The sequence below is a fragment of the Methylicorpusculum sp. genome, assembly GCF_030651835.1.
Classification (GTDB): domain Bacteria; phylum Pseudomonadota; class Gammaproteobacteria; order Methylococcales; family Methylomonadaceae; genus Methylicorpusculum.
Map to the genome: position 1 here is coordinate 1 of NZ_JAUSBX010000144.1, position 57,671 is coordinate 57,671.

The following is a 57,671-nucleotide window of genomic DNA, read 5'->3' on the forward strand; positions in this document are numbered from 1 at the left end:
AACAGGCGCTGTACGCGCTCGATAATTTCGACCCGTTTGGCCAGGCCAATGTCTTATCCCGCGGCATGATCGGCGATATCGGCGGCCAGCCGATGGTCGCCTCACCGCTGTACAAGCAGCATTTCAACCTGGCAACCGGCGTGTGCTTTGAAGATGACACCGTCAAAGTCGCCACCTATCCCACCCGGATCGCCAATAACCGGGTCTCAGTCTGTGTTCAGGATGCCCCATGAAATATCATTATTATATTGCCGACGTTTTTACCCAGCGCATTTTTAACGGCGCACAGATCGCCGTGTTTCCTCATGCGGACGGCCTGAATGCCGATACAATGGCCCTTATCGCCAGAGAGCTGAACTTATCCGAAACCGTCTTCATTTTTCATAAACTGAATAATGCCCAGATCAGGCGCATGCGGATTTTTTCCCCGTTAGCCGAAGTCAATTTCGGTGGCCATCCGATCATCGCCGCCGCCTATGTATTGGCCAGTTGCGGTGATATTGACGTCTCGGCCCCGGTCACCTCGCTGATTTTCGAACAAAATGCAGGGAATGTTGAAACCAATATATCTAGCCGCGACGGCAAACCTTATTTTGTGCAATTTACCCGCAAAGTCAGCTCGATTGTTGACCGCTTTGCGCCCACCGATGACGAACTGGCGGGTTTTTTAGGTCTTGAACAGGCCGAACTCGACCACAAGAAATACTCACCCCGCCTGGTCTCCTGCGGCTATCCCTACTTGATCGTTCCTGTGTGGCAGTACGAGTCGGTGCGTAAAGCCCGCTTCAATTACAGCGCCTGGAGCCAATCCACAGCCCCGCAAACCGCCGCCCAGGAAATATTACTGTTCGCACCGAAATCGCCATTTCCCGACGCCGATTTCAACCTGCGCTTATTCGGCCCCCGTATCGCGCTCACCGAAGATCCGCCGGTAGGCAGCGCCTTACCGGCGTTTTGTGCGTACCTTTGCTCGTTCGAACACACCCGTAAAGGCACCCAGACCTTCGCCGTCGACAGGGGCGATGCGAACTCGCGGCGTAGCGTCATCAATCTGGAAATGGATCATAAAGGCACCGAGTTCTTAACCGTCCGGGTCGGCGGTGAAGCGGTGCTGTTCGCCGAAGGCACTATTGATTTAGGGGGATTGAATACCAGAGGATGAAAGCAGGGCATGAGTTAAATCTCGGTAGAAACGCAACAGCTTGCCTCTCTTCGATCCTGGTAGTAGTCAGAAAAGGGGGGGAAGAACGTCCTATGTCAGCTAACGGGGTCATGAAAAGTGGTATGAGGCGAGAGTAACACGAACGGTTCCGTGAGAGCGTTACGGTCCAGTTCCAGTGGAAGTTTCCAAAAATGCTTGCTTTAGTTGACGCTTCCTTTCCAGAAGTTTCAGCGATTGCAGGATTGGAATAGAAATTATTTTGGTTCATTTACCAATATTCATAGATGCGTTCTTAATTGAACGATACATATTATTTTAAATTTGGAGAAAAATTATGTCCTATTTAGTTCCTTCAGAATTTGTGACCAAGATGGTGGATGCAGGTGAATCAAAAGTATTCATGTCTACCCGAGATACGTTGATCAGGGCTTATATGGCCGGGGCGATACTGGCACTGGCTGCCGTGTTTGCGGTCAGCATTACTGTTCAGACCGGCTCACCGATCTTTGGCGCAATATTGTTCCCCGTCGGTTTTTGTATGCTGTATTTATTGGGCTTTGATCTTTTGACCGGTGTTTTTGTTTTAACGCCACTTGCATGGATTGATAAACGTCCGGGCGTAACACTGGGGGGTATTTTAAGGAACTGGGGGCTGGTTTTTACCGGTAATTTTTTAGGGGCGCTAACCGTCGCGGTCATGATGGGCATTGTGTTTACTTATGGCTTCTCCGTTGAGCCCGATGCAGTAGGAAAAAAGCTTGCCGGTATCGGTGAGGCGCGTACGCTGGGCTATGCAAAATATGGCGTGGCCGGCTGGTGTACCATCTTTATCAGAGGCATGCTGTGTAACTGGATGGTGTCTACGGGTGTGGTCGGGGCGATGATTTCCACGACGGTTAGCGGTAAGGTCATCGCGATGTGGATGCCGATTATGTTGTTCTTTGGCATGACTTTCGAGCACTCGGTCGTCAACATGTTTCTGTTTCCATCCGGTTTAATCATGGGTGGTAATTTCTCGATTATGGATTACTTTGTCTGGAATGAAATTCCAACGGTTTTGGGTAATTTGGTTGGCGGATTAGCATTTACCGGTTTGACGTTATATTCGACGCATGTAAAAACGGCGCCTAAACGTGCGTTTAACTAAGCCGCTTCAAGATAACAGAGTCTCAGATATTCAATTGCCGAGACTTCTTAGCAATAGCTCTAATTTTTAAAGGCATTCATCATGACACGCAACGAAGTTACCGAATTAGTCATCTTGCAAAAATTGCGTAAACAACTGACCTGGCCCCAGCTGGCCGAAGCCATAGGGCAGAGCAAGGAGTGGACAACAGCCGCTTTGCTCGGGCAGATGACACTGACCGCTGAACAAGCCGCCAAAATTGGCGATCTGCTGGAATTACCCGCAGATGCTGTTGAGCAACTGCAAGTGGTTCCCTACAAGGGGTCGCTACCTACTTCGGTGCCGACCGATCCGCTGATTTACCGGTTCTATGAACTGGTCAGTGTTTACGGCACTACTTTTAAGGCATTGATACACGAAGAGTTTGGTGACGGCATTATGAGTGCTATCGATTTCAGCATGGATCTTCAGCGAGAACCCGATCCAAAGGGAGACCGCGTCAAGATTGTGATGAGCGGCAAATTTCTTCCTTACAAGAGTTATTGAGGCCGCTTTGGCCTGAATAAATGTCCGGTCAATTAAAAATATCGGTAGGGCAGCATTCTGACAAAGGCCGGAAGGTAATTAATCAGGATTTTCACGGCGTTTACAGTCCTAAGGAACCCCTGTTAAGTGCAAAAGGAATTGCCATTGCCTTGGCCGATGGGATCAGTAGCAGTGACGTGAGCCATATTGCCAGCGAAGCGACTGTCAAGGGGTTTCTGGAGGATTATTATTGCACCTCCGAAGCCTGGTCGGTCAAGAAGTCGGCTCAACGGGTTTTGACGGCAACCAATTCCTGGTTACATTCGCAGTCTCAGCAAAGCCAGTACCGTTACGATAAAGACAGAGGCTATGTGTGCACCTTGAGCGCCATGGTTATCAAGTCGACAACTGCGCACATTTTTCATGTGGGTGATACGCGAATCTACCGCCTGCATGAAAACGGGCTTGAGCAATTGACCCATGATCACCGGTTTTGGTTGTCCAAGGACAAAAGCTATCTCAGTCGTGCCTTGGGTATCAATCCTTATCTGGAGATTGATTATCAAACGCTGTCAGTCGATGAGGGGGATATTTTCGTATTTGCGACAGACGGTATTTATGAATTTACCCCTGATCTTTTCATAATCAATGCAATTCATCAGTACGGTAATGATCTGGATGCTGCTGCCAAAGCCATTGTGGACGATGCCTACCAGCTAGGCAGTACGGATAATCTCACTGTTCAGATTGTTAGAATTGAAGAGTTGCCAAGTCAGGATGCCAAAGAGCTGTATCAGCAGTTAACCGAATTGCCATTTCCACCGATTCTGGAAGCAAGAACAGTTTTTGATGGCTACACCATTATCAGGGAAGTGCATGCCAGCAGCCGTAGCCATGTTTATCTGGTGGTGGATAGTGAAACAGACCGGCCGGTCATCCTAAAAACACCGTCAATTGATCTCAGGGACGATCCGGCTTATCTGGAACGTTTTCTAATGGAAGAGTGGATTGCCAGGCGCATCAACAGTGCCTATGTACTCAAGCCGTGCTTACAGACCCGAAAGCGCCATTTTCTGTATATCGCGATGGAATTCATTGATGGCCAGACATTGACGCAATGGATGATCGATAATCCGAAACCAGACCTGGAAACAGTGCGCGGAATAGTTGAACAAATAGCCAAAGGGTTGCGTGCTTTTCACCGCCTGGAAATGCTCCATCAGGATCTGCGGCCCGGCAATATCATGATCGACAAGACCGGCACGGTAAAGATCATTGATTTTGGTTCTACCCGCGTGGCCGGTATCATGGAAATCACAAGCCCGATCGAACGTAGCAATTTGCTGGGCACGGCCCAATACACGGCTCCGGAATATTTGCTGGGAGAGAGCGGGTCATCGGGTTCGGATGTTTTTTCTTTGGGTGTTATCGCTTACCAAATGCTGACAGGAAGTTTGCCTTACGGAACGCAAGTGGCCAAAACCAAAACCCGAGCAGAGCAAAGGAAATTAAAATACCAGACCCTCTTTGAGAAAAGCCCGGAGATTCCTGCATGGATAGATGAAGCCATCAGGAAGGCCGTTCATCCCGAGCCGCACAAGCGTTATCAGGAAGTCTCCGAGTTTATATTTGACCTGCGCCATCCTAACCAAGACTATCTGAATAAAACCCGCCCGCCACTCATGGAGCGTAATCCAGTGCTTTTCTGGAAATGCGTTTGTTTGATTCTGAGTTTTATCATTGCTCTATTGTTGGTCAAATAACGATAGTCAATCCCTAACGCCGTCACCTGTCAATCGAGCCACCGAACCCCTTCCAGTCTTTGAAGAAGTTGTTTCATGCTCGTTCCTTAGTTACTCTGCTGTTTTGTTTTTCTTTAATGAGCGCATCAGAAAATAAGGTGTGGCAATGCCGACCAGACATGAGAAAAACAGCACGGCAAATGTCGAGTTGTTCCAGTCTACCGGGTAAATGTCTGCTTTAACCGGCTCACTTATGCCCGGAATGCTGGGGAGATCGACGTCTCCGCCATCGACCTTGAGTTGCGCTTTCATGCCTTTTTCCATGTGCTGTGGAATCTCGCAATGGACTAGATAGGTTTTTTTCTGAGCAGGCACAATCAGCGATGCTTTCAGTTCTCCTTTTCCATACAATTCCAGATGAAACATGCCTTGCGGATAGAGGTAGCCGGGTAATCCGTGAATCATCAATTGATGGCGAATCTGATCGTCATTAATAAAGGTGATATTGATGCGTGAACACGGTGCAACATCCCATTCCTGCTGATCAAAAGCAAACATTTTTCCATTGAACTTCTCGGCATGTTTATGACCGGCGCGGATGGTAATGTCCACATCCCCGGCAATTTTTTGGCAATCCTGAGGCACTTTATCCTTGTTGGCGTTCATGATCATGCCGGTTTCGTCCATCATCATGCCGCCATGGTCCATCATGGCCATTGATAAACCCGAATAAGCAAAGGTCAGAAGGCTGATCAGAACAAATTTGAGTGCTGGGTTGAACTTCATTGGGCGTTTCTCCTTTTCAGAACGATCACGAGGAAAATAGCCAGACCTATCGCTAAGCCGCATGCCAGTCCGAAAGCGATGATCAGCAGATAATCAGGCGCGAATTGACCGGCTTCACCCAGGAAATGAGCAAAGTCGCCTTCACCCCAAACGGCTTTTTTCTTCGCGTAATAATTTTTATTGAACACTTGATCAAAGACAGCGTCATGCATGGTTGGCATGCCTTGTTCATCGAGTAAATGTTTGTAAGCTAATATGGACATATTACCGCCCGGTTCCATGCCGTCCGTTGTCGTTCCGGTTTCGACGTGGTCATGAAACATCCAAAGGCCGGGACCGTAGCTGTTTAAACCGTCATTGACCGTTTTAAGCAGTAAGTCTATGCGTTGTGCGGGAGCTATATCAAACACATCCCGCGTAATTTGTAGCCCCGCCGGTGCGTCCACGCCATCATAAGCCGTTATTGCCGCCTTATGTCCGTGAAAATGGACTGCGACAGAAGAGCGTTGAGCGTTAGCCAGCCGCAATTTTATTTTTTCGTTCTCACCGGCTACGATCAAGCTTTCACGTAAAGTGTAAGGAAATGAACGTCCATTCAACATGAAATAATTTTCGAATGATTCGGTGATGTTATATTCTCGGGACATCCGATGCGCAATAAGCCTGGGATCATTGGCATTTTGAATGATTTGAGCCAGACGTTTGTCCACCGATTGATAATACAGATCGTATTCCTGATCTGCGGTTTCCTTGACGGCGACGGAAGGGTGACGGACTTGTCCTGCGCCAATGTTAAACGTTTGTACCCAGTTGTTGGGCCGGTTTTCCTCGACCACAATCATCCCGTTTAAACCCATCGCAAAGTGTTGGGCGGTCTGGACATGGCAGTGATAGAACATTGTGCCGGCATGTCGGGTCTGGATTTCATAGGTATGGCTTTTACCGGGAAACACCGGGTGCTCTTCGCCGCCGTCATTGTCGCCGTTAGCCGTATGCCAGGGATGATCGACGCCGTGTAAATGGATAGTGTGTGGTAAGTAATGCGTGTTTTCCAGCGTAATCATCACCTTGTCGCCTTGCTCCACGCGAATGACCGGCGAAGGCGCTCTTAGCATGGGATTGGCGACAGTTGAATTAAAATTTTTGACACCCATGCCTACCGATTTGGGCGCGTAAACCCATAATCCGGGTTGTATGCCGGGTGCAATGTCGAACGTGTTGATCAAAAACTCGCCTTCAGGCGTTGCGCCGTTGAGTTCAATCACTTCCAATTTGATGTGGATGACGTCAGGGTCTCCGTCACCGTCCAAATCGTCTGTTTTTGTCAAAGCATCCTGAGCCATGTGCGTTTGCATCAAACTGTGCATGGACAAGTTATTGACCCCTTTCACTGACGCTGCAATGTCATAAGGGTTATCCGGTTCACAGAGTTGCGATGCTTCAATACTAACACCATCAATGACTTGCGCTTCCCGCCATTCCGGATGTTCGTTGGAACAAGGCTTTTCGGCCCCACTGGTTTCCCCGGCGATGCCGATAAGGGTTCCCGGCGGATTAATGCCCGCTTTTTGCTGCTGAGTTGGGGTTAAATAGACTGCAATCACGATCAAAATCGGGATCAGGGCACTGATTAACAGGAAATAGGTTTTCTTCATTTTCGGCAGATGGGTATCTTGGGTATTAATTTAAGGATTGAAAAAGTAAGCCGCTCGCGGCTTTTTTATGACTATCTGGCTAAGAACAAGTTCTTAAATTGCGGCGTTCTCTATTCGCTTTATCGTTAATTTTCATTATACCACTGGATTTTTTTAATCTGTTGGGCTGCAAAGCTTCAGCAATTCTCGGTTTGATCTTTTCGGCGTCATTTTGGGCTGGGAAAAGTCTTTTGAGGAATACTAACTTATCCATGATAAGGGCTTGTAGCGTGAAAGTAGCAAAATGAGTCAATCGGGACGTATAATTTGCACACTTTTTTGAAAATGAGTTCATAACACCATGAAAGATCAAGCGTTAAGCACACAAGGTTCCGATTTTCTTTCTTCCGCTTTTATGATCCCCAATATAGGAGGGCCGTTTCTTGTGGGGCTTGCGGTCGGTTATTTTGCTAAAAAAATGCTGAAGATGGCCCTGTTTGTTGGTGGTGCCGCTATCGTAGCCATGTTTATTTTTGAATATTACGGTATTACTTCAATCAGTGATGCTGATCTGGAAAACGCCGCAAAGGGTGCGGCAGATATGGCGGAGCAATCCGGAGATTATTTAGTGTCACGATTGTCGCAAATCACTTCGCGGGGTGTCAGTGCCGCTGTCGGTTTTTTTTCCGGTTTAAAAATTGGTTAAACTTTCGGGGTCAGTATTCACTTTTTCCCTAAGGGTGCGGCAACTGCCTTTTCCCAGAAAGATAGCTCTCTTACGATGGGGTTGATACAGGCTTCGTACCCCTGATATTCAATCCCTTTAAATACCTCATCCTTAAGCCATAAGTAGCTGGACGGCGATTGTGATTTTAGCTGAAAGGGAATCATAATATATTGTGCAAACAATTCGGCCAATTTTTCATTGATTTTTCCATTGTAGCGGCCGTTATTGACTTCCCACATAAATTCAAAAGCTTCAAACCATTTTGATGGCCAAAGTGCCAAGTCGGCATCCTTGATCAAGTAGATGTTAACAATATCGCTGGACAACTTTTTGTACCACAGAAAAAAATACAGTTCAGACTTTCCATCCCAGAAATGAAAATTATCAATGACATGAGCGAATTCATGCACCATCAGCGGTAGCCTGAAGTCGACCAGATAAGTCAGTTCAATATCTCTGTACGCGTTTTTTTCTTTGGCCTTATCAAAATTGGGGATGGTAATAAGAACGCGGTTGCTGCCGCTGTAAACTTGGGCAACTACTTGAGCGCGAAAACCCAGGCCAGGCATGATAGCTAATGGCAGCGTCCCGTCCAGCCATAATCGAGTATCTGCATCGTCCGGCGCAGCTTCTCTTATCAACGCTTGTGTGGCGGGTTTTATATGATGAGTTTCAATGGCTTGTTCAAGCTGACTCATCGGTTTGGCCTTCGTCATGGACGCCCTCATAAAAGGCGGTATTTTACGAATGGCTTTTTCGAATAATCTGAGATGGTCCGCTTCAAAGCGGGGTAAATCAAAGTCATTGCTGTGTTTGATCAGCGTTTTAGTGTCATAAAAAAGGGCCAATGCCCGTAACGCTGCTTCGCGGCTTTCCCAATAATTTTCCAAAACGCACAGGCTATCGGCTCGATCTTCTTTGCATTCGCTTTTGATCTTTCGCAGACGACTTAGATGCTCCGGTTGAGAGTGGCGGGTTAAAAAATCGATCGCTGTTTGCCGTAAAGCGGGTTGCTGCTTTTCGTAATAGTCAATAATTTCAAGCAACTGAGCTTTCTTGAAATGCCCGGAATGGCTGGTCGTGCATAAGAGTTCAGGTCCCTGAGAAAGCGTGAAAAAATGATGTTGGAACAAATCAGGAAAAGCATGGGCGTTGACTTCTGAATAAACAGGTCTCGGCAAAAACAGGAGGCTAAGCAGTAACAGTCGCAATAGCATGAGTTTTTGCGTTACAGGTCTTTTTCACGGATTTTCAGTAATAAACTGACTCTACGGTTTTTTTGGCGCCCCTCGGCTGAATCGTTGCCGGCAATCGGTTGCGTATCGGCGTAACTTACCGCTCGCAGACGTTTGGCATCAAGTCCTTGGGTGGTGAGATAGTGCAACACGTTGGTGGCTCGGGCTGCGCCCAGCTCCCAGTTGGTTGGAAATTGTCTGGTTTTAATAGGGCGGTTATCGGTGTGTCCTTCAATAAAAATCAGCCCGGTCGCCTGATTGAGGAGTCCTGACAGACTATTGAGCAAAGCTTTTCCTCCGGGAGTCAGTACCGCCTTCGATGACTCAAACAAAATATTGTCCTGAATTTCCAGCTGTGCATAGTCTTCAGTGACTTTTAGGTTGATTTTTTGATCCAGGCCTAATTGACCCAGTTTTTCGGACAATTTGATTTGCAGTTGATTTTCTGTGTTTTCAATTTCCGGCAGTGTTTCGCTTTTTGTTTCAATAGTTTCAATGGGCGGAGCGATAGGTTTCTCAGCCGGAGCCGGGGCGGTTAATAATTCTTTCGTCAGCTTTTCTGAATCGACGTGTTCGATTTCAATGGGGCTTGGCTGGGCTTTGGTAACGACGCCGGTGATGATTTTTTGAGTCGGTTTTTTAATCGCCTCTTCGGGCTGCTTGGTCGCAACAGGTTTAGGTTTTTGTGGAGAAGACACTTTTTCTTCTTGTGTTTTAAAGTCACTGACTGAAATCAGGGAAATGATCAGCATCACTATCAATACAAAAACGTCCAGATAGCTGAGCAGCCAGTTTTGCCGGGTGGATGGGTCCGGATCATTCAACAGATCTTCCATTATTTTGGAGGACTGGAGCTTAAGGAAAGGGTCTTTGTTCATGGCGATGACCGGAAATACAGGCGTTTGCGCGATTAGTCTGAGCTGTTATTAAGTTCATTTTCATAGCGTACGATAAAAGAGCGCAAGGTTTCGCGAACGAATGAAGGGCTCCGTCTCTCCGCGATCAGCGTAATGCCTTCCATGATCATGCTCATGATCATGATGCGTTGCTCGGTGCGTCTTTCCAGTTTGAGAGCGATGGGTGTGAAGATAAGATTGGCAAAAATCAACCCGTAAAAAGTCGTGATCAACGCGACGCCCATATTCAAACTCATCGCGCCAACGTCTCTAAGATCAATTATTTCCAGCATGTTAATCAGGCCAACCAGCGTGCCGAGCATGCCGAAAGCCGGAGAAAACCCGGCCATACTATGAAAAATATTGGCGTCTGCTTTTTCCTGGGCTCTGAGTCTGGCGATTCGCCATTTTAATAAAGACAAAATGTCTTCAGTGGGTGTTTGATCGACAACCAGTTGAAATCCGGTTTTAAGATAAGGATTATTGATGGTGTCGATAACGTTCTCTATTGCGACAAAATTCCGGTTAAACCACATTTTCGAAACAGAGATTATTTCTTCCGCCTCTTTCTCGGGGTTCAGGCTTTCATAAAGGAAAATCAATTTAACTGATTTGATGCCTTGTTTAATGTCTCTCAGCGGGTAGCTCAGACAAACTGCGGCAATGGTTCCTATCACGACGATGAAAAGTCCGTAAAGATTCAGATATGACCGGGCATCGTTGGCGGCAACAAAGACGATAAATAAAAATAAAAGCAAGCTGAATATCAACCCTAATGCGGTTGAATAATTGAGCGAACGGGTTTTATGCGCTGTGTAATTGAATAGGTCGAATTTGTTCATGGCTTGATGATAACAGACAGTCCGTATTATGTAGATAGTATCGAATAAATGTAGCGACGGGTGAAGGGGTAAAATGGCGATGGTTTAAAAAACGCGGGTCAATCAGGCCGAACTGCGTGTTTTTTAACAGAAAATAGTTGTAAAGAATTGTTGGTCAGGGAAAACACTATTCCTGGTATCCAAAGTCATTCGACAAAAATTGATATATCAAGCTGATTTTGGCAAACTATGAGTCCGCAGCACCCAAGATTATCAGAATTTTCAAGTAGCGAAGCTCATCAGGAGAATTTCAGGCATTATGATTAAAGTGTTACTTGTCGATGATCATGAAATAGTTCGTTCGGGTGTTGAATCTTTGCTCAATGGGACCGGGGATATTTGTGTAATTGCCGTTGCCAGTTCAGGAGAGGAATGCCTTGAGCTGCTTGCAGTTCATCAGTTGGATGTTGTCTTGATGGATATCAGTATGCCCGGAATCGGGGGTGCTGAGGCCAGTCGGAGGGTTTTACTGGATTTTCCCGCCATAAAAGTGATAGTACTCTCTGTTTTCAATGACGGCCCTGTTCCTCAGCAACTGATGAAAATGGGTGCTGCCGGATTTATTTCAAAAAGCTCGCCTTTTGAAGAAATGGTCGTTGCCATCCGGAGTGTCATGAAAGGGGAGCGTTATCTTTGCTCCGAAGTAGCCAGAAATATGGCATTTTGGGGCTTGGATCCTGATGATAATTCGCCGTTTAGCCGTTTGTCTCAACGCGAATCAGAAGTTGTGGTGATGATCTTGAACGGCAAATCAATTAAAGAGATGTCGGAATTACTGACGCTTAGTGATAAGACAATCAATACTTATCGATACAGGCTTTACGAAAAACTGCATGTTAAAAACGATGTGGAACTGACCCGTTTAGCCATTAAATACAACTATACGAATTAGTTTTGGCCGGCACTCACTCAAGATTTAGGTATCAGCTCACCCATCCCATTTTATTGGGTGTAGGTGGTTGATTGAAAAAGGCTTCTGCAACAGGGCTGTTGCAGAGAGCTATTTGTCCTTTGATACGCTCAGGACGATCCTTTTGACGATTGGCATTACGTCTTCACGAAATTCTTTTGGGCGTAATCCTCAGGTAATAACAGCACTTTCCAGTTTAAACTTTTATCTGTCGTTGTGGGTTGGCGTAAGCCTTGCGAGGAACGTCGTAAACCCGTTCTCGCAAAGCTGACGCTTCCCCTTTTATCATCAAATAGAGAATTGTTGATGTAATAAAACGAAATCACCAGGACCTTATTTCCAGACATACCCTTATTCTTAAAAAAAAGCCGAGGTAAGGGCTGTCCGGTCTGTTACAATGTTCTTCATTACATCGCTCAGTCTGCGGTGTTCCTCGCGGTCACCTCTTCCGGTACACTTCGATCTCATCCACCCTACACGAATTCCGCCTAGACTGACCCAGGGTATTCCCCGGTTAGGCCATTCCAGGAGCTTTATCCATAATGTTATTTTCAGAACTCGGCTTAGCGGCCGAATTAGTCCGTGCTGTGTCCGAAGAAGGCTACACCACCCCAACTCCGGTTCAACTTCAGGCCATTCCAGCGATTCTTGAGGGACGCGACGTATTGGCCGGTGCTCAAACCGGTACCGGTAAAACTGCCGGTTTTACTCTGCCCTTGTTGCATCGATTACATACCCGCAAGCCACTTGGCAATCGCCGCCCTGTTCGGGCCCTGATTCTTACCCCGACCCGCGAGCTTGCTGCGCAAGTTGCCGAGAGTGTCGCTACCTATGGTAAATATCTCTCATTCAAGTCAACGGTTATCTTCGGTGGTCTGAGTATCAATCCTCAAATTGCGCAATTGCGCAGAGGCCCCGAAATCGTTATTGCTACGCCCGGTCGTTTGCTTGATCACATCGCTCAGAAAACAGTCGATCTATCGCATCTGGAAATTTTGGTTCTGGATGAAGCTGACCGCATGCTGGATATGGGCTTTATTCGCGATATCCGCAAAATTCTGGCTTTGTTGCCGCCTATTGGTGTCGACGGACGTCAGAACTTGTTGTTCTCGGCGACTTTCTCCGATGAAATACGCCAGCTTGCCAACGGATTGCTGCATGACCCTGCGCAGATCGAAGTGGCCCGCAGGAACACTACGGTAGAAACAGTCAGCCAGGTCGTTCATCTGGTCGACCGCACTCGTAAACATGAGCTTTTGTCTCATTTGATCAGTAAACAAAACTGGCGTCAGGTGCTGGTATTTACCCGTACTAAACACGGTGCCAACAAGCTTGCCGAACAACTCAACCGTGACGGGTTAGGTTCGGCGGCTATTCACGGCAATAAAAGCCAGGGCGCGCGCACCAAAGCCCTTGCCGATTTTAAGAGTGGAGCCGTTCGTATTTTGGTCGCTACCGATATCGCTGCGCGCGGACTGGACATCGATCAATTGCCGCATGTCGTCAACTTCGAACTGCCTAACATACCTGAAGATTATGTTCACCGTATTGGCCGCACCGGACGCGCCGGAAATGAAGGGGAAGCGGTTTCTCTGGTTTGTATCGACGAGCGTGATTTTCTACGCGACATTGAACGGTTGATTAAACACGAAATTCCCAAGGAGGCGATTGAGGGTTTTACACCGGATCCCACTATCAAATCCGAACCGGTTTTCAAGCAGCGTCAACAGCGGCCATCTCGGTCTTCTAATGGTGCCAGATCGAATAGCAGCCATGGGAAACAACCCGAGCAGAAACCGCAGGCGAAGCAAAGTCATCATAATCCACGCAACAATAGCGGTCAGCAGCGGGTTTCCGATCAGAGCAGTCGTACCAACGTGAGCCGGACCGGGCAACGCCGTGTCGGCGCTTAACCGCGACCTTACAGGTTAAATCGCCGCCGTTACGGCAATTCTTGGCGTAACGGCGAAGGACCTATTATTTGTAAATGCTTATGGAAAACTCAAAATGCTGACGATTAGCTAAAAGTTGTTCATAATCGGATTCAATTTATTATTGGCGGAAATTCCAGATGAAAGCTGTTGTCATGACTGCCGTGGGTGGTGCCGAAGTTTTGCAGATCAAACCGGTTGATGAGCCGCAAATTACTGAGCCTCATCAGGTCAAGATCCGGATCAAGGCGGCGGGTGTCAATCCGGTGGATACCAAAATAAGGCGGAAAGGTCTTTTTTATGGAGCCGTGCCGCCTGCCATCTTAGGATGTGACGGAGCGGGAACTGTTATCGCTACAGGCACTGAAGTTATTGGTTTTAAGCCCGGCGATGACGTGTGGTATTGTCATGGAGGCTTGGGCCGTGAGTCCGGCAACTATTGCGAATATACGGTAATCGACAGCCGTTGGCTCGCTGCAAAACCGCAGTCCTTGACCTTTATCGAAGCCGCCGCTGCACCATTGGTGCTGATAACGGCCTGGGGCGCTTTGTATGACAGGGGGGCTTTGCAGCCCGGACAGACCGTTTTAATCCATGCCGGTGCCGGTGGTGTTGGTCATGTTGCAATTCAGTTGGCCAAATTAAGAGGCGCCAGGGTCATTGCTACGGTAAGCTCTCAGGAAAAGGCCGAATTTGTGGCTGCATTGGGGGCGGATGTCACCATCAACTATAAGGAAACGGATTACGTTGCGGCTATCATGCAGTTAACTGATAACCACGGCGTTGATTTGGTTCTGGATACGGTGGGTTCCGAGGTGTTCCAAAGCAGCATTTATGCAACGGCCTGTTTTGGAACCTTGGTAACATTATTGGATCCGGGCTTGGTCGATCTTGCCGAGGCAAGGCTCAGAAATCTCAAAATTGGTTTTGAATTGATGCTGACTCCGCTTTTGCGTGACTTAAGTCCGGCTCGTGAGAAGCATATAGCTTTATTGAATAGCTGCAAAAACTTGATAGACAACAACCGGCTCAAGGTCTCCGTCGGGCGTATTTTTCCGCTGGAGCAAGCGGCCGAAGCTCATCGATTGATAGAAGAAGGGCATTGCACGGGCAAAATTGTGCTTGAAATTTGAAAGGGAAAAGTCGCTCAGGCTAATTTTTGCTTCAGCGCTTGGGATAAAAAATGGCGAATATTTCTTCAAATTGATCATGAACGGAATCCATGATTTTAACCAGTATGCTCTGGGAAATATTAAAGCGATCAAGTTCTTTATCAATGCTGTCCTCTAATTCCATCTTGCTCAATTTTACAGCCAGTCTGACAATGGCCGCTGTTTCGCTGAAAGGGCCGGTATTATAGGGAGCATTGTGTTGAGCAATGGATTCGGTAATGACGTCCGGCAATTTCCATAAGCGGCTGAGTTCTGAGCCAACCTGATAATGGTCGAAACCTAAAAGTCTGCGTTCCAATGCGCTGTCCGTCTCATCGGAGGATTCGATTAACAAACTGATCTCTCGGGCTAATTCCGGTATTCGTCTGTAGAGCACCAGTTTGCCTATTTCATGCAGCAAACCACAGATAAAAATCGTTTCCAGTTTTTCTGCTGATTGAGTTCTTTTTGAGATTTCTTTCGCGGCTAAGGCTGTTCTGACACTTTGAGCCCAATAGTCATTGAGCGAAATAGTACCCGTAGGCACATTCGAAAATTTCTCAATGATCAGGGTGCCTAACACCAGGTTTTGTAGTTCTTGTGTACCTATTATCGATATGGCTCTTGATATAGTCGAAATTTGCGAGGGAAAGCCAAAAAAAGCGCTGTTAACCAGTTTTAACAAACGCATCGTAAGTCCCGGATCCTTATCTATAACGCTTCCTGCATCAGCCATCGTTTTATTGGGATCATCAATCACTTTTTTCAGTTGAAAATAGATGGCAGGTGGTGAACTCAGCTGCAAATCGCCTTTAAATAGATCCGATATGGTTAAATCGTTGCTGTTCAATGAAAAAGACGAATAGGGTTTGTTCATGGGCTTCATTTGGAATTTGTAAATACATGACTATGATTAACTGAAAGCATAGGGGAGCTTTTTCATAATGCAAGGAAGCAGCAGTGGATTCAAATACACTAAGAAACGGACCGATTCAATGGGATCTGTTGGCGGGATAGACAATCCGAATTTACCAAAAGTATGATGTTGAGCAAATCATTACAACGCAAGAAAATAATCATAGCCGGCCTCGATTCTAAGTTAGTGATAGCCATAGAAGCGATGCTTTTGAGAAAAGGCTTTTCCAATTTGTCATTTGCGAATGAATGTGCGGATATTTATCGCATCATTCGTCCGTTTGCTGAGAATTCAGTCGATCTGGGCCTCGTCATTGTCGATGAGTTTTTGCCTGGAGGCGATGTGGGCCACATGTGCACATCGCTCTCCCGCGAAAATAACGGTATCGCCCTGCCTTTTATTATTTTAAAAGCGGAATCTTCGGATCAATTAAATGACTCCATCCAGTCTTCAGGGGATTTGATTTACGATCTTTATGCGTCATTTAGAGAGGCCGAATTATTGATTTTGGTCGAATTACTTTTGGTTTTAAAGAATGAGCGATATTTACGCAATCAACAGCAGGAAAAATTAATCAGCGAGTTGGCTACCCGGAAACTGCTTGATGCCAAACTAAAATATTTGATCGCTCATGACGAACTGACCGGCTTGATGAACCGTGCCAACTTGGAGCAACACATTCGCTTGAGCCTCATGCGATTTAAAGCGCTGCATCAAAATGGCGCGTTGTTATTGATAGATCTTGATCGCTTTGGTCTCATCAATGATCTGGAAGGTTTTGATGTAGCTGACAGGCTGATTATAGAGGTGGTCGCATTAATCAGAAAGACTTTGACGAGAGACGTTTTTTTTGCGCGTATCGATTCAGATGAATTTTGCCTTTATTTCGAAAACGTTTCTCTTACTCAGGCTAAGGAATCTGCGGAAGCGATACGCAAAAGTCTGGATGAATGCCGCTTCACTACCGGGGATGTTTGTTACAACATCACGGCATCGATTGGCATCGCCGCGTTACCCACACAGAAAGTGATTGTCCATCCTGAAGAACTGATTTCCAAAGCCCATCAAGCGTGCTATCTGGCAAAACAAAATGGCCGTAATATGGTCTGGATCTATAACGAGGACGATAAAGCCATCAAGGAAAGGCACCGTGATGTTTTTTGGGTTCCACTGATTCGGGAAGCCTTGGTCGACAAAAACTGTTTTCTGGTTTTTCAGCCGGTTATTAACTTGAAATCAGGTATTGTCTCGCATTATGAAGTGCTTATCAGGATGCGGGGGCAGGCTGACAGCGTCATTCATCCCATAGAATTTATTCCGGTAGCCGAGAGGATGGGGTTGATTCATTGCATAGACATCTGGGTGGTTGAAAACGCGATAGATTTTTTGGCCGCGTTGCCCGTTGAAATGTCGGATGTTTGTCTTGCGATTAATTTGTCCGGTTTTGCCTTTCAGGATGGTAGTTTATTACCAACTCTAAAGCGAAAGCTGGATCTCTCCTGGGTTAATGCCGACCGGATTACGTTTGAAATTACCGAAACTGCCGCTGTTGATAATTTCGACCAAACCCGGCAAATGATCAACAAAATAAGAGCACTGGGATGCCATTTTGCTTTGGACGATTTCGGTGCCGGGTTTTGTTCATTTAACTACCTCAAAAAATTCCCTGTCGATTATGTCAAGATTGACGGCCAATTCATTCGCAATCTGGTCAATGATGAAACCGATCAAGTATTGGTAAAATCAATGGCGGATGTCGCCAGGAAACTGGGCAAGAAAACCGTGGCAGAATTCATAGAGGTACCGCAGGTTATTCCGATATTGGTCAGCCTCGGTATTGAGTACGGGCAAGGCTATCTTTTTGGTAAGCCCTGTCGGGAATTAATTGATGGAGGCCGGGTTCCTCTTGCACAATTTTCAAATGAAAGCGAAACAAAATCGCATTTTTCGTATAATAGGCTTGATTAAGCAAATTCAATCCGAGCTTCTTTCGCAAATAAGCATTCGTTGCACTTCACCTGATTTTTATTAATGGGTTAAAACTAACCTTATCCAGCTACGATTTTCCGGACAAGATTTCTTTTGAATCGATGATTAATGGATTTAGGTGCGGCGTTTTGCTTTGTTCAGGTTTACTTCATGACGCTGAGTTATTTTTATTCAACAAGCAAAGCTGTATTCCGGAAATTCTTTGTATCAAATGGTCATCATTAGACCGCTTTATGCCTTAAGGATTTTCCATTAGTGCCAGGGATGTTCATCCTTAGTCGGCAAGAAGGGCTGCGTTATAAATGGCGGCATTGATTTAATTCGTTGGAAAGCCCAATATAAACAATCACCTGATAAATAACGAAAAGGTCCATTTAATGACTGCTAATCAGGTTCATCCTTGCTCCAAGAATCAAACATAAATACATCAGCTTCACTGACAGTTTTTTTGAGTATAGATGCGCCGCTTATTTTGCGGCAAATATGAAGCGTATACCGAATAATCAATTTTTTAAAATATGGCCACTAGACCTCAAAGTACACTAAAAAGAAAATCAACGGTACGCAGAAACAAAAAAAAACAGCCCGTCAATCCTGTTAAAAGATGGCTAATCAAATTAGTGGTGTTGTTTCTGGTTTTCGCCTCTTTTTTGTTGGCTAGTTACATTGGATATCTTGATTACAACGTTCGCAATCAATTTGAAGGTAAACGCTGGGCGATTCCTGCTCGCGTTTATGCCAGTCCGCTTGAATTGTATACCGGACATAAAATGACGTTAGCCAATTTGGAAAGTCATTTGCAATTTTTACATTACCGTGAAGATCCACAACTTTCTTCCGAAGGTACTTACTCCAAACAACCATCTCAAATAACAATTAAAACGCGCACGTTTAGTTTTTGGGACGAAAAACAGGAAAGCCGTTTGGTTAAGGTACAGTTTTTCGATAATGGCATCGCCGGAATATTTGATGCAACTTTGTCAAAAGACCTGACCATTTTTCGGCTGGATTCATTACAGATCGGCAGTTTTTATCCTACCCGTAAGGAAGATCGCGTTCTGATCAAGCTGGCCGAGGCGCCGCCGACTCTGATACAGGGATTATTGGCGACAGAGGACAGGGATTTTTACCAGCATTACGGCATTTCCTTGAAAGCGATTGCCAGAGCCATGTGGGCCAATGTCAGAGCCGGTGGTATCGTTCAGGGCGGAAGTACGATCACGCAACAGTTGATCAAGAATTTCTATTTGACCAACGAGCGCAGTTTTGTAAGAAAAATCAATGAAGTGTTCATGTCGTTAATCATTGAGTATCGCTATGACAAAGACGAAATATTGGAAGCTTATCTTAACGAAGTGTATCTGGGGCAGGACGGGGCCAGTGCCGTTCATGGATTTGGCTTGGCCAGCGAATTTTATTTCGGCCAGCCGTTGAAAAATCTTCCGTTAACTCAGGTGGCCTCGTTGGTGGCTTTAGTGCGTGGACCGTCTTACTATGATCCAAGGCGCTACCCGGATCGAGCACTTGAACGCCGTGATCTGGTCCTCGATAAGATGGCCGAGATGAATTACATCAATGAACAGCAACGCGACGAGTCAAAAAAAGAACCGTTAAAAGTCATTGCCAACACGCACCGTTCTGTAAATCGTTATCCGGCGTTTCTGGATGTGGTTAAACGGCAGTTAAGAGAAACTTATAAGGAAGACGATTTAACCTCGGAAGGGCTTAACATTTTCACGACCTTGGAACCCCATGTGCAAGACGCACTGGAAAAAACCGTTGCTGAAAAAATCAAAGAGTTACAAAAAAATCCAAAAGCGCGGCAACTGGAAACGGCTGTGGTCGTTACCCGAAAAGAGGATGGTGAAATCGTCGGCTTGGTGGGGGGCAGTGATCCGAAATCTGCCGGTTTTAATCGGGCATTGGATGCGGTGAGGCCTATTGGTTCATTGATTAAGCCCTTTGTTTACCTGACCGCGCTTGAGTATCCATCGAAATATACGATTACCACACCGGTCAGCGATACTACCATCAGAATCAAGGCGGCAAAAGGTCAGCTATGGGAGCCTAAGAACTACGATAATACCCAGCACGGAATTGTCCCGTTTCATAAGGCTTTGGCTAACTCTTACAACCTGGCTACCGTTCGTATCGGCATGGATATCGGTGTCGCGCGTGTTGCTAAAACGTTAAAAAGCATGGGTATTACCCGTTCGATCGAACTGTTTCCATCGTTTCTTTTGGGCGCGTCTCCCTTAACGCCTATGGAAGTTACGCAAATTTATCAAACACTTGCCGGTGATGGATTTACATCGCCTTTGAGATCCATCAGGGGTGTTGTCGACAGTGAAGGGAAGCGTTTGCAAAGTTACCCTTTTACCGTCAGACAAACGGTTGATCCGTCGGCAACTTATATTACCAATACGATCATGCAGGAAGTGATGAACGAAGGAACAGGCCGCTCTGCTTACAATTATGTGCCGAGAGAATTTCAGCTGGTGGGTAAAACCGGAACGACCAATGAAATGAGAGACAGCTGGTTTGCCGGGTTCAGCGGCGATTATCTCTCGGTCGTGTGGGTCGGTAGAGACGATAATAAACCGGCAGGCCTTACCGGTTCAACCGGTGCGCTGAAGTTATGGGCCGGTCTTATGCAGAAAATCAGCACCCGTCCCGTCCTGTTGACGCCGCCTGACAATGTCGATTTGGTCTGGATAGATCCTTTTACAGGGTTATTGGCAAACAAGGACTGCCCCGGCGTCAGTCAATTTCCTTATATTCGTGGTTCTGCACCTAAAGCCAGCTCACCCTGCGTGAATGGCGGCGGCAACGAGAATCAGGATAACTGGTTAAATAATCTTTTTCAATAAATTAAAGCGAGCATTATGTTGCGATTTAAAGTGATTCAGTGGTTAGGCTTTGTATTAATGTTCACGGTGGTGAATGTGCAAGCCCAAGAAAAACCGGTAAGCCAGTTAAGGGCTTTTTTAACGTCATCCAAGGCCTTGAAAGCGGATTTTAAACAAATTGCAGTCGATGAAGCCGGCAATGCCCGGCAAACCAGTTACGGCGTGTTTTATTTGCGCAGACCGGGAAAGTTTCGCTGGCAGTACACCAAGCCTTTTACACAGGAAATCATTTCCAATGCAGGCAAAGTCTGGTTTTACGATGCCGACCTGGAGCAGGTGACGGTGAAGAAGCTTGATCAGTCGGTAGGCTCAACCCCCGCTTTGTTACTCAGCGGTGACATTGATCTGGAAGAAAACTTTAACATCCAGGATCAAGGTGTCGACGGGGATATGCAATGGATTAAACTGCTGCCCAAAAACGAAGACAGCGGCTTTAAATATGTTTTGATCGGTCTGGATATGGGAATCCTGGGCGGTATGGAATTAAGCGATAATTTTGGTCAATTAACCCGTATTTATTTTTCGAATATTGCGGTCAATCCATCACTGGATGATGAGTTGTTTATATTCACGCCGCCACCGGGATCGGATGTTTTTGAAGAATAACAACGCACTTTGGGTGCAGACGAAAATTGGAATGACATGGTAAGTTTTCCATCTTACTTGGGGCCGAGCAGTGAATGATGCTTTAATCAAGCCTTTGGCAGAGCGAATGCGGCCTGCTCAATTGGATGAATACAGCGGTCAGCGGCATCTGTTGAGTTCCGGCAAGCCGCTGTATGAAGCTATAGCGGCCGGCCGTTTGCACTCAATGATTTTCTGGGGCCCTCCCGGCACCGGTAAAACGACGCTGGCAAGGATGATTGCCAACCATTCTGAAGCTCTGTTTATTCCAATTTCGGCGGTGTTGGCCGGTGTCAAGGAAATAAGAGCGGCTGTGGCAGAGGCGCAAGCCGCCAGGGAAAGTCGGCAGCAACGCACTATTTTGTTTGTCGATGAAGTACATCGATTTAATAAAGCCCAGCAAGATGCGTTTTTACCGCATGTTGAGGATGGCACGTTTTATTTTATCGGCGCTACGACTGAAAATCCGTCGTTTGCGCTGAACAATGCGCTTTTGTCCCGGGCCAGGGTTTATGTGTTGAATGCACTGTCAACTGAGGATTTACTGGCGGTGTTAAACAAGGCTTTAACCGATAAGGAAAAAGGCTTGGGGCATCTGGCTATCGAAATGGACGAAGCGATCAAGCATCAGTTTGCAGCTGCTTCCGATGGTGACGCCAGGCGAGCGCTAAATTTGCTGGAGATTGCCGTGGAGTTGGCGGCATCGCAAAACAGCACGGGTATCAATGAAGCCATCGCCAAAGAAGTGCTGTCAGGCGGAACGCGCCGTTTCGATAAGCAAGGCGAAGAGTTTTACAATCAGATTTCAGCGTTACACAAGTCGGTCCGCGGCAGTTCGCCGGATGCCGCATTGTATTGGCTTTGCCGGATGATGGATGCCGGCTGCGATTTGGCTTATCTGGCCCGCAGAATCGTCAGAATTGCTTCCGAGGATATCGGCAACGCTGATCCAAGAGCCTTGCCGTTGGCCATAAGCGCGTGGGAAGCACAAGAACGCCTGGGCAGTCCCGAGGGTGAGTTAGCCCTGGCGCATGCCGTCGTTTATCTTGCCTGCGCGGCCAAGAGCAATGCGGTTTATAGGGCTTATAATGCGGCCATGCGCGATGCCAAACAAAGCGGCAGCCTGCCAGTGCCGGTTCATTTGAGAAATGCGCCCACTTCGCTGATGAAATCACTGGATTACGGAAATGCCTATCGTTATGCGCATGATGAGCCCGATGCATATGCGGCCGGAGAGAATTATTTTCCTGAAAATTTGAAGGGTTCTCAGTATTACACGCCGGTCAATCGTGGTTTAGAAATAAAAATTGCAGAAAAATTAAAACATTTACGGAATTTAGATAAAATGTCCCGTACTGATAGGAGTTGACCTTTAACAAGGTAATCCCGGATCATCTGAATCATTTTATCTAGTTTATGTAGGATTATGGACCTTAAATTTCTCGATTTTGAACAACCCATCGCCGAATTGGAAGCCAAAATAAAAGAACTTCGCCGAGTTCAGTTCGATAACGATATCAATATTTCCGATGCGCTGGAGCAACTGGAAAGCAAAAGCAAAACGCTGACTGAATCGATTTTTTCCGGGCTTAGTGACTGGCAGATTTCACAATTATCAAGACATCCCGGGCGGCCTTATACCCTGGATTACATTGATTTGATTTTCTCCGATTTCCATGAGTTACATGGCGATCGGGCGTATGCTGATGATCCTGCCATTATCTGCGGATTGGCCCGACTTGAAGGGCAGCCGGTTGCTCTGATAGGGCATCAAAAGGGCCGGGATACCAAGGAAAAAATTTATCGAAACTTTGGTATGCCCAGACCCGAGGGTTACCGTAAAGCGCTAAGAGTCATGAAAATGGCCGAGCGCTTTGGTTTACCGATCATCTGTCTGATCGATACACCGGGGGCCTATCCCGGTATTGGTGCAGAAGAACGCGGCCAAAGCGAGGCAATAGCCCGCAACCTGTTTGAAATGGCGCGCTTACAAACACCTATTATCTGCACTGTCATCGGAGAAGGCGGTTCTGGCGGTGCATTGGCTATCGGCGTCGGCGATCGCCTGATTATGCTTGAATACAGCACTTACTCGGTGATTTCGCCCGAAGGTTGCGCGTCGATTCTCTGGAAAAGTGCAGATAAATCCCAGTTAGCGGCTGAGGCGATGGGGATAACTTCCGATCGTATCCGTGAGCAGGGCTTTCTGGATGAAGTGGTCAGAGAGCCTTTAGGTGGCGCGCATCGTGATTTTCAAAAAACGGCCATGAATCTGAGAGAAACCTTGTTGCGGCATTTGGAAGAACTCAAGCGTGATTCTATGGAACATTTAATGGAAAAACGTTATCAACGGATTATGGCTTTTGGTGTGTATACCGAGTAATTTGAACGACAACTTTTTCGTTTTCTTCCATAGGATCGAAAAAGTGTTTAAAAATTTGAGTTGTATATGATCAGCCCTTCTCAATTTGAAGGGGAAAATCGCTTTTTGAGGATGTCGACAGCAGGGCAGATTTTTTATTCCAGACAAAATCTGCATTTCCGCCTTCCTTGGCGGTCAGATGCTGCTGTCAAGTCCCTACTCAAGGGTTTACGGCATTACTCAAAAGGCTTTTCCCTGCCCGGAATGACGCTAATGATTGCTGGCGTGGTGTATTTACTAACTGCCGGCATAATTAACCAGTTGAGCGATTTTTAAGTTGTATCAAAGTCAATCAAAAGCTCGCTGATGGCGGGCTTTTTTGTTTGGGGATTATGACAAACACTCTTGCACTGCCAGTGGAATCTCATTTAATCGATGCCATCCGTCCTTATCAGGGATTTCGCCGCGTATTTGTGGCTTACAGTGGTGGAGTCGATTCCCATGTGTTGTTACACGCGTGCGCGCAGCAGCGCGAGTTGAAAGAAAAACTGACAGCCGTTTATGTTCATCATGGTTTGCAGGCTATAGCTGATCAATGGGCCGGTCATTGTCAGGCAACCGCATTCTCTTTGGGCATAGCATTTAAGGAACTGCGCGTCGATGCTCGGCCGATCAACGGGCAAAGCCCTGAAGAAGCCGCCAGAAACGCCCGGTATGGCGCATTAAGCCTTTTGCTGGATGATCAGGATCTGTTGTTGGTCGCTCAGCACAGGGAAGATCAACTGGAGACGGTTTTGTTGCAACTGTTCCGCGGTGCCGGATTGCCGGGTTTGTCGGGGATGCCTGTGGTCATGCCGATAGGGAAGGGGATTCTTTTGCGGCCGCTGTTGAATGTGTCTAAAAAAGAAATTGAGGCCTATGCAGCCGGGCATGAACTTGATTGGGTAGAAGATCCCACAAATCAAAGCGCCGAATTCGATAGAAATTTCCTTCGAAATGACGTTTTGCCGCTATTAAAAAAGCGTTGGCCAGCGCTGGACAAAACCGTATCACGTTCAGCCGCTCATTGCGCAGACGCTCAGTCAGTGATTCGGGAAGAGGGAAGTGACCTGCTCAAAAAATACCTGGAAAGCGAGTCTCAAACCCTGTCTTTGGCGCTTTGGTCGTGTCTTGATAGTGCGCGGCAAGCTTTATTGCTACGCGCCTGGTTTGGTTTTATGGGTTTGAAAATGCCTTCTCAGCGCGTCATTCATCAGATTATCCATGAAGTGATTGACGCGGCAGAAACCGGTAAAGCCGAGGTTTTTACCCAAGGTCATGCGATCAGGAGGTTTCGCAATCGTCTCTATTGCCTTGAGGCGAAATGCTTTCAATTGCCTGAAAAACGTGATTTTGAGTGGTCCAGCCAACAACAAAGTCTCGACTTGTCTGAATATTTGAAATTACAGCGAATTAAAGCTTCCTCCGGCATTTCGGTTGATCAGTGGCTGGCTGCAAAAATCACAGTCTCATTCCGCAGAGGCGGTGAAACCATCAGTTTGCCGGGCCGAAAGGGGCGTCATTCGTTAAAAAATCTTTTTCAGGAAGCGGCAATACCGCCTTGGGAACGGCCGATCATTCCGCTTATCTATCTGGACGGGCAGCTTGCGGCCGTTGCAGACCGGTGGGTCAGTGACGAATTTTACACAGTATCTCCCGGCGCCTGTTACCGCATCGTGTTCATCAAAGAAACGCCGGGCTGATCAGGTGTAATCAGTAATCCCAGGTTGATGATAAAAAAGGGTAGGCGTAAGCTTTGCGGGGATGTCTGCAGCAGGGATGCTGCAGTCAAGCTTCCACGGATGGGTCTACGGCGTTCCTCACAAGGCTTACGCTAATCCTCAAGGCCGCAAAAAGTTCAAGCTGAGAATTGCTGAAGTGTTATAGGTGGTCGTTTTTTCCAGCGCCCCACGGATGTCTGCTTACAATTGGATTCGGTAAAAAAAACAGTAAAGGCAATGACTAAGCAGGCATTGTCGATTAGAATATACCAGCTTTAAATGGCTGCAAAAGTCACCCTCTAAACGCTTTTCTTCAATACATGACAAAATATATTTTCATTACCGGTGGCGTCGTCTCATCCTTAGGTAAAGGCATCGCTGCGTCGTCACTTGCTGCCATTCTTGAAGCCCGCGGGCTTAAAGTCACGATGACCAAACTGGATCCCTACATCAATGTCGATCCAGGAACTATGAGCCCTTTTCAACACGGTGAGGTTTTTGTCACTGACGACGGTGCAGAAACCGATCTTGATCTTGGACATTACGAGCGTTTTATCAGAACGACCATGACCAAGAAAAACAACTTCACGACCGGTCAAATCTATGAAAACGTGCTGCGCAAAGAGCGCAAAGGTGATTATCTGGGCGCGACTGTTCAGGTAATACCTCATATAACGGATGAAATTATTAGACGGATTCATGAAAGTGCGGTCGGTATGGATATTGCCATCATTGAAGTCGGCGGGACGGTCGGCGATATCGAGTCACTGCCGTTTCTTGAAGCGATTCGTCAGATGCATGTTGAATTAGGGCGTGATCGCGCCATTTTTATTCATTTGACGCTGGTGCCTTATATCCGATCTGCGGGCGAACTCAAAACCAAACCGACCCAGCATTCTGTAAAAGAACTCAGAACGATTGGTATTCAGCCCGATATTTTAATTTGCCGTTCCGAACAACCGATTCCGATCAGTGATCGAAGAAAAATTGCGCTCTTTACTAATGTGGCAGAAAAAGCGGTCATTTCCGCGATTGATGCTGATACGATTTACCGTATACCTTTATTGCTGCATGAACAAGGTCTGGATGATATCGTTGTTGAGAAATTACGACTGGATGTGCCGCCCGCCGACCTCACCGAGTGGAAAAATGTAATCGATGGACTGACGCATCCGGTTGAAGAAGTCAGCATTGCAATTGTCGGTAAATATGTCGATCACAGCGATGCCTACAAGTCACTCAACGAGGCATTGATTCACGGCGGCATTCATACCAGAAATAAAGTTAAAATCCGTTATATTGATTCTGAAACTATCGAAGATGAAGGTGTTGAACACCTGAAAGGACTGGATGCCATACTGGTACCGGGCGGCTTTGGTGAGCGGGGCGTAGAGGGAAAAATTGCGACAGCTCGTTTTGCCCGGGAAAACAAAATTCCCTATTTGGGCATTTGTTTGGGAATGCAGGTTGCAGTGATTGAGTTCGCCAGAAATGTCGCCAAACTTGAAGGTGCGCACAGTACCGAATTCCTGCCCGATTCGCCGCATCCGGTCATCGGTTTGATTACCGAATGGATGGATGCAGAGGGACAGTTGGAAACACGCAATATACATTCTAATCTGGGCGGAACAATGCGTCTTGGCAGTCAAAAATGCCGACTTGACTCGGGGTCACTGGCTTTTGCGATGTATAAAAAGGAAGTCATCAAAGAGCGTCACAGGCATCGTTACGAATTCAATAACAAATATCTGGAAAAACTGGAGCGGGTCGGACTGACGTTCGCAGGTAAGTCGATAGACGGTCGTCTGGTCGAAGTGATTGAATTGAAGGATCATCCCTGGTTTTTAGCCTGCCAGTTTCATCCGGAATTTACTTCGACGCCACGAAGAGGTCATCCGTTATTTTCAGGATTTGTCATGGCCGCTGCTAAACATAAAAAGGAAACCCACCAATGAAATTATGTAACTTTGAAATCGGCCTTGATAAGCCTATCTTTTTAATCGCGGGTCCTTGTGTCATTGAAAGTGAAGCACTGGCTCTGGAAACTGCCGGCTATCTAAAAGAAATAACCGATCAATTGGGCATTCCTTTCATCTACAAATCGTCATTCGACAAGGCCAATCGCTCTTCGCATAACACATTCCGCGGCTTGGGCGTTGATGCGGGGCTAAAGATCCTCGAGAAAGTCAAACAACAAATCGGTGTGCCTGTTTTAACCGATGTACACGAAGACACGCCCTTGGAAGAAGTGGCGAAAGTAGTCGATGTGATGCAAACGCCGGCTTTCTTATGCAGACAAACCAATTTCATTCAGAATGTCGCCAAACAAGGCATTCCGGTCAATATCAAAAAAGGCCAATTTTTAGCGCCTTGGGATATGGTTCATGTGGCCGAAAAAGCCAAGGCCACAGGCAACGAACAAATTATGGTGTGTGAGCGAGGTGTTTCATTCGGCTACAACAATCTGGTGTCTGATATGCGCTCACTGGCCGTGATGCGCAACACCGGTTGTCCGGTAGTATTCGACGCCACCCATTCGGTGCAATTGCCCGGCGGTCAGGGCACCTGTTCAGGCGGGCAGCGAGAGTTTGTGCCCGTTTTGGCCAGAGCCGCTGTTGCAGTGGGTATTTCCGGATTATTTATGGAAACGCACCCAAATCCTGCCGAGGCGAAAAGTGATGGTCCAAACTCTTGGCCAATGCACCGTATTAAAGAATTACTAGAGATTTTAATCACCCTTGATCACGCTGTTAAATCAAGCAGTTTGATCGAAACAACCTTATAGGAACAACGATGGCGGCAATAGTAGATATTAAAGCAAGAGAAATCCTGGATTCGCGCGGTAACCCGACGATCGAAGCCGATGTCATTCTTTCTTCCGGAGTAGTTGGTAGCGCGATGGTGCCATCCGGCGCCTCCACCGGCGAACGTGAAGCGATCGAATTACGCGATGGCGATAAAGCACGTTACCTGGGCAAAGGTGTTTTGAACGCAGTAAACAACGTCAAAACAGAAATCCGTTCAGCTGTTCTAGGAATGGATGCAGCGGATCAGGCCGGCATCGATCAAAAAATGATCGAACTTGACGGTACCGATACGAAAGCCCGTTTAGGCGCGAATGCAATGCTGGCTGTTTCTATGGCCAGCGCACACGCGGCTGCAAAAGAAGCAGCACAGCCTTTGTATCGTTATCTGAACAAATCCGGTGAATTCGTGATGCCGGTGCCGATGATGAACATCATCAACGGCGGTTCTCATGCCGATAACAGTGTCGATTTGCAGGAATTTATGATTTTGCCTGTGGGCGCGCCCAATTTCCGCGAAGCGATTCGTTATGGAACGGAAGTGTTTCACACGTTGAAAAAAGTATTGTCCGATAAAGGTTTGGCGACAACCGTAGGCGATGAAGGCGGTTTTGCACCGAATCTTTCCTCCAATGAAGAAGCCATCAGCGTTATTCTGCAAGCGATTGAAAAAGCCGGTTACAAACCTGGCGTAGACATCTACCTGGGTCTGGATGCAGCTGCTTCTGAATACTATAAAAACGGCGTATACGATCTGGCTTCAGAAAAGAAAACCTATACCTCTGAAAAAATGGTAGATTTCCTAGCTGATTGGGTTAATAAATACCCGATTATCAGTATTGAAGACGGTCTGGACGAAAACGATTGGGACGGCTGGAAATTATTGACCGAAAAATTGGGCGGTAAAATCCAATTGGTCGGTGACGATTTGTTTGTAACCAATCCGGCTATTTTGAAACAGGGTATAGAAAAAAACATTGCCAACTCTATTCTGATTAAAGTCAACCAAATAGGTACCTTGACTGAAACCTTGGCCGCTATCGATATGGCTCAGGCTGCAGGTTATTCTGCCGTTGTTTCTCATCGTTCCGGTGAAACCGAAGACACGACCATTGCCGATTTAGTGGTTGCAACCGGGACTGGTCAGATAAAGACAGGTTCATTGAGCCGTTCCGACCGTATTGCCAAATACAACCGCTTGATGAAAATTGAGGATGAGTTGGAAGGCAAAGCCCTTTATGCAGGCCGCAAAGCCTTCAGAATGCTCTAGGATTGACGGATGAGAGCGGTTCTGCCGCAGCAATTCTCAATTTGAACAAAAAAATAAGGGTTGGGGGATGCTTTTTGAGGATCTCGGCAGCAGGGCAGATTTTTATTCCGGACAAAATCTGCATTTCCACCCTCCTTGGCGGTCAGATGCTGCCGTCAAGCCCCCAAGGAGGGGTTTACGGCGTTCCTCGAAAGGCTTTTCCCAGCCCCAAGTAATGCTGAAAATTTCAAACTGGGAATTGCTGACCCTGCCGGGCCGCTCTTGACTAATCGTACTGAATATATGAGCGCTTATAAAATTATTTCATTCGTCATTGTGCTGTTAATAGCGCACTTGCAGTACCGTCTGTGGTTAGGCGATGGCGGTATCAAGCAAATTGAACAGTATGACCAAAAACTGCAGGAATTAGGTTTGCAGGTCAAAGAAAAAAAAGAACGCAACGAACAGCTTTACAGTGAAGTGCTGGACTTGCGCAAAGGCCAGGATGCCATTGAAGAAAGAGCCCGTTACGAATTGGGAATGATTAAGGAAAATGAAACGTTTTTTCAGGTTCTGGAATAAAAGTTTTTTTATTTTAATCCGGCACTTCCAAAATGCGCCGTGCGCATCACCTCTCTAAACCGCTTTTTGCTAACGCGCTATTTTTAAATGAACACAATACACTCCCGATTTTGGGCTATTGTTCCTGCGGCCGGTGTTGGCAAAAGGATGCAAGCCGACAGGCCCAAGCAATATCTCTCCCTGGCTGGAAAAGCCGTATTAGAACAAACACTGATCCGCTTGTTAGACGTTGAACAATTGAGCGGAATCGCGGTTGCTATTTCTCCGGAAGATCCTTATTGGCCTGAGCTGGAAATTGCCGGACACCCTAAGGTAATCACTGCGCCCGGTGGTAAAGAACGGGCCGACTCGGTACTGTCCGGTTTAAGATCGATTCGTGAACGTGCCGATGATAATGATTGGGTGTTGGTGCATGATGCTGCCAGGCCTTGTATTACGCGAAGTGACGTTGTTTTGTTGATAGAGTCCTTAAAAGACGATGCTGTCGGCGGCATTTTGGCTTTATCGTCACATGACACACTCAAGCAGGTTGAAGGACGAACCATTCATGGCACTCTGGATAGGACGCATATTTGGCGGGCGTTGACGCCGCAAATGTTCCGTTACGGAATGTTGAAAGCTGCGTTGGAAACTGGCGAGGGTAATCCGGCAATTACCGATGAGGCCAGCGCGTTGGAATTGATGGGTTATCAACCCAAAATAGTCGAAGGCAGGCCGGATAATATCAAAATCACGCGTCCCGAGGATTTGGCTCTGGCGCAATTTTATTTGGAGCAACAATGATTCGAATTGGTCAAGGCTATGATGTGCATCGGTTTAAAGACGATGGCGATGTGATTTTGGGCGGCGTCACAATCCCCTATGAAAAAGGACTGGAAGCACACTCTGACGGCGACGTGGTGCTGCATGCCTTGTGCGATGCGTTATTGGGCGCGGCGGCATTGGGCGATATCGGTAAGCATTTTCCGGATACCGACCCGGAATTTAAAGGCGCCGATAGCCGGGTGTTGTTGCGGCATGTCTATCGAATTGTGCGGGAAAAAGGTTATACACTGGTCAACGCAGATATTACCATTATCGCCCAGGCGCCCAAGATGGCGCCTTACATTCCCGAGATGTGCTTCAATATTGCCGAGGATTTGGAGGTGACTGTCGATGATGTCAATGTCAAAGCGACCACTACCGAGAAGCTGGGTTTTGAAGGACGAAAAGAAGGCATTGCCGTACAGGCGGTCGTCTTGATAGAAAAATAAAGTTTCAGGCCTTAATTTTGTTGGCTTATAAGGGCGTGCAAATCAACTGATTAACCAAAGTTATGACTGTTCTAACCGCATAAATGGGAGAGTGGATTTTGAAGCGACTTATGATCTTCGTTCTATTCAATTTACTGGTCGGGTGCGCCGCGCAATCCGATAAAACCGCTTCCGATGCAACACAAGGTCAGGAGGAGGCAAAATCTTTCGATTTGGAAGCTAGAGAGTGGCAACTTAAACAATTTTTCAATGCTAACGGTCTGGTCGTCCCTGTGCAGGAAGGTACTGCAATCGAAATGGTTTTTGCAAACGGTAAGCTTAGCGGGAGCGGCGGCTGCAATCGCTACTTTGGCAGCTATAAACTTGACGATGAGACCGGATTATCAGTAGTTAACCCGTTGGGCGCAACAATGATGGCCTGTTCCCAAACAATTAACGAACAGGAACGCCGCTATTTCGATTTTTTAGCAAAAGTCGATCGTTACCAGTTAGGTGAAAACAGTCAATCGTTGGTACTGTTGAATAAAGAAGGAAAAGCCTTGCTTGTGTTTGACGCGCTTGTACCGTCCGCTCTTGAACATACACCATGGCAGGCCACGGGAATTAATAACGGTCGGGGGGGTATCGTGTCGGATAAAAACACCCACCTGGCGAAGGCAACATTTGCTGACGGCCTTGTTCAAGGCAAAGCCGGGTGCAACAGGTTTTCAGCTGCTTATACGGCCGAATCTGGAAATTTGAGTATTGCTGCGGTAAAAACCACGCGAATGGCTTGCGCAGAGGAAGGGATCATGGCGCTAGAAGCGAATTATCTGAAGGCATTGGCTCAAGCTGTGCAATATGAAATCAAGGGCGATCAACTGAGATTGCTCGATAAAGAGGGGTCCTTGCTAATCAGTTTTATCAGACAGACCCAATAGAACCTTACTTCCCCTCCCAATGCCGTTAAGTTAAGCGTATTGTGGAGGAGTGGGCCATGCCCGCGATTGAACCACCTTAGGTCACGGGCATGGCCGCACTTTTAGTACCGCCTGATTATTCGTAAATAACAAACCCGCCACCCGGAACTGTTAATTGAATCGCTCTGCCATTTCGCGCTTCAATCTCGCATGTTGTGCCGATCTGTGTCGATTCGGTTGAATAGATACAGGTTAGAACGGATGACTCTTCCTGGTGCAGTTTATAGTCAATGGTCACCCAGGCCGTTCTGGCGTTATCCGCATCGGTGTTGATAGCCAATACTATTTCTTGTTTGTTGAAGATGCGTGACCAGGGAACAATTGACAACTTAGGCCCACCGCCGATAATTTGAGGATAGCCAAAAGTACCAGCCTTCCACTGGCCGATATTGGCCGAAGATATTGACGTCAGCCGGCCAAGATAGTTGGCGCCAGACAAAATCCTGGCGTGTGCCGAAATGAGGGTCGACATCAAGGAAATTCTGTATCGCGTAGCCGTGATAAGAACCGTCATTTGTTTTGAGGTGCTTGTTAACGACTTGCTTGAATACCGGGCGGATCCAGATCGCAACGACTCCGAGACGTTGTGAATAACCGAGTTTGCTTTCCAGACCTTTTAGCGTTCCACCTTGCCATTTAGTACCTTCATTTTTCCAGTTATCCGGGTCGGCTTGATAGGCATGTCGAACTAAATAAATAAAAGGCTACCTGTCTACTTTGGCAAGCAGCCCATAGGTTGACAACGCTCACTATTATCAGATTTACGAGTGTTTTACCCGTTTTTGTAAAACAAATCCTGAGTCACTCGTCAATTGATCAGCAGATGGGCATAAATACTGATGAAATAGCCAAGTGCAATGGCCGGAGTCCATTTTAAATGGCTGAAAAATGTATAGTAGCCTCTTGCCTGTCCCATCAATGCTACGCCTGCTGCGGAACCTATCGATAAAAGGCTGCCTCCGACACCGGCTGTTAACGTGACTAAAAGCCACTGGATTTCCGGCATCTCCGGATTCATGGTTAATACTGCAAACATGATGGGGATGTTATCTACAATTGCGGACAATATTCCGACCAGAATATTGGCTGAGGTGGCGCCCATTTCTCCATACATTAATTCAGAGGTGAGGCTTAAATAACCGATGAAACCCAATCCTCCCACTGACATGATGACACCGTAAAAGAAAAACAGTGTATCCCATTCGGATTTGGCGATATGACTGAATACGTCGAAGGCGCTACCGCTGACCTCGGAACCGGGGATCATGTCGAAAGAAGATTGCTCGCGCCTAAAAGCGGTCCTCAGATAATATCCAAACATTTTCAGATACCCGAGCCCCATCAACATGCCAAAAGCAGGCGGCAAGTGGAGAAATTGATGGAAAATAATTGAGGTGGCAATTGTAGATAAAAATAAAATAATAATTACGATCCCACCATGTTTGATACTCAAATTTTCTTCGTCAGGGAGTTCAGGCCGACCGTTTGGAATATATCTGTGCATTATGGCTGCAGGGATTGCAAAATTAATGAGCGATGGAATGAACAGTTTAAAAAAGGTCCAAAAGTCTAAAATATCTTTTTGCCAAACCATTAATGTCGTGATGTCGCCAAAAGGACTAAATGCTCCTCCTGCATTTGCGGCTACAACAATATTGACACAGGCAATGCCTATGAATTCGGGCTTTGAGGAACCAACAGTCAAAACGACTGTGCACATAATTAATGCGGTGGTCAAATTATCGGCGATGGGAGAGATGAAAAACGCTAACAATCCCGTGATCCAAAAAAGCTGCTTGTAGCTAAATCCCCGGGAGACCAATCGATAATGCAGGGCATCGAACACGCCCCGTTCAATCATCGCGCTGATGTAAGTCATTGCAACCAGAAGAAAAAAGAACAGTTCTGAGTATTCGAGAAAATTATGTCTTAGTGCATTCGATACCTGATCAGTTAAGCCTTGAGATTGATATACGAAAGCAATTAACGCCCAAATTAAACCGGCAGCAATCAAAACCGGCTTGGATTTCTGTAAATGAAGCTTTTCCTCGAAAATGACCAGTGTGTAAGCTAGAAAAAAAATAAATAGTGCTATGTAACCACCCGTTTCTGAGGTTAGATTCAAGCGATTGATATCAAGTTCAGAACTCCACGCTGGCAGCGGTAAAAACAAAAACAGGTTAAACAGCATTGAGTTAAATACGATTTTCATAGACAAATATTTCCTATATGAAAATGGATAAAGCGTCATCCATTCAAAGATATGCAAAACTGAAGGCCCTATAGATCTATCAGTTACTGTTTCGGAACCTTTAAAAAATTATCTGCTCATATTCGTGCACAGAGTACCATCTTAGTAATATCCCGTTTAAATTAACCCTGTTTGTCTACTCACACCTTCGGTTTTGATGGCGCGATACAGAAATGACCAATAGATCAAGTGATAAACAGGATCTTGTTTTACAGGCTATAAGATGAATCAAAACGATTCATTTCAGGAAAATGGTTTGAGCAACGATGATGTGGCTTAAAATTAAGTGTTTAAGCATAACTTTTTAAACTTTCTATTACCTTTCAAGTATTTTTGGTCCCTTGTCGATATGAAAATTTTATTAGTGGAAGATGATAATGTGTTGTCCGATGGTCTGACGCATACGCTGTCCAAAAGCGGTTATTCAGTGACTTGTGCAACGAGCGGAAGCTATGCAGAACATGCGTTGGCGGCACAGGACTTTGACTTGATTGTCCTGGATTTGGGTTTGCCTGATATGGATGGTTTAAAGCTTCTGAAGCGCCTGAGAAGCCGGAAGATAGGTTTGCCCATAATTATATTAACGGCAAGGGACGGTATCAATGACCGTATTGAGGGAATCGCTCAGGGTGCGGATGATTATTTAACCAAGCCGTTTGAATTAAGAGAACTTGAAGTGCGTATCAATGCATTGATCAGACGTTGTTACGGTGGTTTTAGTAATGTTATTCAAGTTGGCCGCTTGTCATTGGATACACAAGATCATCAGATATCGGCTGATGGGCAATTATTGTTGCTTTCGGCCAGAGAATTCGGGGTTTTGGAAATGCTCTTGATGCAAGCGGGAAAAGTGGTTTGCAAAGAGCGAATTTCTCAACGCCTGTCCTATGATGGCGAGGGGCTTGCCGACAATGCCATAGAAGTTTATGTACACCGTCTCCGTAAACGAATTGAACCCTATGGCGCAGTGATAAGAACGCTTCGGGGCTTGGGTTATTTGCTTGAAACTTCAGAAAATGAATAAAAAAAGGAGTCTGCGGACCGAGATTATTCTTCGCTTGTCGGTGCCGGTCATTTTTTTCATTGCGGTTGAAACGGTGTTGTCGTACTTCACTACACTGCATTATGTTGATGAGGCCTATGACCGATGGTTGCTGGATTCTGCACGGTCTTTAATGCAAGAAATCAAACTGAAGGAAGGGCTGGCTGTTGTTGATTTACCCCCTGAAGCGTTGGCGATTTTTAAATGGGATGATCTGGATAAAACTTATTTCAACATCATCTCCGAGGAAAGAGGCTTATTGGCTGGCGATGCATTTGTGCCCGAGACATTGGAGTCTTCGCAAGAAACGGAAAAACCTATCTATTTCAATGCGTTTGTCAAGAATGAGTCGGTCAGGATCGTGTCTATCAAGGTTCCTCTTGCTGATGAGGCGACAGAGACGATTCATATTCATGTCGCCGAAACCCAGAAAAAGCGAAGAGTGATGATGCTCGATATCCTCATGGCGGATTTAATACCCCAGCTTTTACTGGTGATAATGGCTGGATTTTATTTGTTACATGGTGTTAAACGAGGTTTGCAGCCTTTGCATGAACTGGCTGACGAAATAGCTCAGCGTTCTCCGCAAGATTTAAGCCCGATTCCGGAATCCCACGTTTTTCAGGAAGTGCATACACTGACGGATACGATTAATAACCTGTTTAATCGATTGGCCTTAGCTATTGCCGGTCAGCAAAGATTCATATCCAATGCGGCGCATCAACTGCGTACACCGCTAGCCGGACTTAAATTACAGGCAGAACGGGCGCTTCGAGAAAAGGAACTGGCAGAGATGAAGCCGGCGTTGGAGCAGATTCAGGTCAGCGCTGACAGAATGTCTCATTTAATCACTCAACTTTTGGTATTGGCTAAGTCAGGTCCTTTAGAAGCTGGGTATCAGCTCAAGCCCTTGGCACTTTGTAAATTGGTCAGGACTCTTGCGATTGATTATGCACCTTTAGCAATACAACACAACATTGAGTTGGTATTTGAAGGCCCTGATAAGGAAATCATGATTCAGGGTGATGAGATTCTATTGCGGGAATTATTGGGTAATTTAATAGACAACGCGATTAAATACGGGCATAAGAACGGCGTTATTGTTATCAGTGTACTTAACAAGCCTTACCCTTCCTTGATTGTCGAAGATGATGGGCCTGGTATTCCTACTGCAGAGCAGGAAAAGATTTTTGAGCGATTCTACCGTATTCCCGGTAGCCTGGGAGACGGCTGTGGCTTAGGGCTTGCGATAGTCAAAGAAATTGCAATGCTTCATCAGGCTCAACTTAATCTGGGACGCTCGGATCAATTAGGAGGAGGGCGGTTTGAGGTCATATTTAACGAAAAACCAGAAAATAAGCGCTAAAAGTAAGGGTTAATGACTTTTTTAGTGCGAATTTTCGGTTAAATTCTTAAATATCATATTTAAAAGGTCAACTTCCCTTGGTTTTTGGTTAAAAAAGAATGATTATGACATGAATTTTATCCATGTTAATCTGTTTAACCAATTAATAAGGCATGATTGTCTGTGAATCTGGCGTAATCAGTCACTAAACAATGCAGTGCTTTGCGAGGCAGAAGTTTAGTGGTTTTCAGGTGCTAATAGCTTCTGCCGTAAAGTCAGGTTTTTAGTGTAAACTTTTCAAAATCCGCCAGCTTTGACCATTGGGGGTATTGGAAAAGGTATTGTGGAAAGTGCGAGGGTTCTTTAGGTTAATTTTAAACAAGATCTAAATCATTTGGGGAATATTCATGTTCGCTTTCGACTTATCAAAAGCAACGTCCAGGTCAGTGGTAGGTCAATCCGGCATTGAGATTGCCAAGCCTGTGAGTGAGGTCTATGATTTTGTTGTTGAACGCTTTTTTGAAAACTATACCCGGTGGGCGCTTGAAGTTGTTGAGTTTAAACCTATTAACGACAACAAAATGGATGTTGGTGCATTAGCACGTCAGACTCGAATCGATCAGGGCCAGAAAATTGAATCGACGTTTGAGGTTGTAACCATGGAAAAAGATAAGTTGCTGGTTCTAAATGGTCTTTCTTCCCCTTTTAGAAACAGCTATATCTTTGATAGTATCGAATCCGATACTCCTCAAACAAGGCTGACTTTTTCTTTTGAATTATTGGAAATTGAACTCTTTATGCGGCCTTTTGAAAAATTGATTCGTATCGCAATTGAAGAGGGTGCTCAACATACTGTAAACAATATTAAAAACTTATTGGCACCTGATGCAGAGTCAGAAACCAACCTGGGCTGACTTCCCAGGCGGTTAGTCATTAGTTTTATGATGGCTTATGAGGCGCGTGCTGATTGGGCTGAAAAAACAAACCGCATTATTTTAGTGTGGTTTATCGTAAATAAAATTCATAACGCTGAGGAGCTTGGCTCTGATCGTGTCAATCAATGGAGTTAATATATGCCTTTTATCACTGAAAAAGATCCCGGGCTCATTCCTCAGATACTCTCCGAAATATTGGATGAATGTGTTAACGGCGTCACTCTGGCTGATCCGGATTTACCGGATATGCCGATAGTCTATGCGAACAAAGCGTTCGAGACGATGACAGGATATTCTCAGGAAGACATCATAGGACATAATTGCCGATTTCTGCAGGGACCGGATCGCGATCAAGACGCGCGCTACCAAATCTTTCAGGCCATCCGGAATAATCAGGGAGTCGTGGTTACGCTACGAAATTATAAGAAGAACGGGGAGCTGTTTTTCAATAGACTCAAAATCATCCCTCTGTTTGATAGAAACGGTCATATCATCTACTACCTGGGGGTTCAATACGATGTAACCGAGCAGGTTAAGGCAGATGAAAGAATTAAGGAATTAAGCGCTGAAATTTCTAGCGTTGCAGGTGAGTAGTTTAGCCTGTGACTGATAAAAAAAGGTATCTGAATACCTGTTGCACCACCCCAATAAAATTAGCCATATCAAGATAGCTCAACATTCCCGGTTTTTTGGACCGGGAATATCTATGAACTTGAATTTTAAGCATTCAACGCTTTAAGTACCGCCTGCAATGTTTCATTAGCATCACCAAATAACATCCGGGTGTTTTCCATCACAAACAAGGGATTGCCGACCCCGGCATAACCAGAAGCCATGCTGCGTTTCATTGCTATCGTGGTATGACTCTTCCACACTTCCAAGACCGGCATGCCGGCAATTGGACTGTTCGGATCGGTTAACGCAGAGGGATTGACGATGTCATTGGCGCCTATCACGATACTGACATCCACATGCCCGAAATCTTCATTCACTTCTTCCATTTCAAAAACGATGTCATAGGGCACTTTTGCTTCGGCGAGCAATACGTTCATGTGGCCCGGCATACGCCCGGCTACCGGATGAATGCCGAAGCGCACGGTTTTACCCTGGTTACGAAGGAATTTGGTGATTTCAAAAACAGTATGCTGAGCTTGAGCCACCGCCATGCCGTAGCCTGGAACGATCATTATATTTTTGGCGGCCAGTAATAATTGTGCGGTTTCATCTGTGCTGACAGGCGTCACTTCGCCTTCTATGGCAGCCGACTCGCCTCCCGAACTGGTGCCGAAACCACCGGCGATGACACTGATGAAATTACGATTCATGGCCCGGCACATGATGTAACTCAAAATAGCGCCGCTGCTGCCGACCAATGCGCCCGTCACGATCAATAAATCGTTACTGAGCATAAAACCGGTTGCCGCAGCCGCCCAGCCGGAATAACTATTCAGCATTGAAACCACGACCGGCATGTCTGCTCCGCCTATGGCCATGACCATATGAACACCAAAAGCCAGGGCTATCAATGTCATGAGTAATAAAGGAAAAGTTCCGCCGCCACTTTCAGCTTGGGAAAGAAACGCATTGCCCAGCAAAATGACAAAAACGAGTAAGCTTAAATTTAACCAGTGCCGTCCAGGCATTAAATAAGGTTTGCCGTCAATGCGGCCGCTCAGTTTGCCAAACGCGATCACTGAGCCTGAAAAGGTGATGGCGCCTATTAATATACCGATATAAATTTCAACTTCATGAATGGATTTTTCTATCCCTTCCAATGGCGATGAGCTATCCATGAAGTTGGCATAGCCGACAAGCACTGCAGCAAGTCCCACCAAGCTATGCATGATGGCAACCAATTCCGGCATTTGCGTCATTTCAACTTTCGCCGCTGCTTTTGCGCCTATGAATCCGCCGATGAGTAGTGCGGTTATCAATATGGCATAAGCGGTCACGGAGGAACTGAAAATGGTGGCTAAAATGGCGATGACCATGCCTGCCATGCCGAAATAGTTGCCTCTGCGAGCTGTTTCCTGATTGCTTAGCCCGCTCAGGCTGAGTATGAATAAAATCGCGGCACCAAGATAGGCCATAGAAACTAAACTTTGTGACATGCTGTTCTCCCTATTTTCTGAACATTTCTAACATGCGGCGGGTCACTAAAAAGCCCCCGGCTATGTTAATTGAGGCCACAAGCACGGCTAATCCGGCCAGCAGTGTGATTAAGAACCCCGGCGCCGACACTTGAATCAACGCGCCCAGAACGATGATGCCGCTAATGGCGTTGGTGACGCTCATCAGGGGTGTATGAAGGGAGGGCGAGACGTTCCAAATGACTTGGTAGCCGATAAAACAGGACAGCACAAATACGGTGAAATGCGACATGAAGGATGCCGGGGCTACCGAGCCTAGTTGGAATAAAAGCAGGGCGCCCAGTATCATCGGCGCATAGTGTTTGACAGGCGCAGGGATAAGACTGGTTTTTGGTTGTTCGACTTTGACCGGAACCGAGGCCCCGGGTTTTGCGGCTGGTGCTACAGTCAGTGTCGGAGGAGGCGGCGGCCACGTTATTTTACCGGCATTGATGACGGTAGCGCCGCGGATGACTTCATCTTCCATATTGACGTTCAGTAAGCCGTTTTTCTCCGGACACAAATCAGTCAATAAATGACGGATATTGGTGGCATACAACTGGCTGGCTTGGTTGGCCAGACGGCTGGGTAAGTTGCTGTAGCCGACAACGGTCACGCCGTGTTTGGAAATCACCTGGTCTTTGATGCTGACTTCGCAGTTTCCGCCTTGTTCAGTGGCCAAATCGACTATAACGCTGCCTGGTTTCATAGACGCTACCATGGCTTCAGTGATCAGAATCGGTGCGGGTTTTCCAGGAATTAACGCGGTCGTGATAATGATGTCGACTTCTTTGGCCTGCAGGGCAAACAAGGCCATTTCCGCTTCAATGAATTCTTTGGACATAGTCTTGGCGTATCCGCCGGAGCCGGATCCATCTTCTTTGAAGTCCAGCATCAGAAATTCAGCGTCCATGCTTTCAATTTGTTCTTTGACTTCAGGACGGGTATCGAATGCTCTGACAATGGCGCCTAATGATTTTGCGGCGCCTATGGCCGCAAGCCCTGCTACTCCTGCACCAATCACCAGTACTTTGGCGGGTGGAATTTTACCGGCTGCAGTAATCTGACCGGTAAAGAAGCGACCGAAATGCTGGGCTGCTTCAACAACCGCGCGATAACCGGCAATGTTGGCCATGGAGCTTAAGGCATCCATTTTTTGAGCCCGGGAAATGCGGGGAATGCTATCCATCGCGAAAACGGTCGCATTCTTTTTGGCCAGCTTTTGCAGCAGCGCCTCGTTTTGGGCGGGCCAGATGAAACTGATTAAATGCCCGCCTTTTTTAAGCAGGTCGGTCTCGTCTTTATTAATTTCGGGGTGCAGTTCAGGAGCCCTGATTTTTACGATAATATCGGAGTTTTTCCAGAGGGTGCGGGTGTTATTGATTATTTCTACGCCTACTTTTTTGTAGGCCTCATCCGGAATATCTGCAGCGGATCCTGCGCCACTTTCGATAGCGACTGAAAACCCGAGCTTGATCAGTAGTTCTGCGACTTCGGGTGTTGTCGCAACGCGTTTTTCACCTACGTGTACTTCTTTGGGGACACCAATTTTCATGAGACTTCCTTTAAGCTAAGACACAGAGAAACAGATAGGGTTTAGGTATTTATTTCCAAGCCCGGAGCATAGGCAATTTACGGGGGTAATTCAACAAAATAATAAACGAATCAAAACCCATAGTAGATTGTTGGGAATTAAGCGCTTTTCTAAAAATTCAAAAAGCATGAGAATCAACCTTTAATATAGGGGCTGTTATTCTGGTCGTTGTCAAAGCTAGCTGAACGGGGAGTCGCTATTTTTGCGAAAGCTTGTTTTGGGCATCCCAGCCCAATCAAGCAGCAAAAAAATACGCGACCACTGATGCCTCCGGCGGCCCCGATTCGTCCGCGTCGCCTCGTTTCGACCCAACAAGGGTTGAAACATTGGCTCTCGCATGACTTAACGCCGTTTCGCTATGCCTTGCAGGTTTTCTCCGCAAGCTACGAAAACCCGCCCGGCGCTACGGCTATCGGGGACTAAAAATCTTCACTTCGCTGGCGCTCCGTTTCCAAGATTTTCAGCGCTTGATAGTCAGAAAGAATAGTTGCGGAACAGTTTTTTGCGATTAAAAGTACTTTTAAGTGCCCACTATACTTGGTGCTTACAACATGGAATCCTTATAAACGACGCTTAATGGCTAAGCGGCACTTAAAATAATCAGGTAGCTTGAATTAATGAAATATTGTGTAAAAGACTTTATAGAGGCTCAGGGTGAGTTACTTTTTGCTGTTGTCGAGTCGGGTATGGAGGCAGGAAAAGTCTTGTGCTTTCTGCGCTATGCCAAAATAAACGGCAATTGGCAAAAACTATCCACCCATCAAGCCGATTGCTATCTGGCTGACTATTTTCCGCATTATCTCTATTACTCTTCTGCAAAAGATGTCTCGCTTCATGCGGTTTGTGAAACTGCGATCATTAAACACCATCAGCCCAGACAACGGTTGCAGAGGTTAATGGAGCAGCCGTCACATTGTGCCGTTGTAGCGGATTTTAAAAAACTGATCAAACATTTCATCGAATACGGCTTGGAAAGCACCCAGATAGGCGTCACAGGATCTTTGCTGCCCGGCGTTCATAATGACGATTCGGATATAGACCTGGTTTTTTATGAGCGTCAGCATTTTCATTTTGCACGCGATTTGGTCAAGCAGCTGATACAAGAACACCATATAGATGCCTTGGATGATTCGGCTTGGGAAAGTTCCTATCGCCGCCGTTCGTGCCATATCGATTTGCCGGACTATGTATGGCATGAGCAACGTAAATTCAATAAGGCGCTGATCAATGGCCGAAAATTCGACATCAGTCTGGCCATTGATACGCGCTTACCTGATTTAAATTATCAGAAAATGGGCTTGGTTACTATTCAGGCAAAAGTCATTGATGACACTCATGCATTTGATTCTCCGGCTATTTTTGGGATCGAAGCGGGACCCATTGATACAATTTTGTGTTTTACTGCAACTTATGTGGGTCAGGCCTGCAAAGGGGAATGTATTGAAGTGTCAGGGACGCTGGAAGCGTCATCTTGCGGTTATCAGCGGATTGTGGTCGGATCAAGCCGCGAAGCACCGGGAGAGTTCATCAGGGTGATACGGTGAAGGTTGTTTTACCTGATGTGGATGCGGTCATTTTTGATATGGACGGCTTGGTGTTGGACACCGAAACGACTTATTTCATCGCTTGGCAGCAGGCTGCAGCGCAAATGGGTTATGTATTGCCGGATGCTTTCTGCGAGTCGCTGAGCGGACTGCATTTTCAGCAGGTTAGTGACATGATTTTGGCCTATTGCGGGCATGCTTTTTCACTCGATCATTTCAATCAGATGAGCGGTAAAATTTGGCGCGATTATGTGAGTCATCACGGCATTCCTGTAAAAAATGGATTTTTCAGTTTATTGGACGTCATAACGGAATTCAATTGGCCTTTCTGTCTCGCGACAAACAGTTTACGGGCCAATGCCTTGGAATGTCTCGATCTGGCGGGACTCAATGCTATATTCACGACCCTTGTCACCCGAGAAATGTGTGTGAACCCCAAGCCTGCGCCGGATCTTTTTATCAAAGCCTCCGAGCTTTTGACGGTTCCAATCGGTCGGTGTTTGATATTGGAAGATTCTTTATCCGGTGTGATGGCAGCGGTTCAGGCCGGAGGTATTACCGGTTATGTGCCATCTCAGGTTCCCCCGGATAAACGCGCTGAATTTTTAGCCGATTTTAAAGCGACTGATCTTGAAGATGTCTCCCGCATGCTGGCTTATAAGGTAACTACTCGTCCGCTTTGAATTAAGGGTGTAGGTGCTTGATTTCAAAGGACGCATCAATACGTCCCTGTAGCTCTCTGCAACATCCCTGTTGCAGAAGTCTTTTCAATCAACCACCTACACCTACTAAAATTGGAGGGGGTGAGCAGATACCTTATAAGTTCACTTATTTGAGCGCTGATAGGCTATAATAGCCACTTTTTTAATGAAGATGGCTCGGTTTGAAAGCGCAATTCTCTAAAGTGACTGTCATGGCTCCGGCCCGCCTGCATATGGGCTTTATCGATTTGAGCGGGGCGTTGGGTCGGCACTTTGGCAGTATCGGTGTTGCGCTGAATGAAATCGTAACCCGACTTACCATTACCCGCTCTGATTGCCCTGAAGTCTCGGGGGTTTCCGAAGTTCGCGTTGCCAAGCAGTTACAAAGCATTTGTATTGCGTTGAATGTTCCTGATACCGTTCATATTCACGTCGATGAAGCCATCCCCGAACATGTCGGATTGGGTTCGGGCACACAAATGGCCTTGGCGATTGGTATGGGACTCAGTCATTTTTACGGTCTTTCCTACAGTGTTCGTGATATTGCTCAACTAACTGCACGGGGACGGCGTTCCGGCATAGGAATTGGTGTCTTCGAGCGTGGCGGACTGGTGGTGGATGGCGGGCGTGGTGAGCATACCATAACGCCCCCTGTGCTTTCACAGATGGCAGTGCCCGAGAATTGGCGTTTTATCCTGGTTTTTGACAAGCGCGGGCAAGGCCTGCATGGCAAGCAGGAAATTGAAGCTTTCAAAGCCTTGCCGCCTTTTTCCCAAACTGAAGCGGCCCGTTTGTGTTACTTGTTACTCATGCAGGGATTGCCGGCCATTGCCGAGCGTGACATCGCTAAATTTGGAGAAGTCATCACGCAGTTACAAAAAGCGGTCGGTGAACATTTTGCGTCGGCGCAGGGTGGTGTGTTTACCAGCAATGAGGTCTCTGAGGCCATGTCCTGGTGTGAACATCAAGGCGCTGTGGCCCTGGGTCAGACCTCTTGGGGGCCCACCGGTTTTTGTGCGGTGGAAGGCACGGAATGCGCTGAAGCACTTTGTTTAAAAGCCCGGCTGGAATTTTCCGGCTATGAGAATTTGCAATTTATGACAGTGAGCGCCAGAAACAGTGGCGGTGAGATCGCTGGTTTCGCCTAGGCTACGGTTGAATTTGCTCATCTTTCGCGCTGGATAGGTCTGAAAAAGTGATGTCTGAATGCGTGCTGATCGTTGCCAATTCAGGAAGAATGCTGGCGCAAGCGGCGAGGGATGCTGGTTTTATCCCTTTGGTGATAGATCTCTATGCCGATGAGGACACGCGGGCTTTGTCGGCAAGGGTTTTTAAAGTCCCAGGCTTCAGTCAGCTTTATTTGCTTCCTGTATTGAATTTGATTAAGCAGGAATATGCTGTCGATCATGCTTGTTTTGGTAGTGGGCTTGAAGCTTATCCGGAGAGCTTGTCAGCTCTAAGCAACGCGTTCAATCTGAACGGCAATGCCCCTTCGGTTGTGCAAAAGGTTCAGGATAAGGCTGTTTTTTTTTCACTTTTAAAACGATTGGAGATTGCCTTTCCTGAAACGGTTTTTTCAGCACCCGACGACGATGAAGATTGGCTGGTTAAGCCGATGCAGGGCCATGGAGGCTTGGGCATCAAGCACTATATTAAACAGGATGGCCTTGACGATAACGTTTATTGGCAGCGCTATCAAGAGGGGGTGCCCGGTTCAGTTTTGTTTCTTACCAATGGCAGCCAAAGCCACATCATTGGATTCAATACCCAGTGGTGCAGACGCGCTGATGACCGGCAAGTCTTTCTGTTTTCCGGTGTGATCAATCACAGTCCGTTAACCGAATTTCAACAGCAAACCGTCGCTGAGTGGCTGGGTTTGCTGGTTTCCGAGTTAGGTTTGACTGGCCTCAATTCGTTGGATTTTATAGTTCAAGGCGACAGTGTGCTGGTGGTGGAAATTAATCCCCGGCCTTCTGCGAGCATGCAATTGTATGACATGGGTGGTTTGATGGCTGCCCATATGGATTCTTTGGCCGGACTGATCCATAGGCGCAGTTATCGATTGGACGGTTTTTGCGCTTATCTGGTCGTCTTTGCCGGAAGGGATCTGGTTATTCCTGACGCAATTTGCTGGCCGGATCAGGCTGTCGATTTGCCCGGTCCGGGCCTCCATATCAAACAGGGTTTGCCGCTATGCAGTTTGATTGTCCGCAATTCAACTATTGAAGGCCTTCTGCAGACACTTAATGCAACCCGAAAAAAAATTTTTCAAATCTTCAATACAGGATAAACAATGCATTACACAGCTAGCGTTAATAAACTGACTCAACCTTTGGTTAAGCAATTGATTGATCAGGCGGATAAATTTCGGGTGGGCGTGGAGAAGCTCAAAAACGGGTGTACGTTGATTGATGCAGGTATCAAGTTTCCTGGTGGACTGGAAGCAGGCCGGTTGATAGCTGAAATATGCCTGGGCGGGATGGGAACGGTAACCTTGTCGCACAGTACTTATACGGCCGATTGGCCGCTAAGCGTCAATGTGCATACCGGTAATCCTGTGTTGGGTTGTCTGGGTAGCCAGTATGCGGGCTGGAGTTTGTCACATGAAAAATACTATGCGTTGGGCTCGGGTCCTGCTCGTGCAATGGCGTTTAAAATTAAAGACGGGAAACGTGAGCCGGTAGAAGAGCTCTATAAAGAATTGAGTTATCAGGATAGCGCTGACGAGACCGTTCTGGTCATAGAAAACGATGCGGTACCCCCTTTGGCAATTGTAGAAAAAGTAGCTAATGCCTGTGGGGTTGAGCCGTCGAAATTGACTATTGTCGTAACGCCTACCAGCAGCCTCGCGGGGGGGGTGCAGGTCGTGTCGAGGGTGTTGGAGGTGGCCATGCATAAAGCCCATGCGCTGCATTTTCCTCTGGAAAATATTGTCGATGGCAGTGGCAGTGCTCCAATCTGTCCACCTCATCCTGATTTTATCAAGGCGATGGGCCGTACCAACGATGCCATTTTGTTTGCAGGCCAAGTGCACTTGTTTGTAAAAGGTAGCGATGCGGATGCTGAAAAACTGACTAATGAATTACCTAGCTCAACCTCTAAAGATTACGGTAAGCCGTTTGCACAAGTCTTCAAGGAATATGGTTATGATTTTTTCAAGGTCGATCCTATGTTATTCAGTCCGGCCAGCGTCATCGTGACTGCAGTGGAGTCGGGAAAAAGTTTTAGAGCCGGGCAGTTAGATAATGCATTGTTAAATCAATCATTTGGCAGATAAGAAAGAGTCAGATCGATTTCAGGGGGGCGCATTGTGTGGTCTCTTCAGCAACTTAAATCCTTGATTGATTATTGTGGGCAGCATAGCAATTTTTACGGACGATCCCGGTTGGCATGGCAAACAGCTGGTTCAGGCGTTTGCCAAACGGGGCTATGACAGCGTTTATAGCTCTTTGACGGCCTGTAAGATTCAATTGGAACATGAGGTTTTGCCGATTCATATTCCTGGTTTTGAGCTATCGCTACCGGATGCTGTCTTCGTGCGTGGTGTTCCCGGTGGCTCGCTGGAAGAAGTGGTTTTTTACCTGGATATTCTGCATGCGTTAAAAGTTTTGGGTGTTCCGGTTTATAACGACGGTCATGCGATTGAGCGCAGCGTTGATAAGGCGATGACCAGTTTTTTGTTGCAGCACCATAGGATTCCTACTCCGCCTACTTGGGTGCTTAGAGACAGGGAAGATGCTTTGGCTTTGGTGGAGCAGGAATTGAAGAATGGCCAAATGGTCATCAGTAAACCTCTGTTCGGCTCGCAAGGTGAGGGTATCCGGCGCCTGGAGAAAATGACGGATTTGCTCTGGCTGACTGGCAGTCAGGGTGTTTACTACCTGCAGCGATTTGTTGAGTGTGAAGGGCTTGGCTATTCGGATCATCGCGTCTTTGTAATCAACGGCAAGGCGGTTGCGGCAATGCGCAGAAAAGGACTTTCCTGGTTGAATAATGTAGCTAGGGGGGCTGCTTGTGAAGAAATTGTCCTGGATTCGGTCATGGCCGAGCTGGCGGTTCAAGCCGCTCAGGCTTTATCGATGAGCTATGCAGGCGTTGACATTATTCGCGATAAAGAGGGTCGCTATCAGGTGATTGAGGTCAATAGCATCCCCGCATGGAAAGGCTTGCAGAGTGTTTGTAATATTTCCATTGCCGACTTGTTGGTTGAAGATTTGCTTATGCAGCTTAGCCGTTCCGGTCAATCACGACTCATGGCGATGGCTTAATGATTTCGCACTCACAGCTGGCGGAGCTTTATATAAGCGCCTGCGAAATTGAATTACAGGCTTTTAAGCCGGGTAATGTCAGTGTTTATGCTCCGGGTCATGATATGACAGTCGATGATTTCAGGCTCAGTGCTGCCGCAAGTGCAACGGCGATCTGTAACCCCGGCTACTCATTAGGTGAAAAAATTTATTTTGCGGTGCAAGCCACACAAGAAGCGGTTGGCTGCAACACCAATTTGGGTATTATTTTATTGTGTGCACCATTATTTGAAGCTGTGCAGCAGGCTATTGCCGGGCAATCGATAAGAGTCAGTCTGCATAATGTTCTTAATCAAACGACTTGCGAAGATGCTGAGTGGGTGTTCAAGGCCATTGCTTTGGCATCACCCGGCGGTTTGGGGCAGGCCAGTGAACAGGATGTTCATTCTGCACCTAGTGTTACCCTGGCAGATGCAATGAAATTAGCTTGTGAAAGGGACAGAATCGCCTTGCAATATGTAACAGACTTTAAAGATATTTATGAATTGAGTATTTTAAGCTATAATGACGGCTTAACTCGATGGGGTTCACATTATTGGGCGGCGGTTTCGGTATATACTGCGCTTCTTGCTCGCTATCCTGATAGCCACATTGAGCGAAAATATGGCGATCGTTTTACCGGATGGGTGGCAGAGAAAATGGCTGCTATCAATTCGCAGCTGCAGGGTGCAACTGATCCGGAAGATATATTGCCTTTACTTTATCAGGTGGATAAAGAATTAAAAGCGCATCATATCAATCCCGGAACGACTGCAGACCTGACAGTGGCGACGGTGATGGCTGTATTTTTAGAGGATCTTGTCAAGTAGGTGATTTATACTTCAGATAAGGTTTCAGAAGGAATTGATCACTTAAAATATACCCGTGACATTTCCTAATGTCTGTATAGATTTAAACTTTTTATTTTTTTTCTCCGAAGGAAACAACAAGCATGGCTAAAATTACAAACTTACGCGTAGGCGAATCATTAATAGGCGAAGGCAACGAAGTTGCACACATCGACTTAATCATTGGCCCACGTGGTTCAGCTGCAGAAACTGCTTTTGCTAACACTTTGACCAATAACAAAGACGGCTTTTCAAGCTTATTAGCTGTTGTTGCACCTAACCTGATGGTTAAACCTGCAACTGTTATGTTCAATAAAGTAACCATTAAAGGTTCTAAACAAGCTGTTCAAATGTTTGGACCAGCACAACGCGGCGTAGCTATGGCTGTTGCTGATTGCGTAGAAAACGGCACAATTCCAGCTGACGAAGCAGACAACCTGTTCGTATCAGTTGGTGTTTTCATTCACTGGTTAGCTGAAGACAACGCTAAAATTCAAGAGTACAACTACAAAGCAACTAAAGAAGCGCTTGAGCGTGCTGTTGCCGGTTTGCCAACTGCTGCTGAAGTAGTTGCTGCTAAAGGAACTGCTGTTCATCCTTTTGCTGCTAACTAAGCGATTCATTTCGTCTGGTTAAAAAATACCCCGTTTCGGGGTATTTTTTTGCCTGAAATATTGGTACGCCTTAATTTTTCGTATCTTCACCCCCTCCAGTTTTATAGGATGTAGGTAATTGATTGAAAAGGCTTCTGCAACAGGACGTATTCACCTGTCCTTTGAAACCAAGCATCGACACCCTCAATTGAAAGCGGGCGGGTAGCTTCAATTTTTCAGATGTTCGAGTTCTTTTTTGCCGATAGCCCCGGAATGCAAAGCGCTGGCTACCAGTGCTTGGTGTATGTCCAGTTTTTTTAGTGCAATTAAATCAGCCTGATTGCGAATGCCACCGGCTGCGACAAACTGCTTGTCTGGATAGTGAGTTTTAAATTGCTTCAGCATTTTAAAATCAGGTCCTTCAAAACTGCCGACTTTATTAAGATTCATGATAATGATGGTTTCAGGCCAAAATCGAATGTCTTCAAATACAGTTGCCGTGCCCAGTTTTTTATCTTTAGCGTGATCCAGGGATAAAACGTAGCTATCGTTTATCAGCATTAAATGGGCTAAATCTGACTCTTCAAGTGATTCTGAGCCAATGACAGCAATGGCATTTTTAAATTCACTGTAAAGTTTTTCAAAATGCTTATATCCCTGATCTATCCAAAATATAATGTGCGGGAAACTGCGGAGAATGTCTTTAATCTCTTTTTGATGTGAGCCATTACCCGTGATAGCGTCAAGATCTGCCAGATAAAATAAGTTAAAGGGATGCAGCTTGAGTAAAGCCTCAATAATGGATTTAGCCTCGTGGCTTGTGCTTAAGCCCGATTTTATAGGTTGGTAGTGCTCTCTTTGGCCGTATTTAGCCGCAACGACACAGCCGTCTTTTAAATCAATGACCGGTATTATCTGCATAGCATTTATTAATAGTGTGTTACGAGCTCGTTAACAGTATCGGCACTTCTCTCTGAACGGTTATGTTAATGGAATGTTACAATATCATCAGTTATTTTTTGAACTGTGACTCGATTGAGCCAATATGAAACTCCTGGTTTTTGAATATATTACCGGTGGAGGTTGTTGTTCTGAACTTGTCCCGGAACATCTGGTTAACGAGGGACTATTGATGCTGACCGCTTTGTTAAGGGATCTTGCGGAATTGGATGATGTCCAGGTCACTGTTATGCTTGATGCCCGAATATTGAACTCGATCAGTTTCGATTTCACTCGGTTCCGCACCGTACCTGTTTACGCAGAGCCTGATTGGATTGCGCTTATGGAAATGCTCTTGCCCAGTTGTGATGCTGTTTGGCCTGTCGCACCCGAAATAAATAATACGCTTTTGAATTTGACTCAGCGCATTAATGCGCACGGTAAAATACTTTTGTCATCTTCTGAGCAGGCGGTGGCGTTAACTGCTAATAAATTTAATACCTGGGAAATACTTGCAGCCCATGGCATTAAAGCGGTGCCAACCGAACGCTATCATTCAGAACATTTAGCAAAACCCGGCCGGTTTGTCGTCAAACCGATTGATGGCATGGGTTGTGAGACGACTTATCTGATAGATAATGGCATTCTTTCTTTCGAGTTGGTTTCTCCGGAGCGCTACATTATTCAACCCTATGTTGAAGGTAGGACAATTAGTTTTTCCTGTTTGTTTGGCTACGGAAATGCAAGACTCATTTGTGTCAATACGCAAGTGATAGCGATCGATGGCGGTCTATTCAAATTGGTTAAATGCCTTGTCAATTCAGATGTTCAAACTTCAGAACATCAAGAATTAGTCGGTCGGATTGCCAAGGCTTTTCCCGGATTATGGGGTTATGTCGGCATTGACCTGATTGAACATGACTCACAACTATATGTTTTAGAAATTAATCCTCGATTGACTTCGTCTTATGCCGGTATTTATGACGCATTAGGGCTTAATATTGCCGGGGCTGTTATCCAAATGAATGAAAAAATCCCAGAACTTGTGGCTATAAACGATAAAACTGTAACTGTTCCCATCAGCCGGGTCGCCAATGGAAATTGACGTGATAGGTTGGGATATTGGTGGCGCGCACCTGAAAGCAGTGATGTTGGATGCTCAGGGTAGCCCTGTCCAGGTTTTGCAATATCCTTGTCCTTTATGGAAAGGCCTGGATCAATTGCGAAGTGCTGTTAATGAATTGCTGAAAATAATGCCGTCTCCTGCTGCTCACCATGCAATAACAATGACGGGCGAATTGGCGGATTGTTTTCAAAGCCGGGCAGAGGGTGTGGAGCAAATCCTTAACGTCATGAAGTCAGTGCTTTCGGCTGATGATTTGCTCGTATACGCTGGGTCGCTGGGTTTTCTGCGTGCGGACTCAATCACCGAAGCACATTATCAGGCTATTGCTTCTGCTAACTGGTTGGCGAGTGCGGATTATGCGGTGAAACATTGCGGCAACGGGCTTTTTATCGATATAGGCAGCACCACGACCGATATACTGGCGCTGGTCAACGGGCAGGTGCTGGCGCAAGGGTTGACCGACTATGAACGACTCATTACCCGTGAGTTGATTTATACCGGGGTGGTTCGCACGGCGGTGATGGCAATTGCCAACCGGTTTTTTTTCAAAGGTCATGATGTGGGTGTCATGGCTGAATATTTTGCAACGATGGCGGATGTTTACAGACTGACAGAAGAGCTGGATGAGGCGCATGATCAATACGAATCAGCCGATGGTGCGGAAAAAACCCGGCAGGCCAGTGCGAAACGGCTGGCGCGGATGATAGGGATGGAGTGGCAAGATGAGCCTTTTTCCAGTTGGTCACAATTGGCTCAGTCAATCCGGGCGGAACAAGTTCGAACCCTTCAGTTGGGATGCGAGCGGCAATTGTCGAGAGCTTGCTGGACAAAAGTCCCACCCCTGATTGGTGCCGGTGTGGGTCGCTTTTTGGTTAAACAGCTGGCCGTTAATATGCGCATGTCTTATGTGGATTTTAGTGACTTGTTGCCGGTTGTACCGGAAACATTGGGATTAAGTCCTGCTGATTGCGCGCCTGCGTTGGCCGTTGCTTTCTTGTCAAGAAGCTTAAAAAATACAGTTAACTGAGCATTGACCTCATGTCTTCACCGATAAAAACAGTTCAGCCGCTGCCTTACTTCGAGGATAGCGCACAACTTTTTGAGCCTTTGTCCGGACAGCCTTGGGCGGTGTTTCTGGATAGCGGTTTCCCCAGTGTTCAACAAGGCCGATTTGATATCATCGCGGCCGAGCCGGTTTGCACCTTGATGACGCATGGACTGATCACAGCCATTGAAAGAGATGGAGAAACCGTTTTTTCGGATGAAGATCCTTTCGAACTTGTTAAGCAGGCTTTGACCCTGGATTGGCCCGCCTTGCCGGATATCCCTTTCAATGGTGGTGCGATCGGTTATTTTGCTTATGATTTGGCGCGTCGTTTGGAAAAATTGCCGCAAATCAGCGCCGACGAGGAACATCTTGCCGAAATGGCGGTAGGAATTTATCTTTGGGCTGTGGTGGTTGATCATGAAAAAAAACAAAGTCAGCTGATCGGTTATCTGACTGAAAAACAGCGTGAAGACCTGGTTGGCCGCTTCAGTCGATTGCCGGAGGCGAGCCCTGAAAAACAATTTGAGGTGACCGGGCCGGTAGCCTTCAATATGAATAAAGCCGACTATGAAAAAGCGTTTAATCGGATCAAACACTATCTGAAAGAGGGAGACTGCTATCAGGTTAATTTGTCGCAACGGTTTTGTGCGCCTTGCCGGGGCGAATCCTGGACGGCTTATCTCAAACTCAGAGAATTGAATGCGGCTCCTTTCAGTTGTTTTATGAAAACGCCTGAGGCAACCGTTCTGAGTTCATCGCCTGAACGCTTTCTCAAAGTGCATGAAAGATTGGTTGAAACCAAGCCGATTAAAGGAACGCGTCCTCGCCGGGCCATCATTAAAGAAGATCAGGAGCAAGCCGCATTATTGGAAAACAGCGATAAAGACCGTGCTGAAAATGTGATGATTGTCGATTTGCTGCGGAATGACATCAGTAAAACTTGCAAAAACGGTTCTGTAAAAGTGCCTAAATTGTTTGCTATCGAAAGTTATGCGACTGTTCACCATTTGGTGAGCACCGTGACAGGCGAATTGGCAGACGGTAAACATGCACTGGATTTACTTAAAAGCTGTTTTCCGGGCGGGTCGATTACTGGAGCTCCAAAAATTCGAGCGATGGAAGTCATTGAAGAACTGGAGCCGAATAGGCGCGGAATTTACTGCGGTGCAATCGGCTATATTGGCTTTGATGGTAATATGGATACCAATATAGTCATCCGAACATTAATTGAATCGGCGGACACGATACGTTTCTGGGCGGGCGGGGGCATTGTCAATGATTCCGAAATGGCCGCCGAATATCAAGAGTGTTTCGATAAAGCATCTGCACTGCTTAATGTACTTCAGCAAATGCAACCCGCATGAAGGTTGTAAAAGTTGGCGGTAGTCTGGAGCGCTCCTGCAACTTAAAGACATACCTGACGAAAATTGATCAGCATTATCCTGCGGGTTTAGTTATTGTAACTGGCGGCGGGGTCTTTGCCGATACCATTCGGCAAGCTCAGCAGCGCTGGCACTTTGATGATGAATGCGCCCATCACATGGCGATTATTGCAATGCAGCAAATGGCGCTGTTGTTTCAATCGATTCTGAGTGACTTCAAGTTTGCGGATGGTTTAAAAGAGATAAAAGAGAGATCAAGCAATGGCGAGCGCTTGATCTGGTGGCCCGATTTTAAATTGCTGAACCAGGCTGGAATTGCTGCTTGTTGGGATGTTACGTCGGACAGTTTGGCGGCCTGGCTCGCCAACGCGGTGAATGCCGATGAATTGATTCTGGTTAAATCGGCGGAGATTCCGGCAGGTTTGAATCTGTCCGAACTAACCCGATTGGGTATTGTCGACCCTTGTTTTATAGAATTTACGCAAAACACCGCTTATCGCATTACCCTCATTAATAAAGATGCACTCTAAATGGAAGATATTAACCTGATTCAAAAAACTGTAAATTTGATAAACCGTTATTTACAAAGACAATTACGGAAAGTTTATTACCAGGCAAGGGAGTCTTTGGGGCATCATAAACGGGACATCGTTGTCTGTCAGGTTGAACAGGCCTGCGAAAGTTTACAAGATACCAAGGTACACTTTGAGGGTGCTTTGGAGCGGTTTAAATCCATTGTGGTTATGGATGAATCGTCGCTTGAACATAAATACAAACTTTTGCAGCGGCAATATGATTTTTGCAAGATAAAGGCCGATACGGTAACTCAGCGGATCAAAGCTATTGAAGACGTTAGTGCTGCACTGTTTGTCGAGTGGGAAAGTGAATTGAATGAATATTCCAACCGGTCGCTAAAAGCCCGCAGCCGCCAGCAACTTAAACTTTCCCAGCAGCATTATGCAAGACTGATCAAAGCCATGCAGCGTGCTGAAGCAAGAATATCACCGGTGTTAATGGCGTTTAAGGATCAGGTCCTTTATCTCAAGCACAATCTGAATGCTCAGGCTATTGCAGCGATAGAGCATGAATTTATAGAAATCAGCCTGGATATGTCTCAGCTGATTCAGGCAATGGAAATGACGATTGCCGAAGCCAGCCAGTTTGTTGCGAGTTTATCTGAGCAAAAAGCGTTGCCGGGTTACTGAACAGCACGCTGTTTAACGTGCTTTTCCTCTTGAATTACCCGGCAATATTAACTGTGTTAAACAAATGCCCTATGGCATAATAAACGCCATTTTTGGGGTTGACTAAAAGGCAGGACATAATGGATGAGAACAAGAAAAAAGCGTTGAGTGCGGCATTATTACAGATTGAAAAACAATTTGGTAAAGGCTCTGTCATGCGAATGGGAGATAGCACTGCTTCCCGCGATATTCAAGTCGTCTCAACCGGTTCTTTGACCTTGGATATCGCCTTGGGATGTGGCGGTCTGCCGCGAGGGCGTATCGTTGAGATTTACGGTCCGGAATCTTCCGGCAAAACAACGCTGACCTTATCCGTCATTGCCCAAATTCAAAAATTAGGTGGCACAGCAGCATTCGTCGATGCTGAACATGCGTTGGATCCCAGTTATGCCGAAAAAATTGGTGTGAATGTCGATGATTTGCTGGTTTCACAACCCGATACCGGCGAACAGGCCTTAGAGATTACAGATATGCTGGTACGCTCCGGCGCCGTCGATATTGTGGTGGTTGATTCGGTTGCAGCGCTGACACCCAAAGCGGAAATAGAGGGTGATATGGGCGATTCCCACATGGGATTGCAGGCGCGCTTAATGTCCCAGGCATTGAGAAAACTGACCGCCAATATCAAACGCTCCAATACTCTGGTCATTTTCATCAATCAAATTCGTATGAAAATCGGTGTCATGTTCGGTAATCCAGAAACGACCACAGGCGGTAACGCGCTGAAATTTTATGCGTCAGTACGGTTGGATATACGCAGGATAGGTTCAGTCAAAAAAGGCGAGGAAGTTGTCGGTAACGAAACTCGTGTGAAAGTCGTCAAAAACAAAGTGGCTCCCCCTTTTAAACAGGCAGAATTTGAAATTCTCTACGGCGAAGGCGTGTCATTTTTCGGAGAACTGGTAGATCTCGGGGTCACCTACGGATTTATCCAAAAAGCCGGTTCCTGGTACAGTTACGGCGATGAAAAGATTGGGCAAGGCAAAGATAATGCTAAACAATATTTTAGGGAACATGCCGATAAAGCCAAGGAAATTGAAGAAAAAATCAGAAATGAAGCATTTGGTAAAGTCAGTCTGATCGAAAGTGTTGCCGACGATACGCTGACAGAAGAGTAAGTAAAAATATACTAGTTGCGCTTGGCTGCACAAAGTTGAATGGAATCAAAAAAAAGGATTAAAGAGATTTGTTTAAGTCTGCTGGCACGACGAGATCACAGTTTGTTGGAGTTGATCAGGAAGTTGAAGGCTAAAGGATTTGAGCTTTCATTGATCAATGAAGTGCTTGCCCAATTGCTTGCCGAAAACTACTTGAATGAACAACGTTATGCAGAGAGTTTTACTCGGCAGCGCATTTTAAAAGGTTATGGGCCCAAGCGAATTGAGTACGAGTTAAATCAGGCGGGCATTGATGATTTTGACATGGATTCTGTGCTTGATGAAACGGCAGGCACTTGGATGGATGTTTTAGCCAAGGTTTATGAGAAAAAATTTTCACAAGAGACCGTTATAAGCCCAAATGAGTGGGCTAAACGCAGCCGTTTCTTGCAACAACGAGGTTTTACCGGTTCCATGGTCAGCGCCTTGTTTAAGACATTAAACATACGATTTGAATAAGTTCCAAGACTTGTAAACACTATCATGATGAAAAATATGACCAGCGCCGAATTGCGCTCCGCCTTTCTGAGTTTCTTTCAGAACCGCGGGCACTCCGTTCAACCTTCCAGTTCTTTGGTTCCCGGTAACGACCCCACTCTGCTCTTTACCAATGCCGGTATGGTGCAGTTCAAGGATGTATTTTTAGGACGCGAACACCGTGACTATACCCGTGCCGTCACCAGTCAGCGTTGTGTCCGGGCGGGTGGTAAACATAACGATTTGGAAAATGTCGGCTATACGGCCCGTCATCACACGTTCTTTGAAATGTTGGGTAACTTCAGCTTTGGCGACTACTTCAAAGAAGATGCCATTAAGCTGGCTTGGGAGTTTTTAACCCAAGAGCTGAATATTCCGGCTTCAAAGCTCTGGATAACGGTTTTCGAGGAAGATCCCGAAGCAGAAAAGATCTGGCTGCAAGATATAGGTGTCGATCCTGAGCGATTTTCAAGGATAGGCGCAAAAGATAATTTCTGGGCGATGGGTGATGTAGGGCCTTGTGGACCCTGCAGTGAAATATTTTATGATCACGGTGAAGGTATCGCTGGCGGACCCCCTGGTTCGCCTGATGAAGACGGTGATCGTTATATCGAGATATGGAATCTCGTATTCATGCAATATGATCGCGATAAAGACGGTCAACTTCACCCTTTGCCTAAACCCTCGGTAGATACCGGTATGGGTTTGGAACGCATATCGGCAGTGATGCAGCATGTACACAGTAACTATGAAATTGATTTGTTTCAGCAGTTACTCCAGGCGTCAGCCCGCTTGGCCAACACCAGCGATGTGACGAATAGTTCGTTGCGCGTCATAGCCGATCATATTCGCTCGTGCGCATTTTTGGTGACTGACGGAGTGATGCCTTCGAATGAAGGGCGAGGTTATGTGCTGCG

At 46.4% G+C, this 57,671-nt stretch carries 54 protein-coding genes (1 of these 54 running past the window's edge); 42 read left to right on the forward strand and 12 right to left on the reverse strand.

Going from position 1 to position 57,671, the window contains the following annotated elements:
- The 5 genes from nirD to Q7V32_RS18310 all read left to right on the forward strand — a co-directional run.
- Positions 1 to 233 (forward strand): nitrite reductase small subunit NirD (gene nirD / locus Q7V32_RS18290; protein WP_304898421.1); only part of this gene is annotated, 233 nt, incomplete at its 5' end.
- A complete protein-coding gene (locus Q7V32_RS18295) occupies positions 230 to 1,162 on the forward strand; it encodes a PhzF family phenazine biosynthesis protein (RefSeq protein WP_304898422.1) in 933 nt (310 codons plus the stop codon). The genes nirD and Q7V32_RS18295, both read left to right, overlap by 4 nt.
- Before the next feature lie 334 nt (positions 1,163 to 1,496).
- Positions 1,497 to 2,309: a formate/nitrite transporter family protein gene (locus Q7V32_RS18300; RefSeq protein ID WP_304898423.1), complete on the forward strand. Its 813-nt coding sequence runs from the start codon at positions 1,497 to 1,499 to the stop codon at positions 2,307 to 2,309.
- An 81-nt stretch (positions 2,310 to 2,390) separates the two neighbouring features.
- The gene (cynS, locus tag Q7V32_RS18305) at positions 2,391 to 2,834 is read left to right on the forward strand and encodes a cyanase (protein WP_304898424.1); all 444 of its coding nucleotides are present in this window, start codon (positions 2,391 to 2,393) and stop codon (positions 2,832 to 2,834) included.
- A gap of 20 nt (positions 2,835 to 2,854) precedes the next feature.
- Entirely contained in the window at positions 2,855 to 4,576 is a 1,722-nt protein-coding gene (locus tag Q7V32_RS18310; RefSeq protein ID WP_304898425.1) for a bifunctional protein-serine/threonine kinase/phosphatase, read from the forward strand.
- 90 nt (positions 4,577 to 4,666) lie between these two features.
- Here the strand turns inward: Q7V32_RS18310 and Q7V32_RS18315 are convergent, their stop codons facing one another.
- The 3 genes from Q7V32_RS18315 to Q7V32_RS18325 form a co-directional block, all read right to left on the reverse strand.
- On the reverse strand, positions 4,667 to 5,341 hold the full coding sequence (locus Q7V32_RS18315) for a multicopper oxidase domain-containing protein (protein WP_304898426.1): 675 nt from the start codon (positions 5,339 to 5,341) through the stop codon (positions 4,667 to 4,669).
- A complete protein-coding gene (locus Q7V32_RS18320; RefSeq protein WP_304898427.1) occupies positions 5,338 to 6,996 on the reverse strand; it encodes a multicopper oxidase domain-containing protein in 1,659 nt (552 codons plus the stop codon). Before Q7V32_RS18320 ends, Q7V32_RS18315 begins: the two co-directional genes overlap by 4 nt.
- 79 nt (positions 6,997 to 7,075) lie before the next feature.
- Positions 7,076 to 7,249 carry a hypothetical protein gene (locus Q7V32_RS18325; RefSeq protein ID WP_304898428.1) on the reverse strand — a complete coding sequence of 58 codons (174 nt, stop codon included), beginning with the start codon at positions 7,247 to 7,249 and terminating at the stop codon, positions 7,076 to 7,078.
- Positions 7,250 to 7,336: 87 nt separating this feature from the next.
- On the opposite strand from Q7V32_RS18325, the gene Q7V32_RS18330 reads away from it, so the two are divergent.
- On the forward strand, positions 7,337 to 7,681 hold the full coding sequence (locus Q7V32_RS18330; RefSeq protein WP_304898429.1) for an FUN14 domain-containing protein: 345 nt from the start codon (positions 7,337 to 7,339) through the stop codon (positions 7,679 to 7,681).
- A 17-nt stretch (positions 7,682 to 7,698) separates the two neighbouring features.
- On the opposite strand, the gene Q7V32_RS18335 is transcribed toward Q7V32_RS18330, so the two are convergent.
- Genes Q7V32_RS18335 through Q7V32_RS18345 form a run of 3 tightly spaced genes read right to left on the reverse strand, consistent with a single transcriptional unit; the run spans position 7,699 to position 10,675 of the window.
- Positions 7,699 to 8,919 carry a hypothetical protein gene (locus tag Q7V32_RS18335; protein ID WP_304898430.1) on the reverse strand — a complete coding sequence of 407 codons (1,221 nt, stop codon included), beginning with the start codon at positions 8,917 to 8,919 and terminating at the stop codon, positions 7,699 to 7,701.
- 11 nt (positions 8,920 to 8,930) lie between these two features.
- Entirely contained in the window at positions 8,931 to 9,815 is an 885-nt protein-coding gene (locus Q7V32_RS18340) for an OmpA family protein (RefSeq protein WP_304898431.1), read from the reverse strand.
- A 32-nt stretch (positions 9,816 to 9,847) separates the two neighbouring features.
- Positions 9,848 to 10,675: a motility protein A gene (locus tag Q7V32_RS18345; RefSeq protein WP_304898432.1), complete on the reverse strand. Its 828-nt coding sequence runs from the start codon at positions 10,673 to 10,675 to the stop codon at positions 9,848 to 9,850.
- A 298-nt stretch (positions 10,676 to 10,973) separates the two neighbouring features.
- On the opposite strand from Q7V32_RS18345, the gene Q7V32_RS18350 reads away from it, so the two are divergent.
- The 3 genes from Q7V32_RS18350 to Q7V32_RS18360 all read left to right on the forward strand — a co-directional run bounded on the left by Q7V32_RS18350 (position 10,974) and on the right by Q7V32_RS18360 (position 14,688).
- Positions 10,974 to 11,606 (forward strand): response regulator, encoded by a 633-nt coding sequence (locus tag Q7V32_RS18350; RefSeq protein ID WP_304898433.1) that lies wholly within the window; start codon positions 10,974 to 10,976, stop codon positions 11,604 to 11,606.
- Positions 11,607 to 12,166: 560 nt separating this feature from the next.
- Positions 12,167 to 13,537: a DEAD/DEAH box helicase gene (locus Q7V32_RS18355; RefSeq protein ID WP_304898434.1), complete on the forward strand. Its 1,371-nt coding sequence runs from the start codon at positions 12,167 to 12,169 to the stop codon at positions 13,535 to 13,537.
- A 158-nt stretch (positions 13,538 to 13,695) separates the two neighbouring features.
- Positions 13,696 to 14,688 carry a zinc-dependent alcohol dehydrogenase family protein gene (locus tag Q7V32_RS18360; RefSeq protein ID WP_304898435.1) on the forward strand — a complete coding sequence of 331 codons (993 nt, stop codon included), beginning with the start codon at positions 13,696 to 13,698 and terminating at the stop codon, positions 14,686 to 14,688.
- A 31-nt stretch (positions 14,689 to 14,719) separates the two neighbouring features.
- On the opposite strand, the gene Q7V32_RS18365 is transcribed toward Q7V32_RS18360, so the two are convergent.
- Positions 14,720 to 15,583, reverse strand: a complete 864-nt coding sequence (locus Q7V32_RS18365; protein WP_304898436.1) for an HDOD domain-containing protein — start codon at positions 15,581 to 15,583, stop codon at positions 14,720 to 14,722.
- Positions 15,584 to 15,748: 165 nt separating this feature from the next.
- Between Q7V32_RS18365 and Q7V32_RS18370 the strand changes: the two genes are divergently transcribed.
- The 13 genes from Q7V32_RS18370 (at position 15,749) to Q7V32_RS18430 (ending at position 32,074) form a co-directional block, all read left to right on the forward strand.
- Positions 15,749 to 17,590 carry an EAL domain-containing protein gene (locus Q7V32_RS18370; RefSeq protein WP_304898437.1) on the forward strand — a complete coding sequence of 614 codons (1,842 nt, stop codon included), beginning with the start codon at positions 15,749 to 15,751 and terminating at the stop codon, positions 17,588 to 17,590.
- A gap of 539 nt (positions 17,591 to 18,129) precedes the next feature.
- Positions 18,130 to 20,481 carry a penicillin-binding protein 1B gene (gene mrcB, locus Q7V32_RS18375; protein ID WP_304898438.1) on the forward strand — a complete coding sequence of 784 codons (2,352 nt, stop codon included), beginning with the start codon at positions 18,130 to 18,132 and terminating at the stop codon, positions 20,479 to 20,481.
- Positions 20,482 to 20,538: 57 nt separating this feature from the next.
- Positions 20,539 to 21,126, forward strand: coding sequence for an outer membrane lipoprotein chaperone LolA (gene lolA, locus Q7V32_RS18380; protein WP_370691482.1), 588 nt, complete (start codon positions 20,539 to 20,541; stop codon positions 21,124 to 21,126).
- Positions 21,127 to 21,232: 106 nt separating this feature from the next.
- The gene (locus Q7V32_RS18385; RefSeq protein WP_304898477.1) at positions 21,233 to 22,513 is read left to right on the forward strand and encodes a replication-associated recombination protein A; all 1,281 of its coding nucleotides are present in this window, start codon (positions 21,233 to 21,235) and stop codon (positions 22,511 to 22,513) included.
- A 57-nt stretch (positions 22,514 to 22,570) separates the two neighbouring features.
- Positions 22,571 to 23,527 carry an acetyl-CoA carboxylase carboxyl transferase subunit alpha gene (accA, locus tag Q7V32_RS18390; protein WP_304898440.1) on the forward strand — a complete coding sequence of 319 codons (957 nt, stop codon included), beginning with the start codon at positions 22,571 to 22,573 and terminating at the stop codon, positions 23,525 to 23,527.
- A gap of 371 nt (positions 23,528 to 23,898) precedes the next feature.
- Entirely contained in the window at positions 23,899 to 25,248 is a 1,350-nt protein-coding gene (tilS, locus tag Q7V32_RS18395) for a tRNA lysidine(34) synthetase TilS (RefSeq protein WP_304898441.1), read from the forward strand.
- A 338-nt stretch (positions 25,249 to 25,586) separates the two neighbouring features.
- Positions 25,587 to 27,221, forward strand: coding sequence for a CTP synthase (locus Q7V32_RS18400; RefSeq protein WP_304898442.1), 1,635 nt, complete (start codon positions 25,587 to 25,589; stop codon positions 27,219 to 27,221).
- On the forward strand, positions 27,218 to 28,051 hold the full coding sequence (kdsA, locus tag Q7V32_RS18405) for a 3-deoxy-8-phosphooctulonate synthase (protein WP_304898443.1): 834 nt from the start codon (positions 27,218 to 27,220) through the stop codon (positions 28,049 to 28,051). The genes Q7V32_RS18400 and kdsA overlap by 4 nt, the downstream gene beginning before the upstream one ends.
- A gap of 8 nt (positions 28,052 to 28,059) precedes the next feature.
- A complete protein-coding gene (gene eno / locus Q7V32_RS18410; protein WP_304898444.1) occupies positions 28,060 to 29,340 on the forward strand; it encodes a phosphopyruvate hydratase in 1,281 nt (426 codons plus the stop codon).
- Positions 29,341 to 29,622: 282 nt separating this feature from the next.
- On the forward strand, positions 29,623 to 29,901 hold the full coding sequence (gene ftsB, locus Q7V32_RS18415) for a cell division protein FtsB (protein WP_304898445.1): 279 nt from the start codon (positions 29,623 to 29,625) through the stop codon (positions 29,899 to 29,901).
- Between the two features lie 87 nt (positions 29,902 to 29,988).
- On the forward strand, positions 29,989 to 30,684 hold the full coding sequence (gene ispD / locus Q7V32_RS18420; RefSeq protein WP_304898446.1) for a 2-C-methyl-D-erythritol 4-phosphate cytidylyltransferase: 696 nt from the start codon (positions 29,989 to 29,991) through the stop codon (positions 30,682 to 30,684).
- On the forward strand, positions 30,681 to 31,154 hold the full coding sequence (gene ispF / locus Q7V32_RS18425; RefSeq protein ID WP_304898447.1) for a 2-C-methyl-D-erythritol 2,4-cyclodiphosphate synthase: 474 nt from the start codon (positions 30,681 to 30,683) through the stop codon (positions 31,152 to 31,154). The genes ispD and ispF overlap by 4 nt, the downstream gene beginning before the upstream one ends.
- Before the next feature lie 98 nt (positions 31,155 to 31,252).
- Positions 31,253 to 32,074: an META domain-containing protein gene (locus Q7V32_RS18430; RefSeq protein ID WP_304898448.1), complete on the forward strand. Its 822-nt coding sequence runs from the start codon at positions 31,253 to 31,255 to the stop codon at positions 32,072 to 32,074.
- Between the two features lie 368 nt (positions 32,075 to 32,442).
- On the opposite strand, the gene Q7V32_RS20880 is transcribed toward Q7V32_RS18430, so the two are convergent.
- Together Q7V32_RS20880 and nhaD are read right to left on the reverse strand one after the other, a co-directional pair.
- Positions 32,443 to 32,811: an alpha-amylase family glycosyl hydrolase gene (locus tag Q7V32_RS20880; RefSeq protein ID WP_370691483.1), complete on the reverse strand. Its 369-nt coding sequence runs from the start codon at positions 32,809 to 32,811 to the stop codon at positions 32,443 to 32,445.
- A 110-nt stretch (positions 32,812 to 32,921) separates the two neighbouring features.
- Positions 32,922 to 34,325 (reverse strand): sodium:proton antiporter NhaD, encoded by a 1,404-nt coding sequence (gene nhaD / locus Q7V32_RS18440; RefSeq protein ID WP_304898450.1) that lies wholly within the window; start codon positions 34,323 to 34,325, stop codon positions 32,922 to 32,924.
- Between the two features lie 388 nt (positions 34,326 to 34,713).
- Here nhaD and Q7V32_RS18445 point away from each other — a divergent pair, with 388 nt between their 5' ends.
- The 4 genes from Q7V32_RS18445 (at position 34,714) to Q7V32_RS18460 (ending at position 38,280) form a co-directional block, all read left to right on the forward strand.
- Positions 34,714 to 35,388, forward strand: a complete 675-nt coding sequence (locus Q7V32_RS18445; protein WP_304898451.1) for a response regulator — start codon at positions 34,714 to 34,716, stop codon at positions 35,386 to 35,388.
- Positions 35,381 to 36,772 carry a sensor histidine kinase gene (locus Q7V32_RS18450; RefSeq protein ID WP_304898452.1) on the forward strand — a complete coding sequence of 464 codons (1,392 nt, stop codon included), beginning with the start codon at positions 35,381 to 35,383 and terminating at the stop codon, positions 36,770 to 36,772. Before Q7V32_RS18445 ends, Q7V32_RS18450 begins: the two co-directional genes overlap by 8 nt.
- Before the next feature lie 461 nt (positions 36,773 to 37,233).
- Positions 37,234 to 37,665 (forward strand): hypothetical protein, encoded by a 432-nt coding sequence (locus tag Q7V32_RS18455; protein ID WP_304898453.1) that lies wholly within the window; start codon positions 37,234 to 37,236, stop codon positions 37,663 to 37,665.
- A gap of 159 nt (positions 37,666 to 37,824) precedes the next feature.
- Positions 37,825 to 38,280, forward strand: coding sequence for a PAS domain-containing protein (locus Q7V32_RS18460; RefSeq protein WP_304898454.1), 456 nt, complete (start codon positions 37,825 to 37,827; stop codon positions 38,278 to 38,280).
- Positions 38,281 to 38,405: 125 nt separating this feature from the next.
- On the opposite strand, the gene pntB is transcribed toward Q7V32_RS18460, so the two are convergent.
- On the reverse strand, positions 38,406 to 39,797 hold the full coding sequence (gene pntB / locus Q7V32_RS18465; protein WP_304898455.1) for a Re/Si-specific NAD(P)(+) transhydrogenase subunit beta: 1,392 nt from the start codon (positions 39,795 to 39,797) through the stop codon (positions 38,406 to 38,408).
- 10 nt (positions 39,798 to 39,807) lie between these two features.
- Positions 39,808 to 41,370: a Re/Si-specific NAD(P)(+) transhydrogenase subunit alpha gene (locus Q7V32_RS18470; protein ID WP_304898456.1), complete on the reverse strand. Its 1,563-nt coding sequence runs from the start codon at positions 41,368 to 41,370 to the stop codon at positions 39,808 to 39,810.
- A gap of 656 nt (positions 41,371 to 42,026) precedes the next feature.
- On the opposite strand from Q7V32_RS18470, the gene Q7V32_RS18475 reads away from it, so the two are divergent.
- From Q7V32_RS18475 to fae, 8 genes are all read left to right on the forward strand, one after another.
- Positions 42,027 to 42,953: a nucleotidyltransferase domain-containing protein gene (locus Q7V32_RS18475; RefSeq protein ID WP_304898457.1), complete on the forward strand. Its 927-nt coding sequence runs from the start codon at positions 42,027 to 42,029 to the stop codon at positions 42,951 to 42,953.
- A complete protein-coding gene (locus Q7V32_RS18480; protein ID WP_304898458.1) occupies positions 42,950 to 43,636 on the forward strand; it encodes an HAD family phosphatase in 687 nt (228 codons plus the stop codon). Before Q7V32_RS18475 ends, Q7V32_RS18480 begins: the two co-directional genes overlap by 4 nt.
- Before the next feature lie 230 nt (positions 43,637 to 43,866).
- A complete protein-coding gene (locus tag Q7V32_RS18485) occupies positions 43,867 to 44,802 on the forward strand; it encodes a beta-ribofuranosylaminobenzene 5'-phosphate synthase family protein (RefSeq protein ID WP_304898459.1) in 936 nt (311 codons plus the stop codon).
- Between the two features lie 50 nt (positions 44,803 to 44,852).
- Positions 44,853 to 45,944: an ATP-grasp domain-containing protein gene (locus Q7V32_RS18490; protein WP_304898460.1), complete on the forward strand. Its 1,092-nt coding sequence runs from the start codon at positions 44,853 to 44,855 to the stop codon at positions 45,942 to 45,944.
- Positions 45,945 to 45,947: 3 nt separating this feature from the next.
- On the forward strand, positions 45,948 to 46,931 hold the full coding sequence (mch, locus tag Q7V32_RS18495) for a methenyltetrahydromethanopterin cyclohydrolase (protein WP_304898461.1): 984 nt from the start codon (positions 45,948 to 45,950) through the stop codon (positions 46,929 to 46,931).
- Between the two features lie 73 nt (positions 46,932 to 47,004).
- Positions 47,005 to 47,922 (forward strand): RimK family alpha-L-glutamate ligase, encoded by a 918-nt coding sequence (locus Q7V32_RS18500; protein ID WP_304898462.1) that lies wholly within the window; start codon positions 47,005 to 47,007, stop codon positions 47,920 to 47,922.
- Positions 47,922 to 48,770 (forward strand): triphosphoribosyl-dephospho-CoA synthase, encoded by an 849-nt coding sequence (locus Q7V32_RS18505; RefSeq protein WP_304898463.1) that lies wholly within the window; start codon positions 47,922 to 47,924, stop codon positions 48,768 to 48,770. Before Q7V32_RS18500 ends, Q7V32_RS18505 begins: the two co-directional genes overlap by 1 nt.
- Positions 48,771 to 48,892: 122 nt before the next feature.
- A complete protein-coding gene (fae, locus tag Q7V32_RS18510) occupies positions 48,893 to 49,402 on the forward strand; it encodes a formaldehyde-activating enzyme (RefSeq protein WP_159658431.1) in 510 nt (169 codons plus the stop codon).
- Between the two features lie 207 nt (positions 49,403 to 49,609).
- Here fae and Q7V32_RS18515 read toward each other — a convergent pair whose 3' ends face one another.
- A complete protein-coding gene (locus Q7V32_RS18515) occupies positions 49,610 to 50,302 on the reverse strand; it encodes a HisA/HisF-related TIM barrel protein (RefSeq protein ID WP_304898464.1) in 693 nt (230 codons plus the stop codon).
- 124 nt (positions 50,303 to 50,426) lie between these two features.
- Between Q7V32_RS18515 and Q7V32_RS18520 the strand changes: the two genes are divergently transcribed.
- From Q7V32_RS18520 to alaS, 8 genes are all read left to right on the forward strand, one after another.
- Positions 50,427 to 51,425 carry an ATP-grasp domain-containing protein gene (locus Q7V32_RS18520; RefSeq protein WP_304898465.1) on the forward strand — a complete coding sequence of 333 codons (999 nt, stop codon included), beginning with the start codon at positions 50,427 to 50,429 and terminating at the stop codon, positions 51,423 to 51,425.
- Complete coding sequence (locus tag Q7V32_RS18525) at positions 51,415 to 52,473, forward strand: hydantoinase/oxoprolinase family protein (RefSeq protein ID WP_304898466.1); 1,059 nt, start codon at positions 51,415 to 51,417, stop codon at positions 52,471 to 52,473. Before Q7V32_RS18520 ends, Q7V32_RS18525 begins: the two co-directional genes overlap by 11 nt.
- 11 nt (positions 52,474 to 52,484) lie before the next feature.
- Complete coding sequence (gene pabB, locus Q7V32_RS18530; protein WP_304898467.1) at positions 52,485 to 53,858, forward strand: aminodeoxychorismate synthase component I; 1,374 nt, start codon at positions 52,485 to 52,487, stop codon at positions 53,856 to 53,858.
- Positions 53,855 to 54,406: a uridylate kinase gene (locus Q7V32_RS18535; RefSeq protein ID WP_304898468.1), complete on the forward strand. Its 552-nt coding sequence runs from the start codon at positions 53,855 to 53,857 to the stop codon at positions 54,404 to 54,406. The genes pabB and Q7V32_RS18535 overlap by 4 nt, the downstream gene beginning before the upstream one ends.
- Positions 54,407 to 55,081 carry a DUF2959 domain-containing protein gene (locus tag Q7V32_RS18540; RefSeq protein WP_304898469.1) on the forward strand — a complete coding sequence of 225 codons (675 nt, stop codon included), beginning with the start codon at positions 54,407 to 54,409 and terminating at the stop codon, positions 55,079 to 55,081.
- A gap of 119 nt (positions 55,082 to 55,200) precedes the next feature.
- Positions 55,201 to 56,238: a recombinase RecA gene (gene recA, locus Q7V32_RS18545; RefSeq protein WP_304898470.1), complete on the forward strand. Its 1,038-nt coding sequence runs from the start codon at positions 55,201 to 55,203 to the stop codon at positions 56,236 to 56,238.
- A 39-nt stretch (positions 56,239 to 56,277) separates the two neighbouring features.
- Positions 56,278 to 56,736: a regulatory protein RecX gene (locus Q7V32_RS18550; protein WP_304898471.1), complete on the forward strand. Its 459-nt coding sequence runs from the start codon at positions 56,278 to 56,280 to the stop codon at positions 56,734 to 56,736.
- 36 nt (positions 56,737 to 56,772) lie between these two features.
- Positions 56,773 to 57,671, forward strand: partial view of an alanine--tRNA ligase gene (gene alaS, locus Q7V32_RS18555; RefSeq protein WP_370691484.1) — the 5' portion only. It continues 1,705 nt past the right edge of the window; only the first 899 of its 2,604 coding nucleotides appear in the window; the start codon lies at positions 56,773 to 56,775; its stop codon lies beyond the right edge, outside the window.

Coding starts and splice junctions, on each gene's coding strand:
- Q7V32_RS18295 (WP_304898422.1), top strand. CDS start 230: ATGAAATATCATTATTATATTGCCGACGTTTTTACCCAGCGCATTTTT.
- Q7V32_RS18300 (WP_304898423.1), top strand. CDS start 1,497: ATGTCCTATTTAGTTCCTTCAGAATTTGTGACCAAGATGGTGGATGCA.
- cynS (WP_304898424.1), top strand. CDS start 2,391: ATGACACGCAACGAAGTTACCGAATTAGTCATCTTGCAAAAATTGCGT.
- Q7V32_RS18310 (WP_304898425.1), top strand. CDS start 2,855: ATGTCCGGTCAATTAAAAATATCGGTAGGGCAGCATTCTGACAAAGGC.
- Q7V32_RS18315 (WP_304898426.1), bottom strand. CDS start 5,341: ATGAAGTTCAACCCAGCACTCAAATTTGTTCTGATCAGCCTTCTGACC.
- Q7V32_RS18320 (WP_304898427.1), bottom strand. CDS start 6,996: ATGAAGAAAACCTATTTCCTGTTAATCAGTGCCCTGATCCCGATTTTG.
- Q7V32_RS18325 (WP_304898428.1), bottom strand. CDS start 7,249: ATGGATAAGTTAGTATTCCTCAAAAGACTTTTCCCAGCCCAAAATGAC.
- Q7V32_RS18330 (WP_304898429.1), top strand. CDS start 7,337: ATGAAAGATCAAGCGTTAAGCACACAAGGTTCCGATTTTCTTTCTTCC.
- Q7V32_RS18335 (WP_304898430.1), bottom strand. CDS start 8,919: ATGCTATTGCGACTGTTACTGCTTAGCCTCCTGTTTTTGCCGAGACCT.
- Q7V32_RS18340 (WP_304898431.1), bottom strand. CDS start 9,815: ATGAACAAAGACCCTTTCCTTAAGCTCCAGTCCTCCAAAATAATGGAA.
- Q7V32_RS18345 (WP_304898432.1), bottom strand. CDS start 10,675: ATGAACAAATTCGACCTATTCAATTACACAGCGCATAAAACCCGTTCG.
- Q7V32_RS18350 (WP_304898433.1), top strand. CDS start 10,974: ATGATTAAAGTGTTACTTGTCGATGATCATGAAATAGTTCGTTCGGGT.
- Q7V32_RS18355 (WP_304898434.1), top strand. CDS start 12,167: ATGTTATTTTCAGAACTCGGCTTAGCGGCCGAATTAGTCCGTGCTGTG.
- Q7V32_RS18360 (WP_304898435.1), top strand. CDS start 13,696: ATGAAAGCTGTTGTCATGACTGCCGTGGGTGGTGCCGAAGTTTTGCAG.
- Q7V32_RS18365 (WP_304898436.1), bottom strand. CDS start 15,583: ATGAACAAACCCTATTCGTCTTTTTCATTGAACAGCAACGATTTAACC.
- Q7V32_RS18370 (WP_304898437.1), top strand. CDS start 15,749: ATGTTGAGCAAATCATTACAACGCAAGAAAATAATCATAGCCGGCCTC.
- mrcB (WP_304898438.1), top strand. CDS start 18,130: ATGGCCACTAGACCTCAAAGTACACTAAAAAGAAAATCAACGGTACGC.
- lolA (WP_370691482.1), top strand. CDS start 20,539: ATGTTCACGGTGGTGAATGTGCAAGCCCAAGAAAAACCGGTAAGCCAG.
- Q7V32_RS18385 (WP_304898477.1), top strand. CDS start 21,233: ATGCGGCCTGCTCAATTGGATGAATACAGCGGTCAGCGGCATCTGTTG.
- accA (WP_304898440.1), top strand. CDS start 22,571: ATGGACCTTAAATTTCTCGATTTTGAACAACCCATCGCCGAATTGGAA.
- tilS (WP_304898441.1), top strand. CDS start 23,899: ATGACAAACACTCTTGCACTGCCAGTGGAATCTCATTTAATCGATGCC.
- Q7V32_RS18400 (WP_304898442.1), top strand. CDS start 25,587: ATGACAAAATATATTTTCATTACCGGTGGCGTCGTCTCATCCTTAGGT.
- kdsA (WP_304898443.1), top strand. CDS start 27,218: ATGAAATTATGTAACTTTGAAATCGGCCTTGATAAGCCTATCTTTTTA.
- eno (WP_304898444.1), top strand. CDS start 28,060: ATGGCGGCAATAGTAGATATTAAAGCAAGAGAAATCCTGGATTCGCGC.
- ftsB (WP_304898445.1), top strand. CDS start 29,623: ATGAGCGCTTATAAAATTATTTCATTCGTCATTGTGCTGTTAATAGCG.
- ispD (WP_304898446.1), top strand. CDS start 29,989: ATGAACACAATACACTCCCGATTTTGGGCTATTGTTCCTGCGGCCGGT.
- ispF (WP_304898447.1), top strand. CDS start 30,681: ATGATTCGAATTGGTCAAGGCTATGATGTGCATCGGTTTAAAGACGAT.
- nhaD (WP_304898450.1), bottom strand. CDS start 34,325: ATGAAAATCGTATTTAACTCAATGCTGTTTAACCTGTTTTTGTTTTTA.
- Q7V32_RS18445 (WP_304898451.1), top strand. CDS start 34,714: ATGAAAATTTTATTAGTGGAAGATGATAATGTGTTGTCCGATGGTCTG.
- Q7V32_RS18450 (WP_304898452.1), top strand. CDS start 35,381: ATGAATAAAAAAAGGAGTCTGCGGACCGAGATTATTCTTCGCTTGTCG.
- Q7V32_RS18460 (WP_304898454.1), top strand. CDS start 37,825: ATGCCTTTTATCACTGAAAAAGATCCCGGGCTCATTCCTCAGATACTC.
- pntB (WP_304898455.1), bottom strand. CDS start 39,797: ATGTCACAAAGTTTAGTTTCTATGGCCTATCTTGGTGCCGCGATTTTA.
- Q7V32_RS18470 (WP_304898456.1), bottom strand. CDS start 41,370: ATGAAAATTGGTGTCCCCAAAGAAGTACACGTAGGTGAAAAACGCGTT.
- Q7V32_RS18475 (WP_304898457.1), top strand. CDS start 42,027: ATGAAATATTGTGTAAAAGACTTTATAGAGGCTCAGGGTGAGTTACTT.
- Q7V32_RS18485 (WP_304898459.1), top strand. CDS start 43,867: ATGGCTCCGGCCCGCCTGCATATGGGCTTTATCGATTTGAGCGGGGCG.
- Q7V32_RS18490 (WP_304898460.1), top strand. CDS start 44,853: ATGTCTGAATGCGTGCTGATCGTTGCCAATTCAGGAAGAATGCTGGCG.
- mch (WP_304898461.1), top strand. CDS start 45,948: ATGCATTACACAGCTAGCGTTAATAAACTGACTCAACCTTTGGTTAAG.
- Q7V32_RS18505 (WP_304898463.1), top strand. CDS start 47,922: ATGATTTCGCACTCACAGCTGGCGGAGCTTTATATAAGCGCCTGCGAA.
- fae (WP_159658431.1), top strand. CDS start 48,893: ATGGCTAAAATTACAAACTTACGCGTAGGCGAATCATTAATAGGCGAA.
- Q7V32_RS18515 (WP_304898464.1), bottom strand. CDS start 50,302: ATGCAGATAATACCGGTCATTGATTTAAAAGACGGCTGTGTCGTTGCG.
- Q7V32_RS18520 (WP_304898465.1), top strand. CDS start 50,427: ATGAAACTCCTGGTTTTTGAATATATTACCGGTGGAGGTTGTTGTTCT.
- Q7V32_RS18525 (WP_304898466.1), top strand. CDS start 51,415: ATGGAAATTGACGTGATAGGTTGGGATATTGGTGGCGCGCACCTGAAA.
- pabB (WP_304898467.1), top strand. CDS start 52,485: ATGTCTTCACCGATAAAAACAGTTCAGCCGCTGCCTTACTTCGAGGAT.
- Q7V32_RS18535 (WP_304898468.1), top strand. CDS start 53,855: ATGAAGGTTGTAAAAGTTGGCGGTAGTCTGGAGCGCTCCTGCAACTTA.
- Q7V32_RS18540 (WP_304898469.1), top strand. CDS start 54,407: ATGGAAGATATTAACCTGATTCAAAAAACTGTAAATTTGATAAACCGT.
- recA (WP_304898470.1), top strand. CDS start 55,201: ATGGATGAGAACAAGAAAAAAGCGTTGAGTGCGGCATTATTACAGATT.
- Q7V32_RS18550 (WP_304898471.1), top strand. CDS start 56,278: ATGGAATCAAAAAAAAGGATTAAAGAGATTTGTTTAAGTCTGCTGGCA.